Source organism: Streptomyces sp. NPDC040589 (genome assembly GCF_055594445.1).
In genome coordinates this window covers 280,259-336,933 of the sequence record NZ_JBVIWP010000004.1, presented here as the reverse complement: position 1 = coordinate 336,933, position 56,675 = coordinate 280,259, and the positions used below count along the sequence as shown (strand labels likewise).

The window sequence follows — 56,675 nt, the reverse complement described above, 5'->3', positions numbered from 1 at the left end:
GTGGCTTCGGCGGCCTGGGCGCTGTCCAGCACCAGGGTGCCTCCGTCGAAGAGACCGGCGAAGCGGGGGGCGCCCGCGAAGAGGACGGCGGTGTCCACCGGCCCGAGGCGCTCGGCGGTCTCCCTGACCGCGTCGAGGGACGCGTTGTCACCGCTGACGTACACGGTGGGCAGTCCGTCTCCGGTCAGGACGAACCCGACGACCTGTCCGGTGATCGCCTCGGTCTCCTCGCGCGGACCGGGGCCGTGAACGGCGGGGACGCCGGTCACGGTGACCGTGCCGCCACCGGGGCGGTCCAGCTCGACCGACTCCCAGTCGGCCAGCCCCCTGGCCTTGTCGCCGAGGCGCTTGCCGCCACCGGGGGTGGTGAGGGTCAGCGGTATCTCGGCGAGCAGGGCCCGGCCGGCACGGTCGAGGTTGTCGGCGTGCTCGTCGTGGGACAGCAGGACCACGTCGACGGGACCGAGCTCGGCGGGGCTGCCGGAGGCAGGGGCCGTCTTGGTCAGGACCGGGTCGCCCGACTCCGGGTAGTCGCCGGGAGCGTCGAAGGTGGGGTCGGTCAGGAACCGCAGGCCGCCGTACTCGAAGAGAGCGGTCGGGCCGCCGAAGACGCGGACGGGGAACTGCCCACGGGTCGTCACTGAAGAAGTCACAGGGAAACACCTCACGGATGGGGGCGACTTATCCGTGAGAGACCGTAGCACGCTTCTCACGGATACGGGCGAGCCGTACCATGAGAGCTATGGATGTGAACGCCGCCGCCGAGCCCGCCGGATACGTCGAACCGGCCGTGCCCCCCGCTCCCGGCGAGGAGCAGTACCCGGCCCTCGCCTTCGCCAACAGCGCCATCGCATCGCCCGGCGGAAAGTTCACCGACTTCCTCGGCACGCCGGCGCAGGCGAATCAGTGGCTGGCGGACCGCGGCCTCGCCCCCGCGGACGCGGGCCTCCGGGAGATGTGCACGGCCCAACTGCGATCGCTGCGCGAACAGATCAGGTCGCTGCTCGCCTCCCGCGTCGAGGCGCTGCCGGCCCTGCCGGCCGCCCTCTCCGCCGTCAACGACGCCATGACCAAGGTGCCCACCGCCTCGCTGCTCCGGTGGGACGAGAAGAACGGCCCCTACCGCACACCCCCGCACCCCACCACCGAGATCGTCGACCACGCCCTCGCGACCCTCGCCGCCGACGCCGCCGACCTGCTCACCGGGCCCGACGCCGAGCGGCTCACCGCTTGCGGCTCCCCGCCCTGCGGCCGCTACCTGCTGCGGCACGGCCGCCGCCACTGGTGCTCGACACGCTGCGGCGACCGCGCACGCGCGGCCCGCGCCTACGCACGCCGGACCCGGGCGGGGGCCGGTGCGGACTAGAGCTTGAAGACGAGCTCGGCCTGGTCGCGCCGGGTGGTGTGCAGGTCCCAGTAGAGGGGCGTGATCTGCTCAGGCCGGGCCGCCTCCACACCGGGGATGACGGAGACGCCGATCGACGAGTCGATGCCGATATGGGCGGCCTGGACGCCGGTGCCGGCGTCGGCCAGCTCCTTGTGCAGGTTCATCGCCCAGTTGCGCAGCGCCGCCGCGGCGGCGTTGACGTTGGCGACCCGCGGGTCGGGCCAGATGGAGCCGGCACCGGTGGTGTAGAGCAGGGTGCCCGCGCCGGCCTCGCGCATCGCCGGCAGCACGGCCTGCGTGGCAGCGATGGCCCCGTACAGCTGGAAGTTCATCTCGAACTCCACATGGGACGGTTCGGTCCCGGTCGGAGCGGTCAGCGCGGTGACGCCGAACGTCCCCACCGGGGAGTACTCCAGGACCTCGATGCCGCCGAACGCGGCGGCGGCGCTCTCGATCGCCCGGGTGAGCCCGGAGCGGTCGAGCACGTCCGCGGGGAACGCGGCGGCGTTGACGCCCTCGGCTTCGAGCTTGCCGACGAGGTCGTCGAGCTTGTCCCGGTTACGGGAGATCAGAGCGACATCGAAGCCCTGGGAGCCGAAGGTGCGGGCGATGGCCAGGCCCATCTGGGGGCCGGCTCCGACGATGGCGATGCTGGGCACGGCGAGTCCTTTCGTTGCAGGTCAAGGGCGCCAGATATACGGATAGAGCTATCCACTTCTTTATCCGGATAGGCCCTTCCGGTTCACTGCGGCCCCACCGTACACCAAAACCGGATAGGGCGATCCGCTTACTGGACTCCTGGTTCCGGCGGTCGCGACATCAGCGCAACGCGGCCGTCAGTCGGTACCGTCCGGACGGCAGCCGGTACCCGCAGACCCCGTCCCCGAATCCGAGGAAACGCACTCCGGGCACCCGTGCCAGCGGAGTGCGTCCCTCACGGACGGCATCGGCGGATGTCGCCGACCGTATGCGCCACCCGAAGCGCGGCATCTCTGCGTCCATACCGAGGGGGTCGGTGCGGTGTTCGACGGTCAGCGCCCCCACCGCGTGGCCCTCAGGAAGGCGGGACGCTTCCGCGGCCGCGCTCGTACCGGCTCCCGTGGCACCGGCCCCCACCGACACGACACCGGCCGTCGCGGCGAGCACGGTCCGGCGACGCACTGCATCATGACTCACGCCTGCCCCCTCCGAGTTGAATCGATTCAAAATCGCACTGTCGAGACCCCTGTTCGACCTGGCACGCAAGGAGGGTGGCGCCCTCCGGTCGATCGTGGGTAACGTTTTCCAAAGAAGAGTGGGCCCGACCCTAGAGAGCACCCTGCGGGACGTCAAGACGCCGGGCATACACTCGGCGGCAGCGTTTCCCAGAGAGACAAGGGACCGGATGGAGCCGCCAGCACCACGTCGCAGAGTCACCATCGTCGACGTCGCGCGTCACGCCCAGGTCTCCACGACCGCCGTCTCCAAGGTGCTGCGGGGCGCCTACGGCGCCAGCCCCGAGATGCGTGCCAAGGTGCGGCGCGCGATCGACGAACTGGGCTACCGTCCGCACGCGGGCGCCAGGGCTCTGCGCGGTCAGACGTACACCATCGGCGTGATGCTGCCCGACATCCGCAACCCCTTCTTCCCCGAGATCCTCGACGGCATCACGGGTTCGCTGGAGGACACCGAGTACCAGGTGCTCCTCGGACCGGGCTGCAACGGCGAGAAGGCCGAGACCCGCGTCACCGAGGCGATGATCGACCGTGGGATGGACGGCATCGTCCTGGTCGCCCCCGTGTCGTCGCGAGCCCGCCTGGAGCAGGTGGCCTCCGCCGTGCCGACCGTCGTCATCGGCCGGCACGGGTCGTCTCCGCTGTACGACACGGTGGCCGACGACGACATCGAGGGCGCGTCCCTGGTCGTCGGCCACCTCGCCGGTCTCGGGCATCGCCGGATCGCCCACATCGACCACCACGAAACCGATCCCGCACGCCTCGCGGAGATGCCCAACGCCCGGCGTGCCGACGGATACCGGCAGGCCATGCGGGCGCACGGCCTGGAGGAGTCGATCGACGTCGTCTCCACCAGCTACACCCAGGAAGGCGGCCACGAGGGCGCGAAGCGGCTGCTGGCCCGCCCGCACCGGCCCACGGCCGTCTTCGCCGGGGCCGACGTCGTCGCGATGGGTGTCCTGGAAGCGGTCGGCGAGGCCGGGTTGACCGTCCCCGGCGACCTCTCGGTGGCCGGCTACGACAACACCACCTTCGCCGCGTTCGGCCCGATCTCACTGACCAGCGTCGACCAGGCGGGGCACGAGATGGGCAGGAACGCCGTACGCCTCCTGCTGGACCGGATCGCAGACCGTCACCGACCGTCGAGCCGGGTCATGCTCTCCCCCACCCTCGTGCCACGCCGGACCACGGCCCCGCCGTCGTCGTAGGCCGGCCCGGCCGAGCCGGGGTCGGCCTACGACGTCCGCTACCCGACGCGAATCTCGGCGAGCTGCAAGCGGTACTTGGCCGTCTCGTCGGCGGCGGGCGCACCCAGCCTGGTGGCGCGCAGTCGCAGGTAGCGGCCGGTCGCGGAGGTGAGGGTGTAGGTCTGGGCGGCTCCCTGGGGGTCGCTCTGGCCGGTGACGGTGCGGACGGTGGTGTACGTGCTGGAGCCGTCGCCCCGGGTCTGGAGGGTGAAGTCGACGGGGAAGCCCGCCGTACCACCGCCCGCCGCAGACGTGTCGGTGCGCGGGTGAAGGGTGACGGTGCCGATCGCCCGGTCGGCGCCCAGGTCGACCTCGATCCACACGGGCGTGTCACCGATGTCGGCGGAGGCGAAGTCGATGCTGGTGAATCCCTTGGCGCCGGTCACGCTGGTGGTGGCGCCGTCCAGGACCCGGGTCTTGCCCCAGTCACGGTTCTCCAGGGTGTAGTTGCCGGTGACCGTGGTCGCGGCGGTGGGGACCGTGAGTTCGGCGAGTTGGAGACGGTACCTGGCGGACTCGTCGGCGGCGGGCGCGCCGAGCCTGGTGGCCCGCAGACGGACGTAGCGGGCCGTGGTCGTCTTGAAGCCGTACGTCTGGACGAGCCCGCGGGGGTTCGGCTGGCCGGTGACGGTGCGGACGGTGGTGTACGTGCTGGAGCCGTCGCCCCGGGTCTGCAGGGTGAAGTCGACGGGGAAGCCCGCCGTACCACCGCCCGCCGCGGACGTGCCGGTGCGGGGGAAGAGCCGTACGGCGTCGAGGTCGGTGTCCGACCCCAGGTCGATCTCCACCCACACGGGGTTCGCGCCGATGTCGGCGGAGGCGAACTCGTCGCTGGTGAAGCCCTTCGCCCCGTTCACGCTCGTGAGCTTGCCGTCGGTGAGCCGGTTCCTGCCCCAGTCCCTGTTCTCCAGGCTGCTGTTGCTGGTGACCGGCCTGCCCAGAGCGAGGTTGTCGAGTCGGCCGGTGCCCGTCGCCGTGAAGGTCCACGTGCCGGGCCGGACGGTGAAGTACACGTACGAGGAGTCCTTGCCGTCCCGGCCGAGACCGCTGACGCCGCCCGTGAAGGACCCGCCGCTGAAGACGGTGGTGCCGTTCGCCTTGATGAGGGGCTGGGAGCCGCCGTACGTGGGGACGCCCACGCGAGCGGTCGTTCCCTTCGGTGAGGTGAGCGTCAGGGTGACCCGGGTGCCGTCGCGCCGGATGCCGAAGCGGATGTCGCCCCGGACCGTGGGCGTGACCGTGTCGATCTTCGTGAGCGTGCCGGTCTGCGGGATCACCTCGTACGTCGTCCAGCCGGGCCGGGTGGGGCGCACCCCGGCGGCGTACGCGGACAGCGCGTACAGCGGGCCCCCGTTCCAGGCGTGGTTGTCGGTGCCCGCCGCCTTGTCCCACAGCTCCCACAGGGTGTGGCAGGCGGGATCGGCGACCTGGGCGGCGAAACGGTTGCGCATCCGCTCCTCGGCGACGGTGGCCGCACCCATCAGATACAGCGCCTCCAGGACGTAGAACTCCATGTACGGGCTGGCGTTGAGGTGGGTGCGCAGCACCTCGGTGACGGCACGGTGCCGGGAGGCGGGGGCCAGACCCGCGACGACGGCCAGGGCGTTGGCCCGGTCGTCGGTGTCGCGGGTGTAGCCGGGTGAGCGGTACTCGTTGCCGGACGCGTTCCACAGCACACGGTCGAAGTTGGCCTTGATGCTGTCCCGTTGGGCCTTCCATCCGGCCACATCGCCGCTGTTGCCACTGAGGTCGGCCAGCTTGGCGGCCGTGTCCAGGGCCAGGTAGTACCAGCAGTTGTCGAGGACGCGGGCGTCGATGTCGCTGCCCCAGTCCTCCCAGTCCCAGTCCCCCGCGCGGTGGGCGACCAGGCCGTCGCCGTCCAGGCTCCACAGGTTCAGGTACTTCCTCACCGCCGGGTAGGCGCCGGTGACGGCGTCGGCGTTGCCGGTGTGGAGGTAGTAGGTCCAGAAGGACCAGACCGAGGCGAGCATCTGGACGGGCAGTTCGGCGGTCCAGATCACCGACGGCATCGGGGAGTAGAGCACCCCGCCGGACTCCTGCCAGGAGACCAGCTGGGAGATGGCCTTCGCGCCGAGCGCGTGGGATCTGGTGTCGAAGGTGTAGAAGCCCTCCTTCAGCTGGTTGACCACGTCGCCCCACCACTGGGCGCGCTCGCGGGTCGGGCAGTCCATGTAGTTGTCCCGCATGTTGACGTACATCGTGCGGGCGGCCTTGGACCACAGGGTGTCGAGGAAGGCGTCGTCGCTGCGGAACGAGCCCGCGAAGTCGGTGTCGTAGCCACTCTCCCGGTACTTCAGCTCCAGGATGGTCACACCGGCCGGGACGGTGTACCGGACCGCGGTGCCGCTCATCCAGCCCAGCGATTCGAACTCCTGGACTCCGCCGGTGCAGACGTAGGTGGAGCGGACGTTGTAGGCGGTCCCGGGCTCGATCCCGGTCAGGCCGGCGCCGTCGTCGTAGTGGTCGGTCCGGAGGTCGATGACCGCGCCGGCCGGAGCGTCCACCTTGAGGTACGGGGTGACCTGGATGTTGGACGGAAGGGCGGCCGAGATCGCGGTGGAGCCCTGGCCGGTGCCCGGGAGGGCGGAGGCGTTGGTGTAGGGCTTCAGGCCGGAGTGGCGGAACAGCGGGATGGGCCGCCGGACGAGGCTGTTCCAGGGCGCCGAGCCGGCGGCTCCGGAGTCGGTGGGCGCCGTCCAGCCGCTGTCGTCGAAGCCCGGGGACCGCCAGCCCGTCATGGCGGTGGCGTCGCGGGCGTCGTAGTGGATGTTCGACTCGGGCAGCCGGAAGTTCGCCTGCGGACCGCTGGTGTCGTGGGAGTAGCCGGGGTGGACGGTGTGCTTCCAGTCGGTGTCACTGACCAGACGGGTGGTCGTCGTGCCGGTCCGCAGGTCCGACTGGAACAGCAGGCCGCCCTTGCCGCTGCTGCTGTGTGAGAAGCCCTGCTTGCCGAAGTGCCAGACGAGCAGCGCGATCGTGTTGTCGCCGCCGTCGAGGTACGGGGCCAGGTCGATCTCGTCGTAGTAGGTGTCGGTGCGGTTGGGGCCTCGTTTGAGGCCGCCCTCGAAGACGACCAGGCTGCCGTTCACCCACAGCCAGTACTTGGAGTCCGCGGCGATCCGCGTCACGGCCTCGGACGGCGCGGAAGCCAGCCGGAAGGACCTGCGGAAGGCGACCCACTGGTTCGTCGAACCGGACGGTGCCCAGATCCACTTCGCGGTCCAGGACTCCGCGGCGGCCGCGGCCGGTGCGAGGCCGGGAAGGACCAGGGAGCCCAGCGTGGGTGCGAGGGCCACGGCTATGGCCGAGCGCAGGGCAGTCCGGCGGGAAACGTTATGCATCGAGAGGGCCTTCCCAGGAGTGCTTTCGAGGAGGGGCAAGAGAGGCGACCTTCTTGGAACTGCTTTTTGAATCGATTCAGTCCCGGTCTTGCAGGCGCGATCCTCAGCCCCCGGGGAGGGCTTGTCAATGGGTGCGGCAGAAGGTGGCTAGGGTGGGTGACGTGGAGCTCCTACACCTGCGTTACTTCGTCGCCGTCGCCCAAGAACTGAACTTCTCCACCGCGGCCCGCAAACTGCACATGGCGGCGTCCCCGCTGAGCCGGCGGATCAAGGACCTCGAGAGCGAACTCGGGCACCGGCTCTTCGACCGCGACACGCATCGGGTGAGGCTCACCCCGGCCGGCACGGCGCTGCTGCCGATCGCGCGCGGTGTTCTGGAGCAGGTCGATTCCATCCGGTGGCGGCTGGACGAGACGGCCCGGCCGCGGCGGACCACCTTGTTGCTCGGCGTCCCCAGCGGGATCCATCCGGACCTGCGCGAGCGGATGGACGCCCTCGCCGAGCGAGTCGGCGACCGGTTCGAGATCAAACGCTGGCCGGGCGGCACCGACCGGCTGGTCGACGCGGTGGGCGACGGCAGACTCGCGCTGACACTGGCCCGGCTCCCGGTCGGCGGTGACCCCGCCCTGGAACAGCTACCGGTGATGTCGGAGCGACTCGGCGCGGTCGTACCCAGGGACCGTTTCCCGGGGCGGGAGTCGGTCGCGCTGGCGGAGCTCGCCGAACTCGCCTACGCGGGCTCCCCCACGGCCGTGACCAACGCGTACTTCCGCGGGCTCGACCAGCGACTGTCCGATCTCGGCATCAAGAAGCGGATCGAACTGAGCAGTGTCACTTTCGACGGAGTTTCCGAGATAGTGGCCAGCGGACTGGCGTTCTCCATTTCCATGCTCGACTCGAGAAGCCCTGTGCAGAATTACCGCCTGGACAATGTGACGGTCCTTCCCTTCTCCGATTTCCACCCCACCCTGGAAACCGGTCTGTTCTGGCGCAAGGACCGAGCCGACGGCGGTGACCTGGCAGAAGTCGTCGCAGCGGCCCGTGAGGTATTCGCCGAGCCTCTGCACACCTGAATTCTCGAGAATCCCCGAAAAGGCGGTATGACCACTGTGGTCATACCGCCTTTCGCTATTTGGTCATTCCGTTCCAGACCAGCCCTTGCTAACTTAGTTTCCAGATACACACATGAGGCGAAGCTAGGAGTGAAGGTAACGATGACGGAAATCACGGACACCACCGCCGGTCCTCTGGACGGCGTGCGCGTGATCGACCTCTCGACCGTGGTGATGGGCCCGTACGCCGCCCAGATCCTCGGTGACCTGGGCGCCGACGTGATCAAGATCGAGTCGCCCGCCGACACCGTGCGCGTGGGCCACTACCGCACCACGCCGGGCATGACCCCGCTGAACCTCAACGTCAACCGCAACAAGCGGAGCGTGGCCCTCAACCTCAAGGACGAGACCGACCGGGAGCGCGCGCTCTCACTGGTCGACACCGCGGACGTGCTCATCACGAACATGCGGCCCGGCGCGCTGCACCGCCTGGGCCTGTCGTACGACGACATCGCCGCCCGCAACCCGCGGCTCGTCTACGCACACGCCCAGGGATTCCGCGGCGACTCGGACCGGGCCGGCAACGCCGCCTACGACGAGACCGTGCAGGCCGCGTCCGGCCTGGTCGACATCGCCGACCGCGCGCTGGGCGAGCCCGTCTACCTGCCGACCATCATCGGCGACAAGGTCTCCTCGTTGACCATCGCCTACAGCGTGCTCGCCGCGCTGCTGCACCGGGACCGGACCGGCCGGGGCCAGCAGATCGAGATCCCGATGACGGACACGCTGATCGCCTTCAACCTCGTCGAGCACCTGGCGGGCCACACCCACGTCCCCGAGAGCAGCCCCACCGGCTTCCCGCTGTCGATGCTCAAGGGCCACAAGGCGGTGCGCACCAAGGACGGCCTCGCCTGCGTCATCCCGTACAACCCGCAGAACTACCGGGACTTCTTCTCGGCCGCCGGACGCCCGGACCTCGCCGAGGACCCGCGGGTCGGCGGGGAGGCCATCGACAGCGCCGACCACGAGGACCTGGCCGAGCTGATCGGCGTGTGCGCCCCGGCGCTGACCACCGAGGAGTGGGCGGAGGTGTGCGCCAAGCACAGCATCCCGATGGCCCCGGTGCTGGAGCTGGAGAACGCCCACGAGGACCCCTACGTGCGCGACGGGCACCTGCTCGACACCGTCGAGCACCCGACCGAGGGCACCGTCCGCACCATCGGCATCCCGGTGCGCTTCTCCGCGACCCCCGGCTCGATCCGCCGGCTGGCGCCGGTCGCGGGCCAGGACACCGCGGACGTCCTCGCCGAACTCGACGCCGCCCGCTGAGCGAGACCCCTCCCCCTCTCGCCGTCGGGGAGCGGCCCGCGCTCCCCGACGGCCGTCACAGAAGGACAACCATGAGCACCCCCGAAACCCCTGTCGTACGGACCGAACGCATCGGCACCGCCCTGCTGATCACCATCGACCGGCCCGAGGCCCGCAACGCCGTGAACGCGGCGGTGGCCACCGGACTGGCCGGCGCGCTGGACGAGTTGGAGGCCGATCCAGCACTGCGGGCCGGTGTCCTGACCGGTGAGGGCGGCACCTTCAGCGCCGGCATGGACCTCAAGGCGGCGCTGCGCGGCGAGTCTCCCGAGATCGAGGGCCGCGGGTTCGGCGGACTGACCGAGTCCGAGCCGGACAAGCCCCTGATCGCAGCCGTGGAGGGCTTCGCCATGGGTGGCGGCTTCGAACTGGCCCTGGCCTGCGACCTGATCGTCGCGGCCGAGGACGCCCGGTTCGGTCTGCCCGAAGTCAAGCGCGGGCTGATCGCGGCGGGCGGCGGCGTGATCCGGCTGCCCAAGCGGATCCCGCACCACCTCGCCATGGAACTCCTGCTGACCGGCGAGCCCGTCGACGGCCGCCGCGCCGGTGAACTGGGCCTGGCCAACCGGGTCACCGGCACCGGCCAGGCCGTCGCCGAGGCGCTCCGGCTGGCCGAGCGGCTCGCCGAGAACGCCCCGCTGGCGCTCGCCACCGTCAAGCGCGTCGTCCGCGCCGCCGACGGGGCGCCCGACGCCGAGGCCTTCGCCTTCCAGCGTGAGCGGATGAAGACCCTGATGGCCTCGGCCGACGTCCGCGAGGGCATGACGGCCTTCGCCGAGCGCCGCCCCGCGCAGTGGACGGGGAAGTGAGGCGACATGCGCGCCGAGGACGTACGACGGCACGTCACCACCCCGCTCACCAGCCCGGCGTTCGCGCCGACCGTCCCGCGGTTCACCGACCGGGAGTACCTCAACGTCGTCTACCGCACCGACCCCGAGGCGCTGCGGGCGGTCGTCCCCGAGCCGCTGCGGATCGATGAGCCGCTGGTCCGGTTCGAGGTCATGAAGATGGGCGACGTCAGCGGCTACGGCCCCTACACGGAGGCCGGCCAGGCGATCCCCGTCGACTTCGAGGGCGAGCGGGGCGAGTACCTGCACGCGATGTACCTCGACAACTTCCCGGCGACCGCCTCCGGCCGCGAGGTCTCCGCCTACCCCAAGGTCATGGGGTCCCCGGCGCTCCGCGTCGACACCGGCGCGCTCGTCGGCACCCTCGACCACGGCGCGCAGCGGGTCGCCACCGCCACCATGGGCTACAAGCACCAGGAGCTGGACCGGGCCGAGGCGGCGGCACAGATCACCGTGCCGACCTTCATGCTCAAGACCGTTCCCGGCTACGACGGTCTCCCGCGTGTGCAGGAACTCGTCCGCACCCGCATCACCGACCTCACCGTCAAGGAGGCCTGGACCGGCCCCGCCCGGCTGCAGCTCTTCGAGCACGTGCTGGCCCCGCTGGCCGACCTGCCGGTGCTGGAGGTCGTCTCCGCCAGCCACATCCTCACCGACCTGACGCTCGCGGGCGTCGAGCCGGTCCACGACTACCTGAAGGGAGCCACGTCATGACCCGCGCCTTCCGTACGGCCGCCGTGATCGGCGCCGGGACCATCGGACTGTCCTGGGCGACGCTGTTCGCCGCGCACGGCCTGACCGTCAAGGTGACCGACCCGCGGCCGGACCTCGCCGACGCACTGGCCGAGGCCCTGGATCACAACGCCCCGCATCTGGCCGCCCGCGGCCTGGACGTGACGGGCCTCGCCGACCGGGTGCACATCGCGGCCGATGCCGCCGAGGCGGTCCGGGACGCGGACGTCGTCCAGGAGAACGGCCCCGAGCGGGTCGAGTTCAAGCAGGACCTGTTCGCCACGCTGGTCCGTCAGGCACCCGACCACGCGCTGCTGCTCAGCTCCTCGTCGGCGATCCCGTCCAGCGCGTTCACCCGTGAGCTGCCGGACGAGGCCGCCGCCCGGGTCCTGATCGGCCACCCCTTCAACCCGCCGCACCTCGTTCCGCTCGTCGAGGTCGTGCCCGGGGAGCGCACCGGCGAGGACGCCGTACAGGACGCGGTGGACTTCTACACCTCGGTCGGCCGCACCCCGGTCGTGGAGCGCAAGGAGATCCCCGGCTTCGTCGGGAACCGGCTGCAGAACGCGCTCAGCCGCGAGGCGGTGTACCTCGTCGAGCAGGGCGTGGTGACCCCCGAGGACCTCGACAACGTGATGACGAACTCGCTGGGCCTGCGCTGGGCCACGGTCGGGCCGTTCCTCGGCTCGCACCTGGGCGGCGGACCCGGCGGCTACCGGCACATGGCCGAGCACATCGGCGCATCGATGAAGCAGATGTGGGCGGGCCTCGGCACCCCGTCACAGACCGACGAAGAACAGGAACGGCTCATCGAAGCCGTGGAAAAGGCCTACGGCTCCTCCACGTACCCGGAACTCACCGAGACGCGCGACCGCAGGCAACTCGCCGTGCTGTCCGCCCTGGACAGCGCCGACAAGGAGGAGAACTGAGATGACCACCCCCATGGAACCCCTCGAGGACCAGCTGACCGCCGACTTCTACACCTACGAGGCCCTGCTGCCGGACGACGAGCGCAAGATCCTCCTCAAGGCCCGCGCCCTCATGCGGGACGAGGTCAAGCCTCTGGTGAACGAGAACTGGGCCAAGGGCGAGTTCCCCACGGAGCTCATCTCCCTGTTCCGCGACAGCGGCCTCGCCGGACTGCCCTACGAGGGCTACGGCGAACACCGCCCCGCCGTCAGCAACCTCCTCAGCGGGATGCTCGCCCTGGAGATGACCCGCACCGACGCCTCCGTGTCCACCTTCTTCGGCGTCCACAACGGCCTGGCGATGTACTCGATCCACTCGGGCGGCGACCAGGAGCAGCGCGACCGCTGGCTCCCGGAGATGGCCGCGATGGACAAGATCGGCGCGTTCGCCATGACCGAGCCGCTCGGCGGCTCCGACGTCGCGGGCGGCATGCGCACCACCGCCCGGCGCGAGGGCGGCACCTGGGTCCTGAACGGCGCCAAGAAGTGGATCGGCAACGCGACCTTCGCCGACTACGTCGTGGTCTGGGCCCGGGACGTCGACGACAACCACGTCAAGGGCTTCGTCGTCGAGAAGGGCACGCCCGGCTTCGACCCGGTGAAGATCGAGGGCAAGATCGCCTTCCGGATCGTGGAGAACGCCGAGATCACCCTGACCGACGTCCGGGTGCCGGAGGCGAACCGGCTGCAGAACATCAACTCGTTCCGGGACGTCGCCGAGATCCTGCGCGCCACCCGCGGCGGGGTCGCCTGGCAGGCGCTGGGCGTGATGGTCGGCGCCTACGAACTCGCCCTGGACTACGCCCGGGGGCGCCGCCAGTTCGGCCGCCCGATCGGCGGCTTCCAGCTGGTGCAGGACCTGCTGGTCAAGAGCCTGGGCAACATCACGGCGTCCTGGGGCATGCTGGTGCAGCTCGCCCGGCTGCAGGACGCGGGGATCTTCCGTGACGAACACTCCGCGCTGGCCAAGGCGTTCGTCACCTCCCGGATGCGGGAGGTCGTGGCCTGGAGCCGCGAGATCTTCGGCGGTAACGGGATCCTCCTGGAGCACGACATCGCCCGGTTCTTCGCCGACGCCGAGGCCATCTACTCCTTCGAGGGCACCCGCGAGATGAACACTTTGATCGTCGGCAAGTCGATCACCGGCCAGAGCGCCTTCGTGTGACACACGGGCGCACAGGGAACCCCAGCTCCTTCGACCTGGGGTTTTCTCATGGCGCCACCTTGATGCCATCATGCCGCCATGGACCTCACGCCCTACGTCGACACACTCCGCCGGGAACTCGCGGTGGCTGCCGAAGCCGGTGGGGAGGACGCCCGCGAGCTGGCCGAGCGGCTGACCGCTCCGCTGGAGTCGGCGACCCGCCTGACACTGCTGAACGTGCTGTCCGCCGCCATGGACGAGATCACCCGCGAACTCGCCCCCGGCTCGGTCGACGTACGGCTGCGCGGGCTCGACCCCGCCTTCGTCGTGACTCCGCCGCCGGCCGGCGCCGGTTTCGAGGAGCCGGACACGCGTCCGGAGCCGCCGAGGGCCCCGGCACCGGCCCCGGCACCAGCCGACGCCGATGACGGCACCACCGCGCGCATCAATCTGCGTCTGCCCGCCCACCTCAAGGGGCGCGCCGAGGAGGCCGCCGCACGCGAGGGCCTGTCGGTCAACGCCTGGCTGGTGCGGGCCGTGAACGCGGCCGTGGAGAGCGGCGACGTCCGGGCCCGCTCCACCGAGTCGCCCCGGAGCGGCGGTAACCGCTACACCGGCTGGGTGCGCTGATGCCCGTCTTCGAGACCCGGGAACCCGTTTCGGTGACGCTCCGCATCGGCACGGGACTCGTGCGGTTCCTCGCCGGCGACCGCGCCGACACCGTCGTGGAGGTGCTGCCCACGGATCCGGAGCGGGACGCCGATGTGCGGCTCGCCGGGCAGACCCAGGTGAGCTGCGCGGGCGGGCGACTGCACATCGAGGCGCCCCGGCAGCGCACCCTGTTCGGGCGGCCGCCGTCGGTGGACATCGTCATCCAACTGCCCGCCGGTTCCCGGGTGGAGGCGGAGGCGGCCTGGGCCGACTTCCGCGCCGAGGGACGGCTCGGCCGGACCCGGGTGAAGACCTCGACCGGCGACATCCGGCTGGCCGAGACGGGCCCGCTGCACCTGTACACCTCGCACGGGCGCGTCACGGTGGACCACACCATGGGCGACGTCGAGGCACAGACCAGTTCGGGCAACATCGGTATCCGCGCCGTCGAGGGCGGTGTCGTACTGAAGAACTCGCACGGCACGACGACCGTCGGCTCCGTCACCGGAGAGGCCAGGATCAGCGGCGCCAACGGCGACATCACCGTCGAGCGGGCCGGCGCCGGAGTGCGCGCCACCACCGCGCACGGGATGCTCCGGGTCGATGACGTCGCCCGGGGTCGCGTGGAGCTGGAGACCTCCTACGGGGACATCGAGGTCGGGGTGCGGGCCGGTACCGCGGCCTGGCTGGACGCCAGCTCGGGCCACGGCCGGGTGCGCAATCTGCTCACCGCCTCCGCCAGCCCGGCGGAGAGCGACGACAGGGTGGAGGTGCGGGCACGTACCCGCTACGGCAACATCGAGATCCGGCGCGCCGCGGTCTGAGAGCCCGCCCGGATACGGCGCCCCGGCCCCGGAAGTTGCCCCGGGACGCACCCCTGCTGTCCCCACCGTGCACGGGCGGCCCCGAACTCCTCCGGCGCTCGTCCGGCGTGCCTAGCGTGACGAGCGAACCGGCCGAGATCCGAGCCGGAGTCACGCTCCCCGGAGGACAGAGATGGTCAGCATCGCCGACGTCACCGCCACCCCCAGCCCCGATCTGCTCACCCCGGACAACTGCGCGGTGCTGTTCGTGGACCACCAGCCGCAGATGTTCTTCGGCACCGGCAGCGGCGACCGCACCGCCATCATCAACGCCACCGTCGGTCTGGCCAGAGCCGCCCGGACCTTCGACGTGCCGGTCGTGCTGAGCACGGTGGCCGCCGAGTCCTTCTCCGGCCCGCTCCTGCCGCAACTTGCGGACGTCTTCCCCGAGCGGAAGCCCGTCGACCGCACCTCCATGAACGCCTGGGAGGACCGGGACTTCGTGGAGGCGGTCAAGGCCACCGAGCGGCGCAAGCTCGTCATCGCGGGGCTGTGGACCGAGGTGTGCGTCGTCCTGCCCGCGCTCTCCGCGCTCGCCCAGGGCTACGAGGTCTACGTCGTCACCGACGCGTCCGGCGGCGTCAGCCCGCAGGCCCACGACCACGCGGTCCAGCGCATGGTCCAGGCCGGGGCCGTCCCGGTCACCTGGGTGCAGGTGCTCCTGGAGCTGCAGCGCGACTGGGCCCGTACCGAGACGTACGGCGCGGTGACGGACGTGGTGAAGGAGTACGGCGGCGCCTACGGCCTCGGCATCGTCTACGCGCAGGCCGTCATCGGCGCCCACGCCGCCGGCTGATGCCCGCCGAGCCGGTGGCCGCCGCACGTATCATCGCGCGGTGGACACCGGGGTGGGGATCGCGGCGCCGTTCGGACGGCTGCTGCGCGCGTTACGGCAGAGCAGGCGGCTGACGATCGAGGAACTGGCCGAGGCCTCCGGGGTGTCGGGGCGCGCCATCGGGGACATGGAGCGGGGCAAGAGCCGGCGTCCGCACCGGGGCACCGTCACCGCGCTCGCACAGGGCCTGGAGCTGGACGAGGCGGCGCACGCGGAGCTCCTGGGCGCCGCCCGCGCCGCCCGTCCCGGCACGCGGGCCGCCGGGTCCGTCAGGGCCTCGCCGCACACACTGCCGAGGGGCGTGCGGGACTTCGTCGGGCGGCAGGCGGAACTGGCCGTGCTGCGCGCCCTCGCGCAGGAGGCCGACGACAGCGGGCCGGCGCGGGGCCGGGGGCTGCTCGTGCCGCCGGCGGCCGTGGTGTCCGGCCCGCCCGGAAGCGGGAAGACGACTCTGGCGGTCCGGCTGGCCGAGGAGCTTGCGTCGTCCTGCCCCGACGGGGCGTTCCTGGTGGACATGCGAGGTCTGGACGAGCGGGCGCTCCCCGCGGAGCAGGCCCTGTCGGGGCTGCTGGCCTCGTGGGGTGTGGGGGACGCCGAGCTGGCCCGGCTCGGCGCGGAGGAGCGGCTCGCCCGCTACCACGAGATCGCCGCCGGGCTCCGCGCGGTCCTGGTGCTGGACAACGCGGGCAGCGAGGCACAGGTCAGGCCGCTGCTGCCGCGCGAGGGGCGGCTGTTCGTGGTGGTGACGAGCCGTCGTGCCCTCGCCGGTCTCGAGGGGGTGCGGCGCGTCGAGCTCGGTGGGCTGAGCCGGCAGGAGTCCGCCGCCCTGCTGCGGGCCGTGGTGGGCGCCGGGCGCGTGGACGCCGAGCCGGCGGCGGCGGACACCGTGACCGAGCTGTGCGGTCATCTGCCCCTGGCTCTCAGGGTGGCCGCCAACTGGGCCGCCACCCGCACCAACTGGAGCCTGCGGCGCCTCGCCGACCGGCTCGCCGACGAGGACCGCAGGCTGGACGCGCTCAGCGCGGGCGACCTGCGGATCAACTCCGCCTTCGCGCTCTCCTACTCCCGTCTCGCCCCCGAGGCCGCCCGGATGTTCCGGCTGCTGTCGCTCGTACCGGGAGGGGACTTCAGCGTGGCACCGGCCGCGGTGCTCGCGGGTGTCCCGCTGCCCGACGCCGAGGACCTGCTGGAGGAACTGCTGGAGGCGGGACTGCTGATGACGTCCCGTCAGGACCGCTACCGCCTGCACGATCTGCTCCGGCTGTACGCGGGCTCCCGTCACCGCCTGGAGGACGGGGAGGAGAGGTCGCTCCACGCGCGGTCCCGTCTGCGGCACTGGCTGCTGGAGACCGCCGTCCTCGCGGGCCGCTGGTACGAGCCGGACTACGGCATGCCCGCGCCGGACCCCGGCCGGCTGGTCGCCCTCGACGACCGTGAGCGGGCGGCGCGCTGGATCAAGGCGGAGGGCGACACCTGGCTGGCCGCGTTCCGCGAGGCCGCGGCACGGGACGAGCACACGCGGGTCGTCGAGGTCGCGGAGGCCATGCACTGGTTCTCCGACCACTGGGTGTCCTGGGGCCACTGGATCGAGGTCTACGAGCGTGCCGCGACGGCCGGGGCGGCGCTGGACGACGCCGGTCTGGAGGCGACCCACCGCAACTACCTCGCCTGGGCGTACTGGGCCTGTGCCCGGCGGCACGACGAGGCGGTGGAGTCGGCCACGGCCGCGCTGCGGCTCGCGGGGGCGGCCGGGAACGTCCTCCAGCAGGCCTGGGCCCACGCCTATCTCGGCTGGCTGCGGGACGCCGTCGACGACATGCCGCCCGCCGCCGACCACTACCACCGCGCCCTGGAGCTGTTCACCGAGGCGGACGACGTCACCGGGTATCTGCAGGTGTCCTGCGGGGTGATCAGGGTGCTGCGCGGGGCGGGCAGGGCCCGGGCGGCGGTCGAGACCTACCAGGGCATCCTGGACGCCCTCGCGGATCCCCGTCATCACGACCGGATCCCGCCCAACGTACGGGACTTCACCCTGCTGTCCGCCGTCTACTCGGTGTCGTTCGTCCATCTCGGCCAGGGGCACTGGCAGGAGGCGGCCGACGCGCTGCGCTCCATACGCGGGCAGTTCGACGCCCGCGGCTGGCACAAGCAGGCGGGCAAGGTCCATCTCCACCTGGGCCAGGCCCTCGCCCGCCTCGGCGAGCTGGCCGAGGCCGCCGCCGAGTACCGCGCCGTGCTCGCCCTCGACGACCGCGTCCCCGCCGACGTACGGGACGGGGCCCACGCGGGTCTCGCCGCCCTGGCCACGGGCCGGCCGGTACAGGTGGGCCCGCTCGTGCAGTGAGGGCCGGCCGGTGCGCCCGGAGGCTAGGGCTTGCGGCCCGTGGCGGAGCCGAAGCCCAGCCAGGTGTGGCGGTTGTTCCACCAGCACCAGCCGACCTTCGGTGCGTCGCGGCGCTCGCGGCCGTCGCGGCCGGTGCCGTTGCTGATCCAGATCGCCGGGGTGCGGGCGTCGAACGTGCCGTTCGGCTTGCGCAGCCGGGAACCGATGGTCATGAAGCACAAATTGCGCTCCAGGGCCGCCGGTTGCTGGAGCACCCAGTGGATGCCCTCGGTGAGCAGCAGCGGGGTGCGGTCCGCCTTGGTGAGGGCGGGCAGTGCCTCGTCCGGGCTCCAGTTGCTCATGTGGTCGCCGCGGTCGAGGCCGGTGAGAACGTAGAGCGGGGCGTCGGGCAGCTCGATGCCGGTGGGGGTGAACTCATCGACGTCGGGCATGTCGACGACGACGAAGCCCGGCTTGCCCTCGCGGCGGAGCAGCGGCGCGAGAGCGGAGGCGGGGGCCCGGTCCGGGTGCACGGCGAGCAGGGCGCCCTCGCCGCCCACCGAGGCCTCGGCGTCGGCGGCGTACGTACGGATCTCGGCGGCCGGCAGCCCGGCGATCTCGTGGACCCCCGACGCGATCAGTCGCTCTGCCTGTGCGCTCAGGGCCGGAAGTACGGGCAGAACGGCGGTGGTTCCGGGCGTGGTCTCGGGCACGATGCTCCCTGGGTCGGCGGCGTGAACAGTGAGGCAACGCGGCGAACCGCCGGGACGTTCCCGGGGTCAGGCAGGGGATCGGCCGGACAGTCCGCTTCGCTGCCACTCGCGGGGCGTCACGCCGTAGGCCGCCCGGAAGGCACGGCTGAAGTGGCTGGGGCTCACGAACCCCCAGCGCCGGGCGACGGTAGCGACCCCGTGTCCCGGGGCCGGGGACCGCAGTAGATCCTTGCGGCACCGTTCGAGGCGCTGGGTCCGGATCCACTCCCCCACCGTGACGCCCTCCAGCTGGAACAGCTTGTGCAGGTAGCGGACCGACATGAAGTGCGCGGCGGCGATCCCCGGCGGGGAGAGGCCGGGGTCGGAGAGGTGGCGCAGGATGTGGTCCTGCACGCGCACGAGGGTGGCCGCGGCGGTCTCCGGAGCCTGGGTGGTGAAGCGGCCGCGGCGCTCGTTGATCAGCAGCGCCAGCAGGTCGAGCGCGGTGGCGGCGAACTGACGGCCCGCGACGGCGTCGAGACCGGCCGCTTCGCGGGCCAGCTGAGCGAAATAGGTCGCCACCAGTGCGGCACCGCCCTCCCGGCCGGAGAACGCCGTGGCGGTCATCGCCCGCAGATCGTCGTCCCGCACGCGGAGATCCTCGCGAGGGAAGTGGAAGGAGGTGAAACTGAACCTGTCCGGCACCTTCTTGCGGAACAGCCGGGAGGAATCCGAGAGGGAGAAGTCACCCGGCCCTATGCAGGCCTCCCTGCCGTCCTGCTCCTTGATGGACCTGCCTCGCTGCTGGAGGGTGAGGATGAGGTGCTCCTTCCCGTCCCGGGCGATCAGGCGCCTGCTGCGCGTCACGACCTGTGGGCCCGCCTGGACGTGCGAGACCCGTAAGGAACCCAGCTCGTTGCTGACGATCTTCCCGGGGGACGGGTCCTTCTCGAGGAGGTGCACATCGAGCGGGACGAAGGTGCGTGACACGGCGTGGTGCCAGCGCTCCCCACGGTCGGCCGCCGACAGTGACGCGGTGCAAAGGACGACGGCCACCTGATTCCCCTCCGGGCACGGTCAAGGGACGGCAGCTCGGTTCCGCTGCCGACCCCGACGATGTCACCACCCCGGCCGAGGGCCGTCCAGGAAGAATCGGAGGAAGAATTCGATCACTTCTGTTCGATCACGTCTGCCCGATCACTTCTGCAGGAAGGCGAGCAGTGCCGCGTTGACCTCCTCCGCGTGGGTCCAGAGCAGACCGTGCGGGGCGCCCTCGATCTCCACGTAGTCCGCGGCCGGAAGAGCCTTGTGGAACCGCCTCGCCGTCCCGTCCACCGGCAGGATGCGGTCGCCGGTGCCGTGCAGGATCAGGGCCGGCACGTCGATCGCCGGGATGTCGGCACGGAAGTCGGTGTACCAGGTGGCGGGCGCGGCTGACGCCGCGAAGAAGCCGCCGCCGGCGGCGACGTTCCAGCTGTTGCGGACGGCCTCCTCGCTGATCCTGGTGCCGAGGTTCTCGTCGAGGTTGTAGAAGTCGTTGTAGAAGTTCGTGTAGTACGCGTACCGGTCCGCCTTCACGGCCGCGACGATCTCGTCGAAGAACTCCTTCGGGGCGACCCCGCCCGGGTTGTCGTCCGACTTGAGCAGGCAGGGCTCCAGCGAGGCGAGGAAGGCGACCTTGGCGACCCGGCCGGAGCCGTGGGCGGACACGTAGCGGGCGACCTCGCCGGTACCCATCGAGAACCCGACGAGGACGGCGTCCCGCAGGTCGAGGGTCTCCATCACGGTGTTCAGGTCGGCGGCGAAGGTGTCGTAGTCGTAGCCGGTCGTCGGCTGGGCGGACTGCCCGAAGCCGCGCCGGTCGTACGTGATCACGCGGTACCCGGCGTCGAGCAGTACGGCGCTCTGCCGCTCCCAGGAATGCCCGTCGAGCGGGAAGCCGTGGATGAGGACGACCGGCTGCCCGGATCCGTGGTCCTCGTAGTACAGGTCGATGGCGGTGGAGTTCTCCTGGCCCACGGTGATGTACGGCATGCGCTGCTTCCTCGTTTCGGGAGGGCGGGTGGAAGGGATACGGCCACGTTAGGCCGGAGGCGGGGCGGGCGGTTGCCGTGCAGCGCACGACTCCTTGACCGGGCGCGCACTCTCGTCAGTCTGCAACAGGGACGGAAGGGTTTGCCGTCACGACTCCGCAGGAAATGGGCCTGGCCAGCCCGGCGCGGCACGGCCCGCCGCTCCACGCCGGCGCAGGCCACGGGCCCGAGCGGGTGCCGCGTGGCCCGCCGCTTCCACGGCAGCACGGCGAAACGCTGAACCAGACCAGCACCGCGCTGCCCGCCGCTTCCACGCCTTCCACATGGGCTACGCCTCGGCGATGGCATGGGTGCTGCCGGCCGTCATCGCACTGATCACGTACGCCGTCTTCCGCGGCGCCCGGCTGTGGGTCTTCTACGCACAGGAGGACGCGTCGTGACGACGACCGCGGCATCCCCGCTCCCGCTCAAGCCCCCGCCGGGCGCACTCCGCTGCGAACCGCGGCCTGGCACGCCGTCTGCGTGGTGATCGGCCTCGTCCTGCTCTACCCGGCGCTGGGGCTGCGCTGCGCCGCGGCCTGGCGGGAGGGGACGCGCTGGCGTGCGACCCTGGCCGTCGTGTTCCGGTCGGTGCCGCGGTACCCGCTCGCGCCCGTCCTGCTCGCCGGGGCCGTGGGTGCCGCGGTCGTGCTGCTGGCCCTGACTCCGGTTGTACTGTTCGTCGTCCTCGGCCCGCTGGCCTTCGCCGCTACGGCGGCGGACGCCTGGCGGCCCGTGACGCCCTGAGCCGCCTTCGAGAATCCCCGCCCTCCGGAGAGCCCCTCTCCCTCCCCGAACGGAGACCTGTATGTCGTCCGACACCGCACGGCGCCGAGCCGCCGTGGTCGGCCTGGGTGCCCGCGCCCGGCTGTTCGCCCAGGCGCTGGCCGGTCCCTACGCGGACCGGTTCGAACTGGCCGGCTTCTGCGATGTCAACTCCCACCGCATGGCGGTCCACAACGCCTGGATCGCGGACGCCCGCCCGGGCTTTCCTCCCGTACCGGCGTACGCGGCCGAGGACTTCGAGGAGATGCTGCGCCGCGAGCGCATCGACCTGGTCGTGGTGTGCACGGTGGACCACACCCATGACCACTACATCGTGCGGGCCCTGGAAGCGGGCTGCGACGTGGTCACCGAGAAGCCCATGACCACGGACGCCCAGAAGGCCCGCCGCATCCTGGAAGCGCAGCGGCGCACCGGGCGCGAGGTCCGGGTCGCCTTCAACTACCGCTACAACCCGGCGCATTCGGCCGTACGGGAACTGATCTCCTCGGGGGAGATCGGCGAGGTCGGCTCGGTGCACTTCGAGTGGCTGCTCGACCTGCGGCACGGCGCCGACTACTTCCGCCGCTGGCACCGCGACAAGGCCAACTCCGGCGGCCTGATGGTGCACAAGTCCACCCACCACTTCGACCTGGTCAACTGGTGGCTGGGAACCCGTCCCGAGACGGTCTTCGCACAGGGCGGCCTGTTCTTCTACGGCGACGAGGCCGGCCGGCGCCGCGACCTCGCCCGGGAGTACGACCGGGCCCACGGTTCCCCGGCCGCCGAGGCCGACCCGTTCGCCGTGCACCTGTCCGACTCTTCCGTGCTCAGCGCGCTGTACCTGGACGCGGAGGCGGAGGACGGCTACCACCGCGACCAGAACGTGTTCGGGCCCGGGGTGACGATCGAGGACGACATGGCGGTGCTGGTCCGGTACGCCACCGGCGCGACCCTGACGTACCACCTGACCGCGTACTCCCCGTGGGAGGGCTACCGGATCGCCTTCAACGGCAGCCAGGGGCGCCTGGAACTGCTGGTGGAGGAGTCGACGTGGACCCGCCCCCGGGTGCGCGTGAACGGCTCCGACCCCGTCCTGCACGGTGCCGAGGCCGAGGACACCGCCGGACGTACCGAGCTGCTGCTGCGCCCCTTCTGGGAGGAGCCGCGCGAGATCAAGGTGGCGACCGGCGAGGGCGGGCACGGCGGCGGTGACGTACGCATGCTGGAGGACCTGTTCGGCACCCGGGCGCCGGACCCCCTGCAGCGCGCGGCGGACGCGGCAGACGGCGCCCATTCCCTGGTCACCGGCTTGGCCGCGAACCGCTCCTTCGAGACCGGACTCCCGGTGCGGACACGGGACTTGATCCCCTCTGACTGATCGCTAATTCACCGCCTCGCCCGACCCTGGCGTGACACCATCGGCGATATGGAAGGATTTTTGACACCTGATCAGATCGATGCCCGTAAGGCCCGTGCTTTCGCCGCCGCCGTCGCCGCGGGTCGTGACCTGGGGCTCACGGTGACCGACGCGACGGTGATCTACGACGTCTTCTCCGTCGTGGTGCACCTCGCTCCGTCGCCGGTGGTGGTGCGGGTGCCGACCGTCCTGCCGTCGTACTCCGACCCCGGCTTCCAGGCGGCGCGGCAGCGACTGGAACTCGATGTCGTGGCGTGGCTCGCGGAGCAGGGCCACCCGGTGATTCCGCCGAGCCCGCTCGTGCCGCGGGAACCGGTGCGGCGCGACGGTTTCTCGATGACGTTCTGGCAGTTCGTCGAGCTGGACGAGAGCGTCGAGCCGGACTACGCGCACAACTCCGCTCTGGTCGCCGACCTGCACGCCGCGCTGCGCGAGTACCCCGGCGAGCTGCCGTTCCTGTCGGCGGCGGAACCGCGGTTCGTCTCCGAGGGGCTTGCCGTGCTCGAAGGGCGGCCCGACCTCCTGGAGCCGGCCGACCTCGACCGCGCGCGGCGCGAGTGGGAGATCCTGGAGCCCGTCGTCAGCTCACGCGCGGCATTCGAGGCGGCGTTCCCCGGCATCGGGTTCCAGCCGGTCCACGGGGACTCCCCCGCCACCAACATCGTCTCCGCCGCGGACGGCGAGCTGTACTCCGACTTCGAGCTGACCACCCTCGGCCCGGTCGAGTGGGACCTGGCGGCACTCGGCCCCGAGTGCGAGGCCGCGTACAACACGGCCGCCGAGCGCCTGGGTCTGCGGCAGCTGGACGAGGGCGTGCTGCGCGTCGTCAACGCCGTTGGCATGTCCCGCGCGGTGGCCTGCCTCGCCCTCGCCCCGCAACTGCCCCTGCTCGTGGAGGCGCTGAAGCCGGCGGTCGAGCAGTGGCGGACGATGCCGTTCGCGGGTGGTCTGGGCGCTGAGTGACCGAAGCCCTGCTCACTCCGGCAAGGGCCGGTCGTCGACCACGTGTTTCATGACGAGGGTGGACGTCAGCCGCTGGATGCCGGGGAGGCGGGCGAGCTGCTGGTCGTAGAGCTGCTGGAAGGCGGCGAGGTCGGTGGTGGCGACGCGCAGGAGGTAGTCGGGGTCGCCGAACAGGCGCTGGGCCTGGAGCACGTGCGGGACGGCCGCCACCCCCTCCTCGAAGGCGGTGACGGTGTCGGCGTCCTCCCAGCGCAGGGTGACGAAGACGAGGGCCTCGAAGTTGAGGCCCACGGCGACCGGGTCGACGACCGCGCGGTAGCCCCGGATCGCGCCCTCGCGTTCGAGATCGCGCAGGCGGCGGTGGCAGGGGGAGACGCTCAGCTTCACGCGGGCGGCCAGCTCGGTGACCGTGAGGCGGCCGTCCAACTGCAGCTCGGTAAGAATTTTCCGGTCCAGGGCATCCATGGAGAAGATTCTGCCCCAGATCACGGGATCATGGGGTAAAGAAGGGAACACCTTCGGGCCGATCCGGCCTAGCCTTCCTCTCGCAACACTGCACGTGAGAGGGGCCGATCCATGGACACGACGACGCTGGCGGCATTTCTGGCCGTGGATCTGCTGCTGGTGTTCACGCCCGGCGCCGACTGGGCCTACGCGATCGCCGCGGGGCTTCGGGACCGGTCGGTCGTGCCGGCGGTCGCCGGGCTGATAGCCGGGTACGCGGGATACACGCTGCTCGCGGTCGCGGGTCTGGTGGTGATCGTGGCGAGTTCGGCGACCCTGCTCACCGCGCTGACCGTGGCCGGCGCCGGCTACCTGGTGTGGCTCGGCTGGGGCGTGCTGCGGCAGCCGGCCGCGCTGACGGCCTCCGAGGCAGAGGTGGGCGCCGGCTCTGGGGCGGGCGCCTCCCGTTTGCGGATCATGCTCAAGGGAGCCGGGATCAGCGGCCTCAACCCGAAGGCGCTGCTGCTGTACTTCTCACTGTTCCCGCAGTTCATCGACCCCGCGGGCGGCTGGCCGGTCGCCACGCAGACCGGGCTGTTCGGCACGCTGCACATGACCGCCTGCGCCGTCGTCTACCTCAGCGTCGGCGTCCTGGCCCGTACGGTCCTGAGTACCAGGCCGTCCGCCGCCCTGGCGGTCACCCGTACGTCCGGTGCTCTGATGATCGCCATCGGCGGGTTCCTGCTGCTGGAACGCCTCGCCGGCTGACGAACCCGGCGCACCCTGGTATGTAACCCCGCGATGTCCGCCGAAGGAGAGCACGTGGAACAGCAGGCGCAGCAGGAGCAGGCGGGCCCGGAGACGGAGGCCCGCGTCCGGGAGAGCTTCGGGCGGCAGGGGCTGATGGCACACCTGGGTGCCCGGGTCACGCGGGTCGCGCCCGGCCGGGTCCACATCGAGCTTCCGGGCCGCCCGGAAGTCACGCAGCAGCACGGCTACTTCCACGCGGGCGCCACCAGCGCGATCGCGGACAGCGCCGGCGGCTACGCGGCGTTCACCCTGTTCCCCGAGGGCACCGACGTGCTCACCGTCGAGTACAAGATCAACCTCCTGGCCCCGGCCGTCGGCGACCACCTCGAGGCGGTCGGTACGGTCCTGAAGGCCGGACGGACGCTGACCGTGTGCCGGCTCGAGGTGTTCGGCGTCCAGGACGGCCGGAGGGGGCTCGTCGCGAGCGGACAGCAGACCCTGATCCGTGTGAACCCGACCTGAGGCAGGTCCGCGGGCGTCAGCGGAGGATCACCGTCCGTCTGCCCTGGACGAACACCCGGCCCTCGCAGTGCCAGCGGACCGCCCTGGCCAGGGCAGCCGACTCCGCGTCCCGGCCTATGGCGGCCAGGTTCTCGGGGGTGTGGCTGTGGTCGACGTCGATGACCTCCTGGGCGATGATCGGGCCTTCGTCGAGGTCGGCGGTGACGTAGTGGGCCGTCGCCCCGACGAGCTTGACGCCTCGTTCGTGGGCCTGGTGGTAGGGCTTGGCGCCCTTGAAGCTCGGCAGGAACGAGTGGTGGATGTTGATCGCCCGGCCGGCCAGCCGGGAGCACAGGCCGTCCGAGAGCACCTGCATGTAGCGCGCCAGCACGACCAGGTCGACGTCGAACGAGTCGACGAGGTCGAGGAGTCGCGCCTCCGCTTCCGGCTTGGTCGCGGCGGTGACCGGGACGTGGAAGAACGGGATGCCGTGCCAGGTGACGAGCGCCTCGTGGTCGCGGTGGTTGGAGACGACCGCGACCACGTCGACGGGCAGGTCACCGCTGCGGGTGCGGAAGAGCAGGTCGTTCAGGCAGTGGCCGTAGCGGGACACCATGACCAGCACGCGGCGCCGTGTGCTGACGGGTTCGAGGTGCCACCGCATGGCGAAGGGGGCGGCCACGGCGGCGAAGTCACGGCGCAGGGTGCCTGTCGCGGTCTCGTCGGCGGTGGCGGCGAAGCGCACCCGCATGAAGAAGTGTCCGTCACGGCGGTCGCCGAACTGCTGGTTGTCGATGATGTCGCTGCCGTGCTCCAGCAGGAACCGCGAGACGGCGTGGACGATGCCGGGAGCCTCGGGGCAGTCGATGGTCAGGACGTGCTCTGTCTGTGGTGACGTGATCATCAGTGCACCTCCGCGCTGCGGAATTCACTCATCGCGTCGATGAGCCAGCGCCCCAGGTGGTCGGCGAACGAGGAGCGCGGGAGCAGGTGGTAGGCGGGCGCGTCGTCGATCTGCCGGAGCAGCACCGCGACCGGGCCCACCGTGGTCGACACCGCCCGGCCCGGACCGAAGGCCCGGGGATGCAGGTCCAGCGGGCAGCCCTTCTCCAGCACCTGGCGGGCGGCCGGGCCGCGCAGCTCCAGCGTGGTGCGGTTGGCGGAGACGTCCACGACCGAGCCCGGGTCTCCCCCGAGTGCCTCCCTCAACTCGGCGGTCAGGGCGGTCCCGTCGGCCCGGGAGATGACGAGCCACTCGTCGGGTCCCAGCCAGACGGCCGTGTGGGGGCCGGACGCGGTGGTGTCGCCGCACTCGCGCGGGAGTCGCACCCCCAGAGTCTTCTCGATACGCCCGGCCGTCTCGGAAGCGGGGGCGACGCGCACGTTCACCATGGTGAGGAACGGCCGCTCCATGAGGGTGACGCCCCGGGCTCCGGTGACGGCGGCGGCGCGCATCCGGTCCTCCAGGTGGGCGAGGGGACTTCTGCGCAGGGCCATCGGCCCTGTGTCGATCGTGGGCTCAGCCATCTCGCTTGGTCCCTTCGGGGTCGTAGAGGACGCAGTCGGCCACCTCGACGGGCACCAGGTCCTCGCCCACCGGGGCGAGCAGCGTCGCGCCGATCCTGGCCCGCCCGTCGGCGACGAGGGCCAGGGCGAAGGGGCGGCCGAGGGCCGGGCTGAGGTAGCTGGAGGTGACATGGCCGAGCATCGGCACGGGCACCGTCTCCAAGGAGACGTCCGGCGCGACGAGTTGGGTGCCCTCGGGCAGCCGCGTCGTGCGGTCGCTGGGCAGCAGGCCGACCAGGTGTTTGCGGTCGGTGCGGGAGGTGTCCGCGCGGGAGAAGGACCTCTTGCCGATGAAGTCCTTCTGCTTCGAGACCACCCAGGACATGCCCGCGTCCTGCGGAGTGACGGTGCCGTCGGTGTCCTGGCCGACGATGATGTAGCCCTTCTCGGCCCGCAGGACGTGCATGGTCTCGGTGCCGTAGGGGGTGATGCCGTACGGCCGGCCGATCGCGTCCACCTCCTCCCACACCGCGAGGCCGTACCACGCGGAGACGTTGATCTCGTAGGCGAGTTCGCCGGAGAAGGAGATCCGGCAGACGCGGGCCGGGATGCCGGAGGCCAGGGTCGTCTCGCGGAAGGCCATGAAGGGGAAGGCCTCGTTCGACAGGTCGACGTCGGGCGCGAGATGGGCGACGACCTCGCGCGACTGCGGGCCCACGACGGCGATCGTCGCCCACTGCTCGGTCACCGAGGTGCAGTGCACGTCGAGTTCGGGCCACTCGGTCTGCAGCCACTCCTCCAGCCAGTCCAGGACATGGGCGGCGCCGCCGGTCGTGGTGGTCATGAAGTAGCGGTCGTCGTCGAGGCGCAGTGTCACACCGTCGTCGAAGATCATGCCGTCGGGCTTGCACATCACGCCGTAGCGGGCCGTGCCGGGCTTGAGCTTCTTGAAGGCGTTGGTGTAGACGCGGTTGAGGAACTCGCCCGCGTCCGCGCCCCGGATCTCGATCTTGCCGAGGGTGGAGGCGTCCATGAACGCCACTCCCTCGCGGGCCGCTCGGCACTCCCGGGCCACGGCCGTGTCCATGTCCTCGTCGTGCCGCGGGTAGTACCGGGGGCGCTTCCACTGCCCGACGTCCTCGAACTCCGCGCCGTGCGCGACATGCCAGCTGTGGATGGACGTGGTGCGCTCCGGGTCGAACAGCTCGCCGCGTTCCCGGCCTGCCAGCGCGGCGAAGGCGATCGGTGTGTATGGCGCCCGGTAGGCCGTGGTGCCGATCTCGCCCGGCGAACCGCCGAGGATCTCGGCGATCACTCCGATCGCGTTGACACCGGACGTCTTGCCCTGGTCGCCCGCCGTGCCGAGCGAGGTGTAGCGCTTGATGTGCTCGACGCCCCGCATCCCGGCCCCGGTCGAGCGCAGGACGTCGGCGACGGTGACATCGCGTTGCAGGTCGACGAAGTGGGTGTCCCAGGAGTCACCACCGGGCACCAGCCACAGGGCGCGCACCTCGGACCGCGCCGGCTCGGGCGGAGCCGGCGGCACCCGCACCGGGAACCCGGCCTCCGTCGCGGCCCGCGCACCCGCCCGCGCTCCCTCGGCCAGGCAGCCGTCGAGGTCGTACGATCCCCGCGCCGCCCCCACGACCTGCTGATCCCGTACGGCACCCTCGGGGACGAACGCGACCAGCTCCTCGTCCCAGCGCAGCCGCCCCTGCCGCTGGCTGTGCAGATGCACCACCGGGCTCCACCCGCCCGACACGGCGAGCACGTCGCAGTCGAACGACTCCGGTTCACCCCCGTCGAGGGCCCGGACAGTGACACCCGTGATCCGTCCGTCTCCCTCGGTTTCGACCACCGCACTGCCCGTCAGCACCCGCACCCCGGTCGCCATGGCGACCTCGGCGGCCCGGGGGGACAGCTCGGCACGCGCGTCCACGACGGCGGCGACGGGGATGCCCGCGCCGTGCAGATCGGCGACCGTGTCGTAGGCGCTGTCGTTGGTCGTGCTCACCACGGCCCGCGAACCCGGGGCCACGGCATACCGGTTGAGGTACGTCCGCACGGCCCCGGCGAGCATCACCCCGGGCCGGTCGTTGCCGGCGAAGACCAGCGGACGCTCGTGCGCACCGGTCGCCAGGACCACCTGACGGGCCCGGATGTGCCACAGCCGTTGCCGGGAGACGCCTTCCAGCGTTCCGAGGTGGTCGGTGCGCCGCTGGAGAGCGAGCACGTAGTTGTCGTCGTAGGAGCCGAAGGCCGTGGTGCGGGGCAGCACGACGACCTCGGGGGCGGCGTCGAGGGCCGCCCGGACGTCGGCGACCCACTCCAGGTCGGAGAACAGCGAACCACCGGCCTCGGGCTGGTCGTCGACGAGGATCACACGGGCGCCGGAGCCCGCGGCAGCGGCGGCGGCCGCGAGTCCGGCCGGTCCGGCGCCGACGATCAGGACATCGGTGTGCGCGTACTTCTTGTCGTAGACGGCGGGGTCGGGGGTCGGGTCGAGCCGGCCCATTCCCGACAGGGTGCGGGCGGACAGGCCGTCGTACAGCTCCACCGTCGTCGCCGGGAGCATGCCCTCCGAGCAGGGGCCGTCGAGTTGCACCAGGGCGTTGGGTTCCTCGGCGCCCGCGGCGACGATGCCGCGCGGGCGGCCCCGGTAGAGGGACGGGGCGACCTCGACGAGGCCGTTCGCCAGCAGGGCCGAGGCGAGGGTGTCGCCGGGGTGGCCGGTCAGTTCCCGGCCGTCGACGGTGAACCGCAGCACGGTGCCGCGGTCGATACGGCCGCCCTGCGGGAGCCGGAAGCGCTGGTCGGTCATCGGTTCCCTCCGGGACGGGGCTCGTCGAGGCGGTACGAGGTCAGCACCTCGTGGGTGGCGGTGTCGCGCAGGACGTTGAACCAGCGGCGGCAGCCGGTGCCGTGCATCCACCGTTCGGCGAAGGGGCCCTTGGGGTTGTCCCGGTAGAAGACGTACGCGGCCCACTGCTCGTCGGTGAGCTCGCCCGGGTTCTCGGGGTGGGGGACGTGGGCCTGGCCGCCGTAGTGGTACTCGGTCTCGTTCCGCGGACCGCACCAGGGGCAGGTGATGAGCAGCACGGTGGTGTCCTCCTCAGTGGGCCACGGCCGCTGCGCCGTGTTCGTCGATCAGGGCGCCCGTCGTGAAGCGTTCGAGGGCGAAGGGGGCGTTCAGCGGATGCGGCTCGCCGGTGGCGAGGGTGTGCGCGAAGGTCCAGCCGGCGGCCGGGGTGGCCTTGAAACCGCCGGTGCCCCAGCCGCAGTTGACGTAGAGGTTCTCGACGGGGGTCCGGCCGATGATCGGGGAGGCGTCCGGGGTGACGTCGACGATCCCGCCCCAGGTGCGCAGGACGTGCGCGCGGGCGAAGACGGGGAACAGCTCGACGGCGGCGGCCATCTGCTGCTCGATGACGTGGAAGGAGCCGCGCTGCCCGTAGCCGTTGTAGGAGTCGACGCCCGCGCCCATCACCAGCTCGCCCTTGTGGGCCTGGGAGACGTAGACATGGACGTGGTTCGACATCACCACCGTCGGGTGGACCGGCTCGTGCAGCTCGGAGACCAGTGCCTGCAACGGATGGGACTGCACCGGCAGCCGTACGCCCGCCCGCTCGGCCAGCACGCTGCTGTGCCCGGCCGCCGCGAGGCCGACCCGGCCGGCGAGGATCCGGCCCCGGTCGGTCTCGACGCCCACGACGCGGTCGCCGTCCTTGAGGAACCCGGTGACCTCGCAGCCCTGGATCAGGTCCACGCCCAGCTCGTCGGCGCGGCGGGCCAGAGCCCAGGCGACGTGGTCGTGCTTGGCGATGCCGGCCCGGGGCTGGAAGGTGGCGCCGAGGACCGGATAGCGGGTGCGGGGCGAGACGTTGAGGATGGGGCAGACCTTGGCGACCTCGTCCGGTTCGAGCCAGTGGGCGTCGACCCCGTTGAGGCGGTTGGCGTTGGCCCGGCGCACGCCCTCGCGGACGTCCTGGAGGGTGTGCGCGAGGTTGAGGACGCCTCGCTGGCTGAACAGGAAGTCGTAGTCCAGCTCCTCGGGGAGCCCCTCCCACAGTTTGAGCGCGTGTTCGTAGATCGCCGCGCTCTCGTCCCAGAGGTAGTTGGAGCGGATGATCGTGGTGTTGCGGGCCATGTTGCCGCCGGCCAGCCAGCCCTTCTCCAGGACGGCGACCTTGGTGATGCCGTGGTTCTTGGCGAGGTAGTAGGCGGTGGCCAGGCCGTGGCCGCCCGCGCCGACGATGACGACGTCGTACGAGGAGCGCGGCTCGGGATTGCGCCACAGGAAGTCCGGGTGCTCCGGCAGCGGCTGGGCGGTCATGCCGCGCCTCCGTTCGCGTGGGACAGGTGGGGATAGAGGGGGAAGGCGGCGGCGAGCCCGCCGACCCGGTCGCGCAGTGCGTCGTCGGGCTGTTCGCCCTTCAGGGCCTGGGCGATGATGTCGGCCACCTCGCGGAACTCCGCGTCGCCGAAGCCGCGGGTGGCCAGGGCCGGGGTGCCGATCCGCAGCCCCGACGAGACCATCGGCGGGCGTGGGTCGAACGGCACCGCGTTGCGGTTGACGGTGATGCCGACGCGGTGCAGCCGGTCCTCGGCCTGCCGGCCGTCGAGCGCGGAGTTCCGCAGGTCGACGAGGACGAGGTGGACCTCGGTGCCGCCGGTGAGCACCGTGATCCCGGCCTCGGCGACGTCGTCGGCGAGCAGCCGTCCGGCGAGGACGCGGGCGCCGTGCAGGGTGCGCTGCTGCCGCTCCTTGAACTCCTCCCCCGCCGCCACCTTGAAGGCGACCGCCTTCGCCGCGATGACATGCTGCAGCGGGCCGCCCTGCTGGCCCGGGAAGACGGCCGAGTCGATCTTCTTGGCCAAGTCGGCGCGGCTGAGGATCACACCGCCGCGCGGGCCGCCGAGGGTCTTGTGCGTGGTGGTCGTGACGACGTCGGCGTACGGCACCGGGCTGGGGTGGAGGCCGGCGGCCACCAGCCCGGCGAAGTGCGCCATGTCCACGAGCAGATACGCGCCCACCTGGTCGGCGATCCGCCGGAACGCGGCGAAGTCCAGCCGCCGGGCGTAGGCCGACCAGCCGGCGACGATCATCCGGGGCCGGTGCGCGAGGGCGAGTCGCTCGACCTCGTCCATGTCGACCCTCAGATCGGACTCGCGCACGTGGTACGGCACGACGTCGTACAGCTTGCCGGAGTAGTTGAGGCGCATGCCGTGGGTCAGGTGACCGCCGTGCGCCAGGTCGAGCCCGAGGATCGTGTCGCCCGGCTTGAGCAGCGCGGACATCGCGGCGGCGTTGGCCTGGGCGCCGGAGTGCGGCTGGACGTTGGCGTGCTCGGCGCCGAACAGCTCCTTCACCCGGGCGATGGCCAGGCGCTCGACGGCGTCGACGTGTGCGCAGCCGCCGTAGTAGCGGCGGCCCGGGTAGCCCTCGGCGTACTTGTTGGTCAGGACCGAGCCCTGCGCCTCCATGACGGCGGCCGGGGCGAAGTTCTCCGAGGCGATCATCTCGAGGGTGGACTGCTGGCGGTGCAGCTCGGCGTTCACGGCGGTGGCGACGTCCGGGTCGAGTTCGCCGAGCGGGAGGGCGAGGGGGGAGGCGAGCGTGCTGGCCGACGGGCTGGTTGCCATCTGTGCACCATCCTGGTAGCCGACTAATGCGCAACTGATATATCAGACTCTGCGGTACGGTATGGGAGCTCGCCGGACAGGTCAAGGGGGCATTCATGCAGCAGCTGGCGACCGAGCCCGGAGGCGGAGAGCCGAGCGGCGGAGCGCCCGGGGGCGAGGAGCTGTCGCTCGCCGAGCGGGCCTACCGCGCCATCCGCGACCGGCTCGTCATGCTCGAGATCCGCCCGGGCGCGCCGATCCACGAGGAGCAGCTGGCACAGTCCCTCGGCGTCGGACGGACGCCGGTGCGCGAGGCGCTCAAGCGGCTCCAGTACGAGCGGCTGATCACGACCTACCCCCGGCGCGGCACCTTCGCCACCGAGGTCAACATCACGGACCTGGCTCATATCTCCGAGGTGCGCCAGGAGCTGGAGCCGCTGGCCGCCGCCCAGGCCGCGCGCCGCGCCACGGCCGCGGACCGGGCGGTCCTGACGGCCCTGCGGCAGGAGCTGGCGAGCGCGGACTCCGGCCGGCACGACGACACCGCGCTCATGCACCTGGACCTCCAGGTCCACCGCGCCGTCTACGCCGCCGCGCACAACCCCTACCTGGAGGACACCCTCGTCCGCCACGACAACCTCGCCACCCGCATCTGGTGCCTGTTCCTCGACCGCCTGTCCGACATGGCCGGCCACGTCGAGGAGCACGGGCCGTTGATCGAGGCGATCGTGGCGGGTGAACCGGAGAAGGCGGCACAGCTCGCCCGCGGCCATGTCGAGGGGTTCGAGCGGGCGATTCGCGCGGCCATCTGAGAACACGACCGCCGACGGCGGGAGGGTAGGGGAAAGCCGGAACGGGGTACCCGGCGGCCCTCCCCGAAAAGAAGGCCGGGGAACCAGCGAGGGCGAGGGCGTCACACCCGGAGGCACCGTGGAGGGACGCGTACCGGAGGACCTCGCGGTCGTCGTCGACGCCCGTGGGGCGATCATGGTGTGGAGCGACGGCGCTCGCCGCCTGCTCGGATACGACGCCGCCGAGATCGTGGGCCGGGCCGTCGGCGCACTGCTCGCCGCCGACCTCCCGGAATCCACGCGGCGGCATGTGGCCGACGGGCAGCGGTGGGCCGGTGAGGTGGCGCTCCGGAGCCGGGACGGCGACCGGGTCGTGGTCCGGCTGCAGGGAACGCCTCTGACGGACGCCGGCCACCGGCGGCTCTGGCTGGTGACCGGCGCCGCACCGGCGCACACGGCGCGGCGGGGCGGGCACGGGACCGTGCCCCTGTGGGACCTCACGCTCTCCCAGCTCCCGGTACCGGTGGCCGTCTACGACCTCGAGGCCCGGCTCGTGGCCGCCAACGAGGTCATGACGCAGGTGATGGGCCGGACCGAGGAGGAGATGAAGGGCCTGACGCTGTGGGAGATCCAGCCCGCTTGGCCCTTCGACGAGTACGACCGCCTCCAGCGGGAGGTCCTGCGCACCGGCGAGATGATCTTCCACGAGGAGCGCGTCCGGGCCCCGGGTGAGACCCGGACGCACGCCTGGTCCATGTACATGTCGCCGTTGAAGGACGAGACCGGCACGGTCCAGGGGCTGTCCGCGACCGTGTTCGACACCACGGAGCGGTCCTGGGCCCGCCGCCGGCTGGCGGTGCTCAACGACGCCAGCCTCCGCATCGGGAGCACCCTGGACGTGGCCCGGACGGCGGACGAGCTGGCCGAGGTGGCCGTGAGCGGGTTCGCGGACTTCGTCACCGTGGACCTGCTGGAGTCCGTCGCCCTGGGTGACGAGCCGGAACCGCTGCCGCTGGACGCGCCGGTCACCGTGCGGCGCACCGCGCAGCGGTCGGTGCTCGAGGGCTGCCCCGAGTCGGTGATCCCCTCGGGCGGGACGACGCTCTACCCCGTGGACACGCTGCCGGTGCGGACGCTGGTCGCCGGCCGGGGCGCCCGGCACCGGCCGGGGGATCCGGGGATGCGGGAGTGGATCAGGTCCTCGCCCGCCCGCGCCGAATCCGTGGCCAAGCACATGATCCACTCGGTGATGATGGTGCCGCTGCGGGCCCGGGGGGTGACCCTGGGTCTGGTGCACTTCCTGCGGCACCGGACGCCGGAGCCGTTCAGCGAGGACGACCTGCTGCTCGCGGAGGAGATCGTCGCCAGGGCGGCGGTGAGCGTGGACAACGCCCGCCGCTACACCCGGGAACGCCGTACGGCACTGGCGCTCCAGCGCAGCCTGCTGCCCGACCGGCCTCCGGAACTGGCGGCGATGGAGGTCGCCTACCGCTATCTGCCGACCGGTTCCGGGGCGGAGATCGGCGGCGACTGGTTCGACGTGATCCCGCTGTCCGGCGCCCGGGTCGCCCTGGTGGTGGGCGACGTGGTGGGCCACGGCATCCACGCCTCGGCCACGATGGGCCGGCTGCGGACGGCCGTACGGACGCTCGCGGATGTCGATCTCGCCCCCGACGAGCTGCTCACCCAGCTGGACGATCTCGTCCTGAGGCTCGACCGGGAAGAGGGCCCGGAGGTGCGCGGGCGGTCGGCGGAGGCGTCGGGGCAGGTCGGCGCCACCTGTCTGTACGCCGTGTACGACCCGGTGTCCCGCCGCTGCACCATGGCCCGCGCGGGGCATCCGCAGCCCGCGGTGGTCACGCCCGACGGCGGCGTGCGCTTCCTCGACCTGCCGGCCGGGCCGCCACTGGGCCTGGGCGGCCTGCCGTTCGAAGCGGCCGAGGTCCGGCTGGAGGAGAACAGCCTGCTCGCCCTCTACACCGACGGGCTGATCGAGGCCGCCGACCACGACATCGAGGTCGGGCTCGGTCTGCTGCGCCAGGCCCTGAGCAGCCCCGCCGAGGCGCTGGAGGAGACCTGTGACCAGGTGCTGCACACCGTGCTGGCGGGCCGTTCCGCCGACGACATCGTGCTGATGCTGGCCCGGACCGCCGCGCTCGGCGCCGGGCAGGTGCACACCTGGCAGCTGCCACCGGACCCCGCCGCCGTGGCCCGGGCCCGCAAGCTGGCGGGCGGACAACTGGCCTCCTGGGGACTGACGGAGGCGGCGTTCACCACGGAACTGATCGTCAGCGAACTGGTCACCAACGCCCTGCGCTACGGCGGCGCCCCCATCGAGCTGCGGCTGATCCGCGACTCGACCCTCATCTGCGAGGTGTCCGACGGCAGCAACACCGCACCCCACCTGCGCCGGGCCCGCGTCTTCGACGAGGGCGGACGCGGACTGCTCCTCGTCGCCCAGCTCTCCGACCGCTGGGGTACCCGCCAGACCCCCACGGGCAAGACGATCTGGGCGGAACAGCCCCTGCCCGCCGAGACGTCCGGGTGACCCGGACGCCCCTCTGCTCTAAGTCCGCCGCTCCCCCGCGTCGCGTGCCGGGGGCCCGGCGTCGAGGTCGCTCTCGGTGTGCGTGACGAAGTCGTCGAGGAGCCGGCGGAGGAACCCGGCGAGCTGCCGCAGCTCCCCGGCGGGCCAGGCGGACAGCGCCATCTCCATGCCCCGCCGCCGGACCTCCCGCATGCGCTCGGCGGCGACCAGGCCGGTCTCGGTGAGCTGGACGCGCTGGGCGCGCCGGTCGTCCGGGTCGGGGACGCGGACGACGTAGCCGGCCCGCTCCAGTTGCCGCAGCTGCCGGGTGACGTGGGACGCCTCCACCGACAGCCGGGCGGCCAGGACGCCGGGGCGTGGCGGGTCGCTCCCGGCGATGTGCGTCAGGATCGTCGCGGCGGCCCGGTCAAGGGTCAATCCCGACTCGGCCATCAGACGCTCGTGCTGCCGGGTCCGGCCGGCCAGGTACGTGATGCGCGTGAGGGCTTGCTCGATCTCGGCCAGGGCCGTCGAGGCGGGCTCCGCCACTGGATGCGGTGTGGACATGCACTCAGCGTAGGCATATTTGCCTGAGTTAAGCAATGGAAAAGTTGCTTGACTTAGACAAGGGAAATCTGCTTGCCTAAGTCAAGCAACCTCACTCCCCCGTCGTCCACGGAGGCCTCCATGTCCCACCCCCTCGCCCGCCACGCGAAGGGCGGCTCGTCCGCCCCGCCCAGATCGAACGCCGTGGTCGGAGTACTGGCCTTCGCCGGCATCGTGGTCTCGCTGATGCAGACCCTGGTCATCCCGATCGTTCCCGAACTGCCGAGATTCCTGAACGCCTCGCCGTCGAACGCCGCCTGGGCGATCACCGCCACCCTGCTGGCCGCCGCCGTCGCCACTCCGGTCGTCGGCCGGCTCGGTGACATGTTCGGCAAGCGCCGGATGCTGCTCGCCAGCGTCGTGCTGCTGGTGTCCGGCTCGGTCGTCTGCGCCCTGAGCGACTCGCTCGTCCCGATGATCGTCGGCCGGACGCTCCAGGGCCTGGCGGCGGCCGTCGTCCCGCTCGGCATCAGCATCATGCGGGACGTCCTGCCCGCCGAGCGGCTCGCCGGTTCCACCGCCCTGATGAGCGCCTCCCTGGGCGTCGGCGGTGCCCTCGGCCTGCCCGCGGCCGCCTTCATCGCCGACCGCTACGACTGGCACATGCTGTTCTGGATCTCCGCCGCGCTCGGTGTCGTGGCCCTGGCCCTCCTGGTACTGATCGTGCCCGAGTCGAAGGTCCGCACCGGCGGCAGCTTCGATCTGCTCGGCTCCCTCGGCCTGTCCGCCGCCCTGGTGTCCCTGCTGCTGGCCGTCTCCAAGGGCGGCGACTGGGGCTGGACCAGCGGCACGACGCTGGGTCTGTTCACCGCCGCGGTCCTGGTCTTCCTGCTGTGGGGACGGTACGAACTGCGCACCTCCCAGCCGCTGGTGGACCTGCGCACCACCGCCCGCCGCCAGGTGCTGTTCACCAACCTCGCCTCGGTCGCGCTCGGCTTCTCGATGTTCGCCATGTCGCTCGTCCTGCCGCAGATCCTCCAGCTGCCTGAGCAGACCGGCTACGGGCTGGGCAAGTCCATGCTGGCCGTCGGTCTGATCCTGGCCCCGCAGGGGCTGGTGATGATGGCCATGTCCGCCGTGTCCGCCGGCCTCACCAAGGCGAAGGGCCCCAAGGTCACCCTGATGATCGGCGCGGTCGTCGTTGCCGCCGGGTACGGGCTGGGCACCGTGTCGATGTCCGAGGTCTGGCACATCGTCCTGGTCGCCTGTGTCATCGGCGGCGGTGTCGGCTTCGCCTACGGGGCCATGCCCGCCCTGATCATGGGCGCGGTGCCGGCTTCCGAGACGGCGGCGGCCAACAGCCTCAACACCCTGATGCGCTCCATGGGAACGTCGTTCGCCAGTGCCCTCGCGGGCGTCATCCTGGCGCAGATGACCACCGGCTTCGGGGGCCACGCCCTGCCCTCCGAGAACGGCTTCAAGACGGTCATGGCCATCGGCGCCGGCGCCGCCCTTCTGGCCTTCTTCCTCGCCTCGTTCCTCCCTCGTCGGCAGGCCACCGATGAAACGGCCGAGCCGGCCGAAGCCCTTACTGAAACGACGGAGATCTCCGGGGCGCGCTCCTAGTGCGCGTCCGCTGAGGCGCCGACCCCTGAACGGCCGTGGTGCAGCAGGCTGCACCCCTGGTTCGGGAGCGCGCTCCCTCGTCGCGGCACGCGGCGGACGGGATCGTGGTGAGCAGGTCGGAAACGCCGAACCCACCCCTCCCTCCCCCGCATTCCACCCCGAGAGGCACCTCCATGTCTTCGTTCCTCGCCACCGTCAAGTCGTTCGTCGCCAACCTGCTGCTCTGGAGCTTCTTCACCGTCGGCCTGGGCGCCGCCCTGGGTGCCGGTTCCGTCCTCGACGGCACCCAGAAGGACGTGGCCACCATCGCCGGGTCCGCCGTCGCGCTCGTCACCGGTACGCGGCTCGCCAAGAAGCCGAGGATCAAGGGCTTCCTGTCCAGGCCGGGCACGCTGTGGTTCCTGTTCCTGTTCAACGGCGGTGCGGCCGCGGCGATGCACTTCGCCCTGGACGGCGTGAAGGGCATCGCCGCCGCTGCCGCCATGGCGCTCGTCTCGCTCGGCGCGGCCGGCGGGATCGTCGCCAACTACCGGAACGCGGCCCACGCCTGAGACACCGCTATCCGCCGGCGAGTGACGTGAGTCACGTCAGCTTGAGGTCAGGGAGCTGACCGGAAGCTGTCAGCCCGCTCCGCTTCCATACCGATGCCCGAACTCTTCCCCTCCCCCACCCCATCACTGAGGAGACGTCATGTCCGATGCCCTGCCCTGCCCCGTCACCGGCGCCACCGGCCCGCTGCCCGAGTACCCGCTGCCGCGCGCGGCGGAGTGCCCGCTGGCCCCGGCCCCGGTCGCACAGGAACTGCGGGACGAGAAGCCGATCACCAAGGTGCGGATCTGGAACGGCAGCACACCCTGGCTGGTCACCCGCCACGCCGACCAGCGGGCCCTGCTGCCCGACTCCCGCGTCAGCGACGACGACCTCGACCCCGGCTTCCCGTATGTCAACGCGCACCGGGCGGAGATCGCGCCGATCACACCGCGGCTGATCACCAACACGGACGCCCCGGAGCACACGCGGCTGCGGCGGACCGTCAACGGGCCGTTCGTGGTCAAGCGGATCGAGAAGATGCGGGAGCCGGTCCAGAGGATCGTCGACGAGCTCATCGACGGGATGCTCGCCGGACCGAACCCGGCCGATCTGCTCACGGCGTTCGCGCTGCCGGTGCCGTCGCTGGTGATCGCCGAGCTGCTCGGAGTGCCGTACGAGGACCACGACTTCTTCCAGCGCAGCAGCAGTCTGGTCCTGGACGGTTCGGCGGCTCCGGAGGAGGCCAGGAAGGCCAGCGGTGCGCTGGCCGCGTACCTGGACAACCTCCTCAAGCTGAAGACGGCCGACCCGGACGACGACGTGCTTTCGGAGATGGCAGGCCGTGTCCAGGCCGGCGAGATGACGCACACCGAGGCCGTCCACATGGGCGTCGCGATGCTGATCGCCGGTCACGAGACCACCGCGACGATGATCAGCCTCGGCACCCTCGCCCTGCTCCAGGACCCCGACCAGCTGGCCCTGCTGCGCGAGACCGACGACCCGAAGCTGGTCGCGAACGCGGTGGACGAGGTGCTGCGCTATCTGTCCATCGTCCAGACCGGCGTACGCAGGGTCGCGAAGGACGACATCGAGATCGGTGACGTCGTCATCCGCAAGGGCGACGGCATCATCTTCGACCTGCACGCCGCGAACTGGGACCCGGAAGTCTTCCCCGAGGCCGAGCGCCTCGACATCACCCGCCCGGCCCGCATCCACCAGGCATTCGGCTACGGACCCCACCAGTGCCTGGGCCAGAACCTGGCCCGCCTGGAGCTCCAGGTCGTCTACGGCACCCTCTACCGCCGCATCCCGACCCTGCGGCTGGACGCGGCCGTCGAGGACCTGGAGTTCGACCACACCGGGACCACCTACGGCGTGCACAGCCTGCCCGTGGCCTGGTGACCCCTCCCCCCTCAGATCCCCCCACTCAGAAAGAACCGAGGTGACAACGATGCGTGTGGAACTGGACGTACCGAAGTGCGTGGCGTCGGGGCAGTGCGTGATGGCCGCTCCTGACGTCTTCGACCAGCGGGACGACGACGGTGTCGCGATCCTGCTGGAGGAGCGGCCCGGCGAGGAACTGCGCGGCGAGGTGGAGGAGGCCGTGGCGATCTGCCCGGCCGCGGCGATCCGGCTGGTCGAGTCGTGAGGCGCGTCGTGGTCGTCGGCGCCTCGGCCGCCGGACTCGCGGCGGCGGAGACCCTGCGCCGGGCGGGCTACGACGGCACGCTCACCCTCGTCGGTGACGAGCCGCGCGCCCCGTACGACCGCCCGCCGCTGTCCAAGCAGATCCTCTCCGGCGAGTGGCCGGTCGAACGCCTGTCGCTGCGTCCGCGAGCCGACCTCGACGCCCTCGGCCTCGACCTGCGGCTGGGAGCGGCGGCGACCGGGCTGGACATGACGGACCGTACGGTGTGTCTGGCCGACGGGGAGCAAGTGCCGTACGACGGGCTGATCGTGGCCACCGGGGTGCGTCCCCGGCGGCTGCCCGGTGACGGCGGCGCCCATGTGCTGCGCACTCTGGACGACGCCCTCGCGCTGCGCGAGCGGCTGGAGCCGGGCGGCCGGCTGGTCGTGGTGGGCGCCGGGTTCCTCGGCGCCGAGGCCGCCGCGGTGGCCTGGGGTCTTGGCGCCCGGGTGACCCTGCTGGAACCGGCTCCCGTACCGCTGGCGCACGCCGTCGGGACCGAGGTCGGCCAGGTGCTCTCGCAGGCCCACCTCGACCACGGTGTGGAGCTGCGCACCGGCGTCACCGTGACCGAGGTGACCGACGGAGGCGTGCGGCTCGCGGACGGCGAACTGGTCGAGGCCGACGAGGTCCTGGTCGCCATCGGCTCGCTGCCCAACACTGAGTGGCTGGCGGACAGCGGGGTTCCGGTCGGCGACGGGGTGCTCTGCGACGCGTACTGCGCGGCCGCGCCGGGTGTGTACGCGGCCGGTGACGTGGCCCGCTGGGACAACCCGCTGTTCGGGACGTCGATGCGGATCGAGCATCGTACGAACGCCGCCGAGCAGGGCATGGCCGCCGCCCGCAACCTGCTCGCCGCACCGGATACGCGCAGGCCGTTCGCGCCGGTGCCTTACTTCTGGTCCGACCAGTACGACATGAAGATCCAGGCGTACGGCTATCTGCGCGGCCACGACGAAGTCGCCGTCGTGGACGGGGACTTGGCCGAGCGCAGGTTCGTGGCCGCCTATCGCACGGGCGAGCGGCTGACCGGCGCCTTGGCGGTCGGCATGCCGCCCAAGGCCGTCCGCGGATGGCGGCAGGCCATCGCGGGCGGGACGGCCTGGAGCGACGCCGCACCGGCCGCCGGCACCGAGGCGGCCTGACCCCAGGTATCCCGACTCCCTGCGGGGGCGGCCCCGTTGTCGCCCCCGCCCTTTCTTCGAAGGAGAGCGCAGATGCAGAACCGTACGGACGACCCGCGCGACGTGGTCGTCGTCACCGGAGCGGGCGGGATGGGAACGGCGGTCGCGCGCCGTCTGGGCAGCGGGCGGACGCTGATCCTCGCCGACCACTCGCGCGAACGGCTCGATCAGGTCGTGGCGGAGCTGAGCACCGAGGGCTACGCGGTGCGGGGCGTACCGACCGACGTCTCCGACCGCGCCTCGGTCGAGGAACTCGCCCGGACCGCGGCGGAGCAGGGGCGGATCACCGCGGTGGTGCACACCGCCGGAGTCGCCGCCGCGACGGCCTCGGTCCGCAGAATCCTCGACGTGGACCTGCTCGGCACGGTGTATGTGATCGAGGCGTTCGGGAAGGTGGCCGTCAGAGGCACCTCGCTGGTCTGTGTCGTGAGTCTGGCCGGGCACATGGCTTCGATCGGCGCCGAGGACGAGGCCGCCCTGGCGACGGCTCCCGCCGAGGAACTGCTCGGGCTTGACGCGGTGACGGCCCTCGGCGACGACGCGACCGCCGCCTACATCCTCGCCAAGCACGCCAACCACGTCCGTGTGCAGGCCGCCGCCCTCGCGTGGAACCGGCTCGGCGCCCGCGTCAACACTCTCAGCCCCGGAGTCATCGCCACCGCCATGGCGAAGGCGGAGGCCGACTCGGACGCCGACGGGCACATGCTCAAGATGCTCGACGCGTGCGGCGCGGGCCGCCCGGGCACACCGGGCGAGATCGCCGACGCCGTGGCCTTCCTCACCGGCCCCGAGGCGCGGTACATCACCGGCACCGATCTGCTCGTCGACGGCGGGCAGGCGGCCTGGATCCGCCGGCACATGCGGCGCCCCGGATGACGGTGGCCCCACCGGCCCGTCCGGTCACCGGCCCGGCCCGCACGGGCGGGGAGTTGCGGCAGGCCGGACGGGCCACGCTCCACCTGTTCGTCGCCGCGCTGCTGGCCTTCGGCCTGTATCTGTTCGTCACCGTGCTGCTGATCACGGCGATCGCCACGGTCTCCGTCGTGGGGGCGTGGCTGCTGCCCGAGACGGTGCCGCTGATCCGCCGGATCGCCGGGGCGAAGCGCAGCCTGGTGACGGCCTGGACGGGCCGGGAGATCCCCGAGGCGTACGAACCGGTCGCCGGCCCGCTGCGGGAGCGGCTGCGGATCGCGGTCCGGGACCCCGGCACCCTGACCGACCTGCGCTGGATGGCGGCCTCCTACGTCTACGGAGCCATGCTCGCCCTGGCGCTGCCCCTGTGGCCGCTGGGACTGCTCGTCGACGGCGTGTGGTGCGGGCTGTGGCGCCGTGAGGCGCTCGTCCTGCCGTTGATCACCCGCCTCGCCGATGTGGAGGCCGGCTGGTCGGAGACCCTGCTCAAGCCCTCGCCCAGCGCGCGACTGGCCGCCCGGGTCGAGGAGCTGGCCGCCACCCGGACGGACGCGATCGCGGCGCACGGGGCCGAGCTGCGCCGCATCGAGCGGGATCTGCACGACGGGGCGCAGGCCCGGCTGGTGGCGCTGTCCATGCGGATCGGGCTGGCGGTACGCGCCTACGACCGCGACCCGCAGGCCGCGCAGCGACTGCTGGCCGGCGCACAGGACCAGGCCGAGGAGGCGCTGACCGAGCTGCGGCACGTGGTCCGCGGCATCCATCCGCCGATCCTCACCGACCGGGGCCTGGTCGGTGCGGTGCGGGCGCTGGCCGCGGTCAGCGGGCTCGAGGTGGCCGTGCGGGTGGACGGTCTGGAGGGAGAGGGGGTCCGGGCCCCGGCCGCGGTCGAGGCGGCCACCTACTTCGCCGTGGCGGAGGCGCTCACCAACGCCGCCAAGTACAGCGGCGCCGACCGGGCGTCGGTCGTCCTGGAACGCCTGCGCACCGGGCTGCGCGCCGTCGTCCGGGACGAGGGCGTGGGCGGCGCGGACGAGTCCGGTGACGGTTCCGGGCTGCTGGGCATCCGCCGCCGCGTCGCCGCCCTGGACGGGACCGTGACCGTGGCCAGCCCCGTCGGAGGGCCGACCGTGATCGAAGTGGAGCTGCCGTGCGTGTGGTGATCGCCGAGGACAACGCCCTGCTCAGAGAAGGGCTCGTGCTGCTGCTGACCTCGGCCGGGCATGAGGTGGCGGCCGTCGCCGGCACCGGCCCCGAGGTCCTCCCGGCGCTGCTGGAGCACCGTCCGGACGCGGCCGTGCTCGACGTACGGATGCCGCCGGGCTTCCGGGACGAGGGCCTGCGCGCCGCGCTGGAGGCCCGCGAGAGGATTCCCGGGCTGCCCGTGCTGGTGCTCTCGCAGTACGTGGAGGAGTCGTACGCCGCCGAGTTGCTGGGCGGCGGGGCGAGCGGGGTCGGCTATCTGCTCAAGGACCGGGTGGGCCGGGTGGACGAGTTCCTCGAGGCGCTGGACCGGGTCGCGGGCGGTGGTACGGCCCTGGACCCGGAGGTGGTCACCGAGTCGCTCACCCGGCGCCGCGACTCTCCCCTGGACTCACTGACGCCGCGCGAGCGCGAGGTGCTGAAGCTGATGGCGGAGGGCCACGACAACACCACCATCGCGCAGACCCTCGTCGTCACCGAACGCGCCGTCAGCAAGCACATCGGCAACGTGTTCCTGAAGCTCGGGCTCCCGCCCAGCGACAGCGGCCACCGCAGGGTGCTGGCCGTACTGGCCCATCTGAACGGCCGGTGAGTCAGCGCGGGGTCGCGGCGGGCCGGGCCAGACGCTCGCCGATGACGCCGATCACGTCCGGCGCGTGGTCGATGAGGAAGAAGTGCCCGCCGGGGTAGCGCTTCATCTCGAAGTCGCCCGCGGTGTGGGCGCTCCAGGCGCGTACCTCGTCGTGGCTCGCCTTGGGGTCGTCGTCTCCGGTCAGAGCGGTGAGGGGGCTGTGGAGCCGGTGGTCCGACGCCCACACATAGGTCTCCACCGCGCGGTAGTCGTTGCGGAGGGCCGGCAGGATCATGCGCATCAGCTCCTCGTCCCCGAAGACGCGCTGGTCGGTGCCGCTGAGCCCGCGCAGTTCGGCGATGATCCCGGCGTCGTCACGCCGGTGCACCCGCTCGTCGCGGTGGCACGACGGTGCGCGGCGCCCCGAGACGAAGACCCGCTCGGCGAATCGCCCGGCCCGCTCCAGCCGTACGGCGACCTCGAAGGCCAGGGTCGCTCCCATGCTGTGCCCGAACAGGGCGAAGGGGCGGTCCACCGTGCGCGTCACGGCCCGGCTGACATGGTCCGCGAGACCGTCGATGGTGTCGATCATGGGCTCGTTGTGCCGGTCCTGGCGGCCCGGGTACTGGACGGAGAGCACCTCGACCCCGGGGTTCAACGCCTGGGCCACCGGCCGGAAGAAGGACGCCGAACCGCCCGCGTGGGGCAGACAGACCAGTTGTACGGGGGCGTCGGGGCTCGGGAAGAAGCGTCGTATCCACGGATCGGTGGCGGTCATGGGGCCTTCCTGTTCTCATGCTCGGAACGACTTCTCATGCTCGGAACGACATGCTCGTACCGATTGCCAAGATAGACGGACCGACCGGCCAGGAGGGATCGCATGACGAACCACCCCACCCGCACGGAACGTGTCGAACTGACGCCGGCCGCCGAGGAACTGCTGCGGCGGCTGACCGGGGCGCACGGGCCGGTGATGTTCCACCAGTCCGGCGGCTGCTGCGACGGCAGCGCCCCGATGTGCTACCCGCGCGGTGAGTTCCGGGTCGGTGCCTCGGACGTCCTGCTGGGGCAGGTGGCCGGGGACACCCCGTTCTGGATGAGCGCGGACCAGCACACGTACTGGTCGCACACCCATCTCACCGTGGACGTCGTCCCCGGCCGCGGCAGCGGCTTCTCCCTGGAGGCCCCGGAGGGCGTCCGTTTCCTGATCCGCTCCCGGCTGCTCACCGACGAGGAGCTGCGGCACATCGAGGCGGAGCCACCGCTGCCGACCGGGGCGGACGAGCCCGGCCGGGCCTGAACGGCTCGGTGCGCGCGTCGCCGTAGGGTGGGGGCATGTACACGACGCGGGTCTCCGGCCATGTCGACGCGCCTCGTCCGGCCGTCTACCGGGCGCTGGTGAGCGCGGAGGCGATCGCGCGCTGGCGGGTGCCGGACGATATGCGCGGCGAGGTGCACGAGTTCGACGCCCGCGAGGGCGGCCGGTTCCGTGTCTCGCTGACGTACGACGCGCCGGACGCCACCGGGAAGTCGGCCGCGCACACCGACACGTACCACGGCCACTTCGCGCGGCTCGTGCCCGACGAGCAGGTGGTCGAGGTGCTCGCGTTCGAGTCCGCCGACCCCGCGCTGGGCGGCTCGATGACCATGACGACGACGCTCACCGACGCGGAGGGCGGCGGCACCGACGTCCTCATGGTCCACGAGGGCATCCCCGACGTCGTTCCCGCCGCGGACAACGAGACGGGCACGCGCATGGCTTTGGCGAACCTGGCCCGGTTCGTCGAGACGGGCCCGGACGTCGTCTAGGGCGCGGGGCGTCGTTCGCCGAGGTCCCAGAACAGGCCCGCCATGATGCCCAGCCCCTCTCGGGCCACCGCTCCCAGCAGGTGCTCGTCCGGGGCGTGTTGGGAGCAGGACGGGTGGGAGTGCGGGATCCAGACGGTGGGCAGGCCAAGGATGTCCGCGAAGGCGTCGTTGGGGAGCGTGCCTCCGAGGTTCGGCAGGACGGCCGGTTCCTTGCCCGTGGTGTCGCGCAGGGAGTCCACGGCCCAGCGGACCCACGGGTCGTCGGGGCTGAGGCGGGTCGCGGGCACGGCCTGCAGCACCTCGACGTCGACCATGGACAGGCCGTGGGCGTCGAGGTGGTCGCGGACGATGCGTTCGAGGTCGCGCCAGGGGGTGCCGACGACGAAGCGGAGCTGGACGTCGGCGTGGGCGCCGCCGGGGATGGCCCCGACGGGCTTGGCGGGGTCACCGGCGGCCAGGGTGAGGACCTCCAGCGTGTTCCAGCCGAAGACGCGTTCGGCCGGGGTGAGACCCGGCTCGCCCCAGTCGGTGTCCACGTCCGGGTCGTCGTCCCCGCCGCCCACGGTGAGGTCGGCCAGGGCGGCGGCGACGGGCCCGGGCAGCGCCGGGGGGCGCAGTCCGTCCACGAGGATGCGGCCCCGGGCGTCGACCAGGGTCGCCAGGGCGCCGGCGAGCACCGTGGCGGGATTGCGCAGGGCGCCGCCCCAGTTGCCCGAGTGGTGGGCGCCCTCGCGCAGGGCCACGCGCAGGCGGAAGTTGGCGGCGCCCCGCGAGCCGAGGAACAGGGTGGGGCGGCCGGCCGCGAGGCGCGGGCCGTCGGAGGCGATCAGCAGGTCGGCGGCCAGGTCGCCCTTCAGCCGGCGGCACATCTCGCGCAGGCCCGGTGAGCCGGACTCCTCGCCGGTCTCGACGAGCACCTTCAGGTTGAAACCCAGCCGGCCTCCGCGAGCCGCCAGGACCTGTTCGAGCGCGGCCAGGTTGACGGTGTGCTGGCCCTTGTTGTCGGCGGTGCCGCGCCCGTAGAGGCGGTCGCCCTCGACGACGAGTTCCCAGGGGGACAGGCCGGTGCGCCACCGGTCGTCCTGGCCGGGGACGACGTCGCCGTGGCCGTAGACCAGGACGGTGGGCAGGTCGTCGGCCTCGTGCCGGTGGGCGAGCAGGAACGGTCCCGCGCCGGGCACCGGGTTGTCGACGATCCGTGCGGTCGCGCCCAGGCGGCTCACGGCGGGGGTGAGTTCGTCGGTCAGGTAGGTGCGCAGCGGGCCCGTGCCGTCGGGCGGCGGGCTCTGGGTCGGGAACGCGACCCGGCGCCGCAGGTCGGCGAGGAACTCCCCGGAGTCGTAGTAGGCCTCGGCCAGGCCGATGGCGGTCTCACGTGTCGTCATGCGCTCCACTCCCACTGGTCGGTGTCCGGTTCGCTTCGGGACCTCTGATGCCGCTCTCGTGGTCCGCCGGTCCGGGCGCGTTCGCCAGGCGTCCGTCCTCCCGGTCGAGCCAGTGCCGCCGCAGCGCCCGGAGCACCACGGAGACGTCGGAGGAGAGCACCCCGGGAAGCTCCGCCACATCGCGGGTGAGGAACGCGGCGAGGCCCGCCTCGTCGCGGAAGACGCCCTGGTGGACGACGGAGAAGGGGCCCGCGTTGGTCGACACGTAGCGGGCGGAGGGGTGCCGGGCGAGTGTCCCGGCCGCCTCTTCCACCCCGCCCGGTGACACGGTCAGGGCGACCACCGCCTCCAGGGCGTAGCCGAGCAGGTTGGGCTCGATCTCCACGCGGGGGCGGATCAGTTGGCGCTGGAGCAGTGACTGGGTGACGCGGTAGGCGGTGGACTGGCCGATGGCGAGTTCCCGGGACACCTGGGCGGCGGTCATACGGCCGTCGGCGGCGAGCAGCCGCAGTGTGCGCAGTTCGTCGTCGGCGAGGCGGGCGGGCCGGTCGGTGCCGTCCAGTGCGGCGTCGCCGTCCTGGGCCGCGTACTCGGCGAGCAGCCGGTGCTGGTCCGCCGTCAGCCGGGGCAGCCGCCAGGAGTCGGACTTGGTGTCGGCGCGCAGGACGAGTGCTGTGCGGGTGGAGTGCACACCGGGGAGTGCGGCGACGCGCCGGGTGAGCAGGTCGTGGGCCTCGGTGCGACGGGTGGGCTGGACGACGCAGTAGACGTCCGCCTGCCCCGCGGTGACGGCGACATGGGCCGCCTCGGGCAGTGCGACGAGCCGCCGGGCGACGTCGTCGGCCCGTCCCGGCGCCGCGGTCACCCACACATGCCAGGGGGTTCCCTCGCCGGACACCGACAGATCGACCTGGCCGATCACCCGCAGCAGCCGGTGCGACTCCAGCCGGGCCAGCCGTCGTCCCACGGTGCTCGCCGACACGCCCAGCGCCTGGGCGAGGAGGCTGAGCGGGGCGCGCGGCGCACGCTGGAGCGCGGCGACCAGATCGAGGTCGTCGTCGTCCAGGGCGTTCTCCACGGGGTCCATCAGTGCCCATCCCTTCATGGAACGAATCCGTCAACCAGCGGCTTCACGCGACCGATACGACCACAACAACCTTTTCACTTGCATGATTTCGTCAAGGCGTCGTCAATAGGGGTGTGACCACCGCCACTTCACCCCCACCACCCGACGCCCCTTCGAAGCAGCTGTCCCGGCTGCTCGCCGTCCTGGGACGCATCGAACGCCTCGGCAACAAGCTCCCCCACCCCTTCTGGCTGTTCGGCGTGCTGAGCGTCGTACTGGCCCTGGTCAGCTGGCTCCTGTCGGCGACCGGCGCCTCCGCGCTCAATCCGGCCACCGGCAAGACGGTGGGGGTGCGCAGCCTCGTCTCGGGCGAGGGGCTGCGGATGATGATCTCGGACGCGGTGACCAACTACGCCACGTTCCCGCCGCTCGGCACGATCCTGGTGGTCATGCTGGGCGTGGCCGTCGCCGACCGGTCGGGACTGCTGCCCGCGATGCTGCGGGCTGCCGTCGCCCGGGTCCCGGCCCGCTGGCTGACGTTCACGCTGGCCTTCACGGCGATGGTCGCGCACGTCGCGTCCGACGCGGCCTATGTGGTGCTGGTGCCGCTGGGCGCGATGGCGTTCCGGGCGGTGGGGCGCAGCCCGATGCTGGGCGCGGTGGTGGCGTTCGTGTCGGTGGCCGCCGGCTATGACGCGAGCCCGCTGGTCACGCCGACGGACGCGGTGCTGTCCGGGCTCACGACGGCCGCCGCGCACACGGTCGACCCGTCGTACGTGGTCAATCCGCTGTCCAACTACTTCTTCTCGCTGGTCTCGTCCGTCGTCCTGGCCCTCGTGATCACTGTCGTCACGGAGAGGGTCATCGCCCGGCGGGTGGCGGCGATGCCGGAGGAGCCGGAGCCGGAGGACGTCCCCGAGGGCGCGGGCGAGGCCTCCGAGGGGCTGACCCTGCGCCCGGAGGAGCGCAAGGGCCTGCGCAACGCCGGTCTGGTGCTGCTGGCGTACGCGGCGCTGGTCGTGGTGGCGATGGTCCCGGCCGGATCGCCGCTGCGCGGCGAGGGCGGCAGCATCGTGCAGTCGCCGGTGCTCACCGGCATCGCGGTGGTCCTGGCCGTGGCGTTCCTGATCGTGGGCGCCGTGTACGGGCGCACGGTGGGGACGGTACGGAGGGGCCGGGACATCCCCGACCAGATGGCGCAGGGCCTGCGCGAGATGGCGCCGATCCTGGTGCTGTTCTTCGCCATCTCCCAGTTCCTGGCGTACTTCAAGTGGACCGGTGTCGGCGAGGTCCTGGCGATCCGGGGCGCCGGCCTGCTGAAGTCGGCCGGCATCACGGGACCGGTCGCGTTCCTCGGCGTCCTGCTCATCTGCACGGTGATCAATCTGCTGGTCACCAGCGGATCCGCCCAATGGGCCCTGGTCTCACCGGTGTTCGTGCCGATGTTCATGCTGCTCGACATCCCGCCCGAGGTGACGCAGGCGGTGTACCGCATCGCGGACTCGTGCACCAACGCGGCGACCCCGATGAGCGCCTACTTCGTCATGACCCTGAGCGTCGTACAGCGCTACCGGCGCTCGGCCGGCATCGGCACGCTGCTGTCGCTGACCCTGCCGCTGTGCCTGGTCATGCTGGTGGCCTGGACTCTGCTGTTCTACGCCTGGTGGGCGCTGGGAATTCCGCTGGGCCCGGGCGTTCCGGTCCGCTGACGCCGTGACGCATCACCGTACGTACGACAAGGAGCGCGCATGTCCCTGACCCGTGTCGAGTCGCTGGCCCGGGCCGCCCTGCCGGAGATCACCGGTGATCTGCGGACGCTGGTCGAGCTGGAGACACCCAGCGACGACAAGGAGTTGCTGATCGCCGGTCTCGCCGCCGTCGAGGCCTGGACGCACCACCGGCTCGGCCCGCCGGACGAGTCCCGGCGCCATGACGGCGGCGCCCACGGCGACCTGCTGGAACTGCTCTACCGGGGCACGTCGCCCGCGGTGGTGCTGGTCCTGTGCCACTACGACACGGTGTGGCCGGCCGGCACCCTCGCCGAGTGGCCCTTCCGGGTGAGCGAGGACGGCCGGGCCACGGGGCCGGGCCTCTTCGACATGAAGTGCGGCCTGGTGCAGGCGGTGTGGGCGCTGCGCCTGCTGCGGGAGCTGGACCTGCCGCGCCCGTCGGTTCGGCTGCTGTTCAACGGCGACGAGGAGATCGGCAGCCCCGCCTCCCGCCCGGTGATCGAGCGGCTGAGCGAGGACGCGGCGGCCACGCTCGTGTGCGAGGCGTCGGCCGGGCCGGAGGGCGCGCTCAAGACGGCCCGCAAGGGGGTCGGCCTGTTCGAGGTGACGGTGGAGGGCGTGGAGGCGCACGCCGGTCTCGACCCGGACAAGGGCGCCAGCGCCGTGCACGCGCTCGCCGAACTGGTCACCCGGATCGCCGGGCTGGGCTCGCGGGAGCGCGGGACGACGGTCAACGTCGGGCTGATCAGCGGCGGCACGGGGCGCAACGTCATCGCCGGCCGGGCTGGCTGCGGCATCGACGTACGGGTCGCCGATCCCGCCGAAGCGGCCCGCGTCGACGCCGCGCTGGCCTCCCTCGCCCCCTCGGATCCCCGGGTACGGGTCTCGGTCACCGGCGAATGGAACCGCCCTCCGATGGTGCCGACGCCCGCCTCGCGGCTCCTGTTCGATCAGGCGCACGCGGCAGCGGCGGAACTGGGGTGGGCCCTGCGGGAGACCGCCGTCGGCGGAGCGAGCGACGGCAACTTCGTCTCCGCGCTGGGCCGTCCGGTCCTCGACGGCCTGGGAGCGGTGGGCGACGGCGCCCACGCCCGGCACGAGCACATCCTGCTGGACCATGTCCCGCCGCGCACCGCGCTGTTGGCCGGAATTCTCATGGCGGCAGCCGTATAGCCGGACGGCCCACCTGCCGCTCCCTCCATGTTCATGCCAGGCACGCAGAACGACTGCCGTGCCCTTCAGGAGCACAGACGGAACACGCATTTCTCCGTGCACAGAAATGCATTAACCAACTGAATGTATGTAGCAACCGTGGCGCGCTCGACGCCCCTCCGTGCTTCCGTGCGCCCCTATGGAGAAAGGATTCGGCGAGCCGTCGGCAGATTTCACTGGGCAGGACTGAGGCGAGCGTCAAATCGAGGCGATCGCACCACAATCCCGTGTGCTGACCGAGGCAGGTGGTTTTCGATGAGCGGCTCCGTTCCCGGACCAGCCCGAAATTGGACAGTGGGCACTGCTCCAGGCATATTCCCATTCCTGGGCCACGGTATCGACTTGGTCCGTCGCCCGCTAACTTTTCTGGAATCTCTGCCCGCGCACGGGGATCTGGTCGAAATACGCCTGGGTCCGCAGCGTGCCTGGATGGCCTGTCACCCGGATCTCGTCCACCAGGTACTAGGGGACCCGGAGACGTTCGACAAGGGCGGCCCGCTCTACGACCGGCTGCGGATACTGCTGGGGGACGGCGTCGGCACCTGCCGGCATGCGGATCACCGCCGCCAGCGCAGGCTGCTCCAGCCCGGCTTCCGCAAGGCCCGCGTCGCCGACCAGGTGCAACTGATGGGCGAGGAAGTGGAGTCGGTGTGCCGCACGTGGCGGGGCGGGCAGACGGTCGACATCAGCGCGACCATGATGGATCTGTCGACCCGTGTGATCAGCCGCGTCCTTTTCTCCGACTCGCTCGACGCCGCGACGGCCGCCGAGATGCGCAAGTGTCTGGCCACCGTGGTCCGGGGCATGTTCGTCCGGACGGTGATGCCGGTCGACGCCCTGTTCCGTGTTCCCACTCCGGCGAACCGGCGCTACCGGCACGCGTCCGAACGCCTGCGCGCGATCGTCGACGCGGCTGTCGCCGAACGCCGGCGAGGCGCTGCCCGCGACGACCGGGACGATCTGCTGGGGACCCTGCTGGCGGCGGCACGGGGTGACGGCGTGGAGTCGGCGATCACCGACAGGGAAGTCCACGGCCAGGTGATCACGCTGATGTTCGCCGGCGCCGAGAGCACCGCCCTGTGCCTCTCCTCGGCCTTGGAACTGGTGGGGCGGCATCCCGAGGAGGAACGCCGTCTGCACTCCGAGGTCGACGCCGTGCTCGCTTCAGGACGACCGCCCGGCCCCGACGAACTGCCGCGCCTGGTCCGCACGCGGTGCGTCCTCACCGAGACGCTTCGCCATCGCCCGCCCGGCTGGCTCTTCACCCGCGTCGCCACGAAGGAGACGGAGCTCGCCGGGCACCGGCTCCCGCCGGGCGCCACGGTCGTGTTCAGCCCGTACCTCCTGCACCACGACCCCGACCAGTTCCCCGACCCCGACCGCTTCCTCCCCGACCGCTGGCTGCCCGGGCAGGCCGAGGCGGTCCGCCCCGGAGCGATGATTCCGTTCGGAGCGGGCCGCCGGAAATGCATCGGCGAGACGCTCGCCATGACGGAGGCCATGGTGGCCGTCGCGTTCCTCACCCGCCACTGGCGACTGCGCCATCTGCCCGGCTACGAGGAACGGCTGCGCCCCGCGGCGTCGTTGGGACCGCGGGGACTGGTCATGACCTGCGAACCACGAACGAGGAGGCCGGTGGCGGCCACACCGCCCCGGGCGGATTCCCGCGCACCCAGGACAGCTGTCGTACCCGTCGTCCACGACTCCCGAACGGCAGGTGGCAACGATGTCCACGACGCATGAGGAGATCGCGCTCGCCGCGCAGGACGGAATACCGGCGGTCAATCTGCGGGACCTGATCGACGCGAACCTCTACATGCCATTCCCGTACGAGCGCAATCCCCACGCGTCCGAAGCTTCGGCCGGCGTCGACACCTGGCTGAGTACCTGGGGGCTGACCGACGACCCGGCAGTGGCGGCCATGATCTCCTATACACGTCCCGCCGAACTCGCGGCCTGCAACAGTCCGTCCATGGATTCAGGGCTCCTCCAGATCGTGGCCAACCAGATCGCCTACCAGTTCGTCTTCGACGACCGGGCGGAGGACGTCGGCCGACGCTCCCCGGGACGGTTGCTGCCCATGCTGTGCGAGAGCGTCGCGATCCTGCGGGACGGCCAGCCGCCCGCCACCCCGCTCGGCGCGGCCCTGGCCGACCTCCATCGACAGGTCCGGGAGCGGTGCACACCCGATCAGGCCGCCCGATGGGCCTGGAACAGCCGGGAGTACGTGCACGGCCTCCTGTACGAAGCGGTGGCCCAGGACCATTCCGACCCGGTGAGCAGCGGGCTGTGCCGGTCCGTACGGTCCCTCATCGCCGGCGTCGAGCCGTTCTATCCGCTGTGCGAGGCCGCGCAGCGGTGCGAACTGACCCCGGAAGAGATCCATCACCCCGTCATGCGACGCCTGAGCCGGTTGTCGGCCGACGCGGCGGTGTGGATACCCGACCTCTTCTCCGCGGTGAAGGAACAGCGCGCGGGCGGCATGATCAACCTGGCCCTCGCCTACCGGCGGACACACCGGTGCTCCCTGCCGGTGGCCGTGACCCTGGCCGTAGGGCACATCAACCGCACGATCCGCGAGTTCGAGGAACTCTGCGGTGAGATCAGGCCGGAGTTGAGCCCGGCCGGCGTCGGCTACGTGGAGGGCATGGCCGGCTGGATCCGCGGATGCTACTTCTGGTCCCGTACCGTGCCGCGGTACGCCGACACGATGGCGGCACCAGCGGGGCTCTGACCGGCCGGCCGACCGGTCGCCTCCCCACAGGGTTCCCGAAAGGGGCGGAAACGGAGCACGTTACCCCGAAGGACGGGGGCTCAAAGCGCTCCTGCGGGAAATTCACTCACCCTGTCTACCTCCTGTTACGCCCGGGCCAAACGACCTGTTTCTGGGCGTACGCTCGCCCAGTCCGGCGGGGAGCAACGACAGGAAGCGGTAGACCACATGACCCATGGGCTGCGGCAACCGATCACCGAACACCGGCCTCTGCTCGAACGCGACGAGGAACTCCGGGCCATCGACCGCGCGCTGGCGGGGCTCCGGCACGCCGTCGACGGCGTGCCCCGGGTACCGCGCGGCGGGCTGCTCGCCTTCACGGGTGAGGCCGGGCTGGGCAAGACGACCCTGATCGCGGCGGTGCGCGCCCGCGCCGCCGCACAGGGCTTCACGGTGTTCTCGGGCAAGGGCGGCGAGAACGAGCAGGGGCTGGCGTTCCGCGTCGTCCGCCAGGTCATGCAGCCCGTCCTGGCTGGCATGAGCGGGACGGAGCGCCGGGATTTCCTGGGCAGTTGGTACGACATCGTCGGCGCCGCGCTCGGTCTCGAGGCGACGGACCCCGCCCGGATGCCGGACCCGACCGGAGTGCGCGACGGCCTCGACTGGGTCATGACGCGCCTGACGATGCTGAAGGCTCCAGTGGTTCTGCTCCTGGACGACCTGCACTGGGCCGACACCGAATCCCTCGAATGGCTCGCCTCCTTCGCGCCCCGGGTCGCGGACCTCCCGCTCCTGGTCGTCGTCGGCTACCGGCCGCACGAACTCCCGCCCGACGCGACCTCCTTCCGCACGCTCGTCGAACGCCACGAGCAGCGCCCGCACGTCCTGTCTCCGCTCGGCGAGGCCGGCGTGGCGCGGATCATCAGGGAGGAAGTGGGCGAGGAAGCCGAGGACGAGTTCTGCGGCGCGTGCTGGGCGGTCACCAACGGAAGCCCCTTCGAGGCCGTCGAACTGGCCATCAGGCTCCGCGAGCGGCGGCTGCGGGGAACCCAGGACGATGTGCCCGTCATGCGGGACCTCGCCGCTGCGGTCAAGGGGCCCGGCCTGATCGAGCGTCTCAAGCGGCTCGGCCCGCGCACGCTCCGTTTCGCGTGGGCCGGCGCCGTCCTGGGCGGGCCCTTCTCACCGGAGGCCGCCGCCGACCTCGCGGTGATCGGCAGCTCGGAGGCCGTCGAAGCGACCGAGAAGCTGCGCGCCTGCCGCGTCCTCACCGATGCCTACGAGCCCGCGGGCGCCCTGGAGTTCGTCCATCCGCTGATCGCCACGACGATCTACCACGACATCCCCCCGAGCCTGCGCGTCGGCATGCACGACGCGGCCGCCAACGCCGCCCGGACGGTCGAGTCCGACCCCACCGCCGCCGCCCGTCACCTGCTGGAGGTGCCCTGCGACGGCCGGCCCGAGACGGTCGCGTGCCTGCGCGCCGCCGCGCGTGAGCATCTCCGCGCCGGAGCCCCGGAAGCCGCCCGGCGCGTACTGACCCGGGCGCTGCGCGAACCGCCCCCTGCCGAGGAACGCGCCGCCCTCCTCCACGAACTGGCCTCCTCGACCTTCCTGATCGAGCCCACGGCCACGGTGAACCACCTCCGGGAGGCGCTGAAGGAACCCGGAATCGATCCCGACCTGCGCGCCTCCATGGTCTACCTGCTGACCCAGGCGCTGGCCCACACCGACCGGCTGACCGAGGCCGCGACCGTGGCCGCCGACGAGGCGCGGCGCGCCACCAACCCGCGCGTCAGGCTGCGCATGCAGGCGGATCACTTCGTGTGGAGCGCCTTTCGCGCCGACGAGTCCGACTCCTCCGCCCGCTCGCGCCGGCTGGCGAAGCTGGCCGGGAAGCTGACCGGCCGGGGCCTGGAGGAGCGCTACATCCTCGGTCTGCGGGCGTGGGACGCCCTCGTGCGCGGCGAGCCGCGGCGGAGCGCCCTCGGGTTCGCCGAGGAGGCGCTGAGCGGCGGGATGAGCTGGACCGACGAGAACCGCGGCTTCGAGGTACCCGCCGCGGTCGCCCTGCTGTTCATGTACTGCGACCAGCCCCGGCGCGCCGAAGAACTCTTCGCCGACGGTATGGCCGAGTGCGAGCACCGCGGGTGGCGTGGCTCCCATCTGGCGCAGGGCCAGACGCTGCTGGGCTACATCCGCTACCGCCGAGGCTGCCTGCCCGAGGCCGAGGAACTCGTCCGGGCCGGGCTCCACACCGCCGAGCGCGTCGAAGGCGCGGTGCCCGCACAGTGGTTCGCCATCGGCATTCTCATCCAGATCCTGCTGGCCCGCGGGCGGACCACCGACGCGCGCCGGCTCGCCGACACCTACCACTACGGCGACGTGGTCCCCAACGCCGTCATCTTCCCCGATCCCCGCACGGTGTACGCCGATCTGCTCCTGGCGGAGGGGCG

At 71.8% G+C, this 56,675-nt stretch carries 52 protein-coding genes (2 of these 52 running past the window's edge); 34 read left to right on the top strand and 18 right to left on the bottom strand.

Translation table 11 applies throughout. From position 1 onward, the window contains the following. Positions 1–653, bottom strand: the 5' portion of a protein-coding gene (locus ACZ58V_RS19440) for an MBL fold metallo-hydrolase (RefSeq protein WP_468188878.1). It extends 139 nt beyond the left edge of the window; only the first 653 of its 792 coding nucleotides appear in the window; it begins with the start codon at positions 651–653; its stop codon lies off the left edge, out of view. 89 nt (positions 654–742) lie between these two features. On the opposite strand from ACZ58V_RS19440, the gene ACZ58V_RS19435 reads away from it, so the two are divergent. After that, the gene (locus tag ACZ58V_RS19435; protein WP_471291037.1) at positions 743–1,366 is read left to right on the top strand and encodes an ABATE domain-containing protein; all 624 of its coding nucleotides are present in this window, start codon (positions 743–745) and stop codon (positions 1,364–1,366) included. Here ACZ58V_RS19435 and ACZ58V_RS19430 read toward each other — a convergent pair. Further along, on the bottom strand, positions 1,363–2,046 hold the full coding sequence (locus ACZ58V_RS19430) for an SDR family NAD(P)-dependent oxidoreductase (protein ID WP_471291035.1): 684 nt from the start codon (positions 2,044–2,046) through the stop codon (positions 1,363–1,365). The two genes, ACZ58V_RS19435 and ACZ58V_RS19430, sit on opposite strands and share 4 nt — an antisense overlap. A 160-nt stretch (positions 2,047–2,206) precedes the next feature. Beyond that, positions 2,207–2,548, bottom strand: a complete 342-nt coding sequence (locus tag ACZ58V_RS19425; RefSeq protein ID WP_471291716.1) for a hypothetical protein — start codon at positions 2,546–2,548, stop codon at positions 2,207–2,209. A 223-nt stretch (positions 2,549–2,771) separates the two neighbouring features. On the opposite strand from ACZ58V_RS19425, the gene ACZ58V_RS19420 reads away from it, so the two are divergent. Continuing rightward, a complete protein-coding gene (locus ACZ58V_RS19420) occupies positions 2,772–3,809 on the top strand; it encodes a LacI family DNA-binding transcriptional regulator (protein WP_468188869.1) in 1,038 nt (345 codons plus the stop codon). 38 nt (positions 3,810–3,847) lie between these two features. On the opposite strand, the gene ACZ58V_RS19415 is transcribed toward ACZ58V_RS19420, so the two are convergent. Then, positions 3,848–7,210: an alpha-L-rhamnosidase-related protein gene (locus ACZ58V_RS19415; protein WP_471291033.1), complete on the bottom strand. Its 3,363-nt coding sequence runs from the start codon at positions 7,208–7,210 to the stop codon at positions 3,848–3,850. Between the two features lie 161 nt (positions 7,211–7,371). On the opposite strand from ACZ58V_RS19415, the gene ACZ58V_RS19410 reads away from it, so the two are divergent. The 10 genes from ACZ58V_RS19410 (at position 7,372) to ACZ58V_RS19365 (ending at position 18,015) form a co-directional block, all read left to right on the top strand. Next, a complete protein-coding gene (locus tag ACZ58V_RS19410) occupies positions 7,372–8,283 on the top strand; it encodes a LysR family transcriptional regulator (protein ID WP_471291031.1) in 912 nt (303 codons plus the stop codon). Between the two features lie 141 nt (positions 8,284–8,424). Beyond that, positions 8,425–9,591 (top strand): CaiB/BaiF CoA transferase family protein, encoded by a 1,167-nt coding sequence (locus ACZ58V_RS19405; RefSeq protein ID WP_471291029.1) that lies wholly within the window; start codon positions 8,425–8,427, stop codon positions 9,589–9,591. A 71-nt stretch (positions 9,592–9,662) separates the two neighbouring features. Continuing rightward, positions 9,663–10,439, top strand: a complete 777-nt coding sequence (locus ACZ58V_RS19400; protein WP_471291027.1) for a crotonase/enoyl-CoA hydratase family protein — start codon at positions 9,663–9,665, stop codon at positions 10,437–10,439. A 6-nt stretch (positions 10,440–10,445) separates the two neighbouring features. Further along, positions 10,446–11,192, top strand: a complete 747-nt coding sequence (locus ACZ58V_RS19395; protein WP_471291025.1) for an acetoacetate decarboxylase — start codon at positions 10,446–10,448, stop codon at positions 11,190–11,192. Further along, positions 11,189–12,139, top strand: coding sequence for a 3-hydroxyacyl-CoA dehydrogenase NAD-binding domain-containing protein (locus ACZ58V_RS19390; protein WP_471291023.1), 951 nt, complete (start codon positions 11,189–11,191; stop codon positions 12,137–12,139). The genes ACZ58V_RS19395 and ACZ58V_RS19390 overlap by 4 nt, the downstream gene beginning before the upstream one ends. A 1-nt stretch (position 12,140) precedes the next feature. Further along, complete coding sequence (locus ACZ58V_RS19385; RefSeq protein WP_468188856.1) at positions 12,141–13,343, top strand: acyl-CoA dehydrogenase family protein; 1,203 nt, start codon at positions 12,141–12,143, stop codon at positions 13,341–13,343. A 78-nt stretch (positions 13,344–13,421) separates the two neighbouring features. Beyond that, entirely contained in the window at positions 13,422–13,952 is a 531-nt protein-coding gene (locus ACZ58V_RS19380) for a toxin-antitoxin system HicB family antitoxin (protein ID WP_189724281.1), read from the top strand. Continuing rightward, positions 13,952–14,797, top strand: a complete 846-nt coding sequence (locus ACZ58V_RS19375) for a DUF4097 family beta strand repeat-containing protein (RefSeq protein ID WP_471291020.1) — start codon at positions 13,952–13,954, stop codon at positions 14,795–14,797. The genes ACZ58V_RS19380 and ACZ58V_RS19375 overlap by 1 nt, the downstream gene beginning before the upstream one ends. A 172-nt stretch (positions 14,798–14,969) precedes the next feature. Beyond that, entirely contained in the window at positions 14,970–15,632 is a 663-nt protein-coding gene (locus ACZ58V_RS19370) for a hydrolase (RefSeq protein WP_471291018.1), read from the top strand. A gap of 40 nt (positions 15,633–15,672) precedes the next feature. Further along, positions 15,673–18,015 (top strand): ATP-binding protein, encoded by a 2,343-nt coding sequence (locus tag ACZ58V_RS19365; protein ID WP_471291016.1) that lies wholly within the window; start codon positions 15,673–15,675, stop codon positions 18,013–18,015. Positions 18,016–18,038: 23 nt separating this feature from the next. Here ACZ58V_RS19365 and ACZ58V_RS19360 read toward each other — a convergent pair whose 3' ends face one another. The 3 genes from ACZ58V_RS19360 to ACZ58V_RS19350 form a co-directional block, all read right to left on the bottom strand. Then, the gene (locus ACZ58V_RS19360; RefSeq protein WP_468188848.1) at positions 18,039–18,707 is read right to left on the bottom strand and encodes a DUF5701 family protein; all 669 of its coding nucleotides are present in this window, start codon (positions 18,705–18,707) and stop codon (positions 18,039–18,041) included. A gap of 66 nt (positions 18,708–18,773) precedes the next feature. Continuing rightward, on the bottom strand, positions 18,774–19,742 hold the full coding sequence (locus tag ACZ58V_RS19355) for a helix-turn-helix domain-containing protein (RefSeq protein WP_468188846.1): 969 nt from the start codon (positions 19,740–19,742) through the stop codon (positions 18,774–18,776). A 141-nt stretch (positions 19,743–19,883) separates the two neighbouring features. Next, positions 19,884–20,720, bottom strand: coding sequence for an alpha/beta fold hydrolase (locus ACZ58V_RS19350; RefSeq protein ID WP_468188844.1), 837 nt, complete (start codon positions 20,718–20,720; stop codon positions 19,884–19,886). Between the two features lie 521 nt (positions 20,721–21,241). Here ACZ58V_RS19350 and ACZ58V_RS19345 point away from each other — a divergent pair. The 3 genes from ACZ58V_RS19345 to ACZ58V_RS19335 all read left to right on the top strand — a co-directional run bounded on the left by ACZ58V_RS19345 (position 21,242) and on the right by ACZ58V_RS19335 (position 23,903). Beyond that, the gene (locus ACZ58V_RS19345) at positions 21,242–21,505 is read left to right on the top strand and encodes a hypothetical protein (protein WP_471291013.1); all 264 of its coding nucleotides are present in this window, start codon (positions 21,242–21,244) and stop codon (positions 21,503–21,505) included. Between the two features lie 61 nt (positions 21,506–21,566). Further along, on the top strand, positions 21,567–22,901 hold the full coding sequence (locus tag ACZ58V_RS19340; protein ID WP_468188840.1) for a Gfo/Idh/MocA family protein: 1,335 nt from the start codon (positions 21,567–21,569) through the stop codon (positions 22,899–22,901). Positions 22,902–22,949: 48 nt separating this feature from the next. Continuing rightward, positions 22,950–23,903: an aminoglycoside phosphotransferase family protein gene (locus tag ACZ58V_RS19335; protein ID WP_468188838.1), complete on the top strand. Its 954-nt coding sequence runs from the start codon at positions 22,950–22,952 to the stop codon at positions 23,901–23,903. A 12-nt stretch (positions 23,904–23,915) separates the two neighbouring features. Here ACZ58V_RS19335 and ACZ58V_RS19330 read toward each other — a convergent pair whose 3' ends face one another. Continuing rightward, positions 23,916–24,368 (bottom strand): Lrp/AsnC family transcriptional regulator, encoded by a 453-nt coding sequence (locus tag ACZ58V_RS19330; protein ID WP_184599130.1) that lies wholly within the window; start codon positions 24,366–24,368, stop codon positions 23,916–23,918. Positions 24,369–24,479: 111 nt separating this feature from the next. Between ACZ58V_RS19330 and ACZ58V_RS19325 the strand changes: the two genes are divergently transcribed. Together ACZ58V_RS19325 and ACZ58V_RS19320 are read left to right on the top strand one after the other, a co-directional pair. Continuing rightward, positions 24,480–25,115 carry a LysE family translocator gene (locus ACZ58V_RS19325; RefSeq protein WP_471291011.1) on the top strand — a complete coding sequence of 212 codons (636 nt, stop codon included), beginning with the start codon at positions 24,480–24,482 and terminating at the stop codon, positions 25,113–25,115. A 54-nt stretch (positions 25,116–25,169) separates the two neighbouring features. After that, a complete protein-coding gene (locus tag ACZ58V_RS19320) occupies positions 25,170–25,619 on the top strand; it encodes a PaaI family thioesterase (protein ID WP_471291009.1) in 450 nt (149 codons plus the stop codon). Positions 25,620–25,635: 16 nt separating this feature from the next. Here ACZ58V_RS19320 and purU read toward each other — a convergent pair whose 3' ends face one another. Genes purU through ACZ58V_RS19290 form a run of 6 tightly spaced genes read right to left on the bottom strand, consistent with a single transcriptional unit; the run spans position 25,636 to position 32,747 of the window. Continuing rightward, positions 25,636–26,502, bottom strand: a complete 867-nt coding sequence (purU, locus tag ACZ58V_RS19315; RefSeq protein ID WP_468188829.1) for a formyltetrahydrofolate deformylase — start codon at positions 26,500–26,502, stop codon at positions 25,636–25,638. Continuing rightward, complete coding sequence (locus ACZ58V_RS19310) at positions 26,502–27,125, bottom strand: sarcosine oxidase subunit gamma (RefSeq protein WP_468188827.1); 624 nt, start codon at positions 27,123–27,125, stop codon at positions 26,502–26,504. Before ACZ58V_RS19310 ends, purU begins: the two co-directional genes overlap by 1 nt. Then, positions 27,118–29,925 (bottom strand): sarcosine oxidase subunit alpha family protein, encoded by a 2,808-nt coding sequence (locus tag ACZ58V_RS19305; RefSeq protein WP_471291008.1) that lies wholly within the window; start codon positions 29,923–29,925, stop codon positions 27,118–27,120. Before ACZ58V_RS19305 ends, ACZ58V_RS19310 begins: the two co-directional genes overlap by 8 nt. Further along, on the bottom strand, positions 29,922–30,203 hold the full coding sequence (locus ACZ58V_RS19300) for a sarcosine oxidase subunit delta (RefSeq protein WP_189724294.1): 282 nt from the start codon (positions 30,201–30,203) through the stop codon (positions 29,922–29,924). Before ACZ58V_RS19300 ends, ACZ58V_RS19305 begins: the two co-directional genes overlap by 4 nt. 13 nt (positions 30,204–30,216) lie before the next feature. After that, positions 30,217–31,437, bottom strand: a complete 1,221-nt coding sequence (locus ACZ58V_RS19295) for a sarcosine oxidase subunit beta family protein (RefSeq protein WP_471291006.1) — start codon at positions 31,435–31,437, stop codon at positions 30,217–30,219. Continuing rightward, on the bottom strand, positions 31,434–32,747 hold the full coding sequence (locus tag ACZ58V_RS19290; RefSeq protein ID WP_471291004.1) for a serine hydroxymethyltransferase: 1,314 nt from the start codon (positions 32,745–32,747) through the stop codon (positions 31,434–31,436). Before ACZ58V_RS19290 ends, ACZ58V_RS19295 begins: the two co-directional genes overlap by 4 nt. A gap of 95 nt (positions 32,748–32,842) precedes the next feature. Between ACZ58V_RS19290 and ACZ58V_RS19285 the strand changes: the two genes are divergently transcribed. Together ACZ58V_RS19285 and ACZ58V_RS19280 are read left to right on the top strand one after the other, a co-directional pair. Further along, positions 32,843–33,538 carry a GntR family transcriptional regulator gene (locus ACZ58V_RS19285; protein ID WP_468188818.1) on the top strand — a complete coding sequence of 232 codons (696 nt, stop codon included), beginning with the start codon at positions 32,843–32,845 and terminating at the stop codon, positions 33,536–33,538. A gap of 118 nt (positions 33,539–33,656) precedes the next feature. Further along, the gene (locus ACZ58V_RS19280; RefSeq protein WP_468188816.1) at positions 33,657–36,065 is read left to right on the top strand and encodes a SpoIIE family protein phosphatase; all 2,409 of its coding nucleotides are present in this window, start codon (positions 33,657–33,659) and stop codon (positions 36,063–36,065) included. Between the two features lie 18 nt (positions 36,066–36,083). Here ACZ58V_RS19280 and ACZ58V_RS19275 read toward each other — a convergent pair whose 3' ends face one another. Then, a complete protein-coding gene (locus tag ACZ58V_RS19275; RefSeq protein WP_468188813.1) occupies positions 36,084–36,611 on the bottom strand; it encodes a MarR family winged helix-turn-helix transcriptional regulator in 528 nt (175 codons plus the stop codon). 120 nt (positions 36,612–36,731) lie between these two features. On the opposite strand from ACZ58V_RS19275, the gene ACZ58V_RS19270 reads away from it, so the two are divergent. The 8 genes from ACZ58V_RS19270 (at position 36,732) to ACZ58V_RS19235 (ending at position 44,325) form a co-directional block, all read left to right on the top strand. Beyond that, entirely contained in the window at positions 36,732–38,216 is a 1,485-nt protein-coding gene (locus ACZ58V_RS19270) for an MFS transporter (RefSeq protein WP_471291002.1), read from the top strand. A gap of 173 nt (positions 38,217–38,389) precedes the next feature. Next, positions 38,390–38,767 carry a hypothetical protein gene (locus ACZ58V_RS19265; RefSeq protein ID WP_471291000.1) on the top strand — a complete coding sequence of 126 codons (378 nt, stop codon included), beginning with the start codon at positions 38,390–38,392 and terminating at the stop codon, positions 38,765–38,767. Between the two features lie 139 nt (positions 38,768–38,906). Next, complete coding sequence (locus ACZ58V_RS19260) at positions 38,907–40,148, top strand: cytochrome P450 (protein WP_471290998.1); 1,242 nt, start codon at positions 38,907–38,909, stop codon at positions 40,146–40,148. A 49-nt stretch (positions 40,149–40,197) separates the two neighbouring features. Then, complete coding sequence (locus ACZ58V_RS19255; RefSeq protein ID WP_184599145.1) at positions 40,198–40,395, top strand: ferredoxin; 198 nt, start codon at positions 40,198–40,200, stop codon at positions 40,393–40,395. Then, entirely contained in the window at positions 40,392–41,579 is a 1,188-nt protein-coding gene (locus tag ACZ58V_RS19250; RefSeq protein WP_471290995.1) for an NAD(P)/FAD-dependent oxidoreductase, read from the top strand. The genes ACZ58V_RS19255 and ACZ58V_RS19250 overlap by 4 nt, the downstream gene beginning before the upstream one ends. A 72-nt stretch (positions 41,580–41,651) precedes the next feature. Beyond that, positions 41,652–42,494, top strand: coding sequence for an SDR family oxidoreductase (locus tag ACZ58V_RS19245; RefSeq protein ID WP_471290994.1), 843 nt, complete (start codon positions 41,652–41,654; stop codon positions 42,492–42,494). Continuing rightward, positions 42,491–43,693: a sensor histidine kinase gene (locus tag ACZ58V_RS19240; RefSeq protein WP_471290992.1), complete on the top strand. Its 1,203-nt coding sequence runs from the start codon at positions 42,491–42,493 to the stop codon at positions 43,691–43,693. Before ACZ58V_RS19245 ends, ACZ58V_RS19240 begins: the two co-directional genes overlap by 4 nt. Next, positions 43,681–44,325: a LuxR C-terminal-related transcriptional regulator gene (locus ACZ58V_RS19235; protein ID WP_471290990.1), complete on the top strand. Its 645-nt coding sequence runs from the start codon at positions 43,681–43,683 to the stop codon at positions 44,323–44,325. The genes ACZ58V_RS19240 and ACZ58V_RS19235 overlap by 13 nt, the downstream gene beginning before the upstream one ends. Position 44,326: 1 nt before the next feature. Here ACZ58V_RS19235 and ACZ58V_RS19230 read toward each other — a convergent pair whose 3' ends face one another. Beyond that, positions 44,327–45,082, bottom strand: coding sequence for a thioesterase II family protein (locus ACZ58V_RS19230; RefSeq protein WP_471290988.1), 756 nt, complete (start codon positions 45,080–45,082; stop codon positions 44,327–44,329). Positions 45,083–45,184: 102 nt separating this feature from the next. Between ACZ58V_RS19230 and ACZ58V_RS19225 the strand changes: the two genes are divergently transcribed. Both ACZ58V_RS19225 and ACZ58V_RS19220 read left to right on the top strand, forming a co-directional pair. Continuing rightward, complete coding sequence (locus ACZ58V_RS19225) at positions 45,185–45,604, top strand: DUF779 domain-containing protein (RefSeq protein ID WP_468188790.1); 420 nt, start codon at positions 45,185–45,187, stop codon at positions 45,602–45,604. Between the two features lie 35 nt (positions 45,605–45,639). After that, positions 45,640–46,113 carry an SRPBCC domain-containing protein gene (locus tag ACZ58V_RS19220; RefSeq protein WP_468188787.1) on the top strand — a complete coding sequence of 158 codons (474 nt, stop codon included), beginning with the start codon at positions 45,640–45,642 and terminating at the stop codon, positions 46,111–46,113. Here the strand turns inward: ACZ58V_RS19220 and ACZ58V_RS19215 are convergent. Continuing rightward, a complete protein-coding gene (locus ACZ58V_RS19215) occupies positions 46,110–47,498 on the bottom strand; it encodes a M20 family metallopeptidase (RefSeq protein ID WP_471290986.1) in 1,389 nt (462 codons plus the stop codon). The genes ACZ58V_RS19220 and ACZ58V_RS19215 overlap by 4 nt on opposite strands. Further along, on the bottom strand, positions 47,485–48,603 hold the full coding sequence (locus ACZ58V_RS19210; RefSeq protein WP_471290984.1) for an Lrp/AsnC family transcriptional regulator: 1,119 nt from the start codon (positions 48,601–48,603) through the stop codon (positions 47,485–47,487). The genes ACZ58V_RS19215 and ACZ58V_RS19210 overlap by 14 nt, the downstream gene beginning before the upstream one ends. A gap of 95 nt (positions 48,604–48,698) precedes the next feature. Between ACZ58V_RS19210 and ACZ58V_RS19205 the strand changes: the two genes are divergently transcribed. The 5 genes from ACZ58V_RS19205 to ACZ58V_RS19185 form a co-directional block, all read left to right on the top strand. Continuing rightward, positions 48,699–50,273 (top strand): AbgT family transporter, encoded by a 1,575-nt coding sequence (locus tag ACZ58V_RS19205; protein WP_471290982.1) that lies wholly within the window; start codon positions 48,699–48,701, stop codon positions 50,271–50,273. 39 nt (positions 50,274–50,312) lie between these two features. Continuing rightward, on the top strand, positions 50,313–51,467 hold the full coding sequence (locus ACZ58V_RS19200) for a M20 family metallopeptidase (RefSeq protein WP_471290980.1): 1,155 nt from the start codon (positions 50,313–50,315) through the stop codon (positions 51,465–51,467). 294 nt (positions 51,468–51,761) lie between these two features. Continuing rightward, on the top strand, positions 51,762–53,249 hold the full coding sequence (locus ACZ58V_RS19195) for a cytochrome P450 (RefSeq protein WP_471290978.1): 1,488 nt from the start codon (positions 51,762–51,764) through the stop codon (positions 53,247–53,249). Beyond that, positions 53,233–54,240, top strand: coding sequence for a (-)-alpha-amorphene synthase (locus ACZ58V_RS19190; RefSeq protein WP_468188771.1), 1,008 nt, complete (start codon positions 53,233–53,235; stop codon positions 54,238–54,240). Before ACZ58V_RS19195 ends, ACZ58V_RS19190 begins: the two co-directional genes overlap by 17 nt. A gap of 207 nt (positions 54,241–54,447) precedes the next feature. Beyond that, positions 54,448–56,675: the 5' portion of an ATP-binding protein gene (locus ACZ58V_RS19185; RefSeq protein WP_471290976.1), read on the top strand. The gene runs 682 nt beyond the window's last position; 2,228 of the gene's 2,910 nt are visible here — the first part of the coding sequence; its start codon is at positions 54,448–54,450; the stop codon falls past the right edge of the window.

Coding starts and splice junctions, on each gene's coding strand:
- ACZ58V_RS19435 (WP_471291037.1), top strand. CDS start 743: ATGGATGTGAACGCCGCCGCCGAGCCCGCCGGATACGTCGAACCGGCC.
- ACZ58V_RS19420 (WP_468188869.1), top strand. CDS start 2,772: ATGGAGCCGCCAGCACCACGTCGCAGAGTCACCATCGTCGACGTCGCG.
- ACZ58V_RS19415 (WP_471291033.1), bottom strand. CDS start 7,210: ATGCATAACGTTTCCCGCCGGACTGCCCTGCGCTCGGCCATAGCCGTG.
- ACZ58V_RS19405 (WP_471291029.1), top strand. CDS start 8,425: ATGACGGAAATCACGGACACCACCGCCGGTCCTCTGGACGGCGTGCGC.
- ACZ58V_RS19400 (WP_471291027.1), top strand. CDS start 9,663: ATGAGCACCCCCGAAACCCCTGTCGTACGGACCGAACGCATCGGCACC.
- ACZ58V_RS19395 (WP_471291025.1), top strand. CDS start 10,446: ATGCGCGCCGAGGACGTACGACGGCACGTCACCACCCCGCTCACCAGC.
- ACZ58V_RS19390 (WP_471291023.1), top strand. CDS start 11,189: ATGACCCGCGCCTTCCGTACGGCCGCCGTGATCGGCGCCGGGACCATC.
- ACZ58V_RS19385 (WP_468188856.1), top strand. CDS start 12,141: ATGACCACCCCCATGGAACCCCTCGAGGACCAGCTGACCGCCGACTTC.
- ACZ58V_RS19380 (WP_189724281.1), top strand. CDS start 13,422: ATGGACCTCACGCCCTACGTCGACACACTCCGCCGGGAACTCGCGGTG.
- ACZ58V_RS19375 (WP_471291020.1), top strand. CDS start 13,952: ATGCCCGTCTTCGAGACCCGGGAACCCGTTTCGGTGACGCTCCGCATC.
- ACZ58V_RS19370 (WP_471291018.1), top strand. CDS start 14,970: ATGGTCAGCATCGCCGACGTCACCGCCACCCCCAGCCCCGATCTGCTC.
- ACZ58V_RS19350 (WP_468188844.1), bottom strand. CDS start 20,720: ATGCCGTACATCACCGTGGGCCAGGAGAACTCCACCGCCATCGACCTG.
- ACZ58V_RS19340 (WP_468188840.1), top strand. CDS start 21,567: ATGTCGTCCGACACCGCACGGCGCCGAGCCGCCGTGGTCGGCCTGGGT.
- ACZ58V_RS19335 (WP_468188838.1), top strand. CDS start 22,950: ATGGAAGGATTTTTGACACCTGATCAGATCGATGCCCGTAAGGCCCGT.
- ACZ58V_RS19330 (WP_184599130.1), bottom strand. CDS start 24,368: ATGGATGCCCTGGACCGGAAAATTCTTACCGAGCTGCAGTTGGACGGC.
- ACZ58V_RS19325 (WP_471291011.1), top strand. CDS start 24,480: ATGGACACGACGACGCTGGCGGCATTTCTGGCCGTGGATCTGCTGCTG.
- purU (WP_468188829.1), bottom strand. CDS start 26,502: ATGATCACGTCACCACAGACAGAGCACGTCCTGACCATCGACTGCCCC.
- ACZ58V_RS19310 (WP_468188827.1), bottom strand. CDS start 27,125: ATGGCTGAGCCCACGATCGACACAGGGCCGATGGCCCTGCGCAGAAGT.
- ACZ58V_RS19305 (WP_471291008.1), bottom strand. CDS start 29,925: ATGACCGACCAGCGCTTCCGGCTCCCGCAGGGCGGCCGTATCGACCGC.
- ACZ58V_RS19295 (WP_471291006.1), bottom strand. CDS start 31,437: ATGACCGCCCAGCCGCTGCCGGAGCACCCGGACTTCCTGTGGCGCAAT.
- ACZ58V_RS19290 (WP_471291004.1), bottom strand. CDS start 32,747: ATGGCAACCAGCCCGTCGGCCAGCACGCTCGCCTCCCCCCTCGCCCTC.
- ACZ58V_RS19285 (WP_468188818.1), top strand. CDS start 32,843: ATGCAGCAGCTGGCGACCGAGCCCGGAGGCGGAGAGCCGAGCGGCGGA.
- ACZ58V_RS19275 (WP_468188813.1), bottom strand. CDS start 36,611: ATGTCCACACCGCATCCAGTGGCGGAGCCCGCCTCGACGGCCCTGGCC.
- ACZ58V_RS19270 (WP_471291002.1), top strand. CDS start 36,732: ATGTCCCACCCCCTCGCCCGCCACGCGAAGGGCGGCTCGTCCGCCCCG.
- ACZ58V_RS19265 (WP_471291000.1), top strand. CDS start 38,390: ATGTCTTCGTTCCTCGCCACCGTCAAGTCGTTCGTCGCCAACCTGCTG.
- ACZ58V_RS19260 (WP_471290998.1), top strand. CDS start 38,907: ATGTCCGATGCCCTGCCCTGCCCCGTCACCGGCGCCACCGGCCCGCTG.
- ACZ58V_RS19255 (WP_184599145.1), top strand. CDS start 40,198: ATGCGTGTGGAACTGGACGTACCGAAGTGCGTGGCGTCGGGGCAGTGC.
- ACZ58V_RS19245 (WP_471290994.1), top strand. CDS start 41,652: ATGCAGAACCGTACGGACGACCCGCGCGACGTGGTCGTCGTCACCGGA.
- ACZ58V_RS19240 (WP_471290992.1), top strand. CDS start 42,491: ATGACGGTGGCCCCACCGGCCCGTCCGGTCACCGGCCCGGCCCGCACG.
- ACZ58V_RS19230 (WP_471290988.1), bottom strand. CDS start 45,082: ATGACCGCCACCGATCCGTGGATACGACGCTTCTTCCCGAGCCCCGAC.
- ACZ58V_RS19225 (WP_468188790.1), top strand. CDS start 45,185: ATGACGAACCACCCCACCCGCACGGAACGTGTCGAACTGACGCCGGCC.
- ACZ58V_RS19220 (WP_468188787.1), top strand. CDS start 45,640: ATGTACACGACGCGGGTCTCCGGCCATGTCGACGCGCCTCGTCCGGCC.
- ACZ58V_RS19215 (WP_471290986.1), bottom strand. CDS start 47,498: ATGACGACACGTGAGACCGCCATCGGCCTGGCCGAGGCCTACTACGAC.
- ACZ58V_RS19210 (WP_471290984.1), bottom strand. CDS start 48,603: ATGAAGGGATGGGCACTGATGGACCCCGTGGAGAACGCCCTGGACGAC.
- ACZ58V_RS19200 (WP_471290980.1), top strand. CDS start 50,313: ATGTCCCTGACCCGTGTCGAGTCGCTGGCCCGGGCCGCCCTGCCGGAG.
- ACZ58V_RS19195 (WP_471290978.1), top strand. CDS start 51,762: ATGAGCGGCTCCGTTCCCGGACCAGCCCGAAATTGGACAGTGGGCACT.
- ACZ58V_RS19190 (WP_468188771.1), top strand. CDS start 53,233: ATGTCCACGACGCATGAGGAGATCGCGCTCGCCGCGCAGGACGGAATA.